At 61.7% G+C, this 53380-nt stretch carries 69 protein-coding genes and 1 tRNA gene (1 of these 70 cut by a window edge); 46 read left to right on the top strand and 24 right to left on the bottom strand.

Annotation, left to right across the window (positions count from 1 at the left end; all coding sequences use genetic code 11):
- A protein-coding gene (gene tyrS, locus AAFN84_RS13915) for a tyrosine--tRNA ligase (protein WP_347515208.1) crosses the window boundary here: on the bottom strand, positions 1–565 show its beginning. 689 nt of this gene lie to the left of the window's left edge; the window shows 565 of its 1254 coding nt (coding positions 1–565); its start codon is at positions 563–565; the stop codon falls past the left edge of the window.
- Between the two features lie 104 nt (positions 566–669).
- Here tyrS and AAFN84_RS13910 point away from each other — a divergent pair, with 104 nt between their 5' ends.
- On the top strand, positions 670–1782 hold the full coding sequence (locus AAFN84_RS13910; RefSeq protein ID WP_347515207.1) for an anhydro-N-acetylmuramic acid kinase: 1113 nt from the start codon (positions 670–672) through the stop codon (positions 1780–1782).
- Positions 1783–1785: 3 nt separating this feature from the next.
- Here AAFN84_RS13910 and AAFN84_RS13905 read toward each other — a convergent pair whose 3' ends face one another.
- Positions 1786–2460: an alpha/beta hydrolase gene (locus AAFN84_RS13905; protein WP_347515206.1), complete on the bottom strand. Its 675-nt coding sequence runs from the start codon at positions 2458–2460 to the stop codon at positions 1786–1788.
- Between the two features lie 238 nt (positions 2461–2698).
- On the opposite strand from AAFN84_RS13905, the gene AAFN84_RS13900 reads away from it, so the two are divergent.
- The 7 genes from AAFN84_RS13900 to sufA all read left to right on the top strand — a co-directional run bounded on the left by AAFN84_RS13900 (position 2699) and on the right by sufA (position 9734).
- Complete coding sequence (locus AAFN84_RS13900) at positions 2699–3853, top strand: cysteine desulfurase family protein (protein WP_347515205.1); 1155 nt, start codon at positions 2699–2701, stop codon at positions 3851–3853.
- A gap of 143 nt (positions 3854–3996) precedes the next feature.
- Positions 3997–5508, top strand: a complete 1512-nt coding sequence (sufB, locus tag AAFN84_RS13895) for a Fe-S cluster assembly protein SufB (RefSeq protein WP_347515204.1) — start codon at positions 3997–3999, stop codon at positions 5506–5508.
- A gap of 30 nt (positions 5509–5538) precedes the next feature.
- The gene (sufC, locus tag AAFN84_RS13890) at positions 5539–6294 is read left to right on the top strand and encodes a Fe-S cluster assembly ATPase SufC (RefSeq protein ID WP_347515203.1); all 756 of its coding nucleotides are present in this window, start codon (positions 5539–5541) and stop codon (positions 6292–6294) included.
- A 9-nt stretch (positions 6295–6303) separates the two neighbouring features.
- On the top strand, positions 6304–7569 hold the full coding sequence (sufD, locus tag AAFN84_RS13885) for a Fe-S cluster assembly protein SufD (protein ID WP_347515202.1): 1266 nt from the start codon (positions 6304–6306) through the stop codon (positions 7567–7569).
- Between the two features lie 35 nt (positions 7570–7604).
- The gene (locus tag AAFN84_RS13880; protein WP_347515201.1) at positions 7605–8846 is read left to right on the top strand and encodes a cysteine desulfurase; all 1242 of its coding nucleotides are present in this window, start codon (positions 7605–7607) and stop codon (positions 8844–8846) included.
- A gap of 5 nt (positions 8847–8851) precedes the next feature.
- On the top strand, positions 8852–9247 hold the full coding sequence (locus AAFN84_RS13875) for an SUF system Fe-S cluster assembly protein (RefSeq protein ID WP_347515200.1): 396 nt from the start codon (positions 8852–8854) through the stop codon (positions 9245–9247).
- Positions 9248–9347: 100 nt separating this feature from the next.
- Positions 9348–9734 (top strand): Fe-S cluster assembly scaffold SufA, encoded by a 387-nt coding sequence (sufA, locus tag AAFN84_RS13870; RefSeq protein ID WP_347515199.1) that lies wholly within the window; start codon positions 9348–9350, stop codon positions 9732–9734.
- A 3-nt stretch (positions 9735–9737) separates the two neighbouring features.
- On the opposite strand, the gene AAFN84_RS13865 is transcribed toward sufA, so the two are convergent.
- Positions 9738–10235 carry a GFA family protein gene (locus AAFN84_RS13865; RefSeq protein WP_347515198.1) on the bottom strand — a complete coding sequence of 166 codons (498 nt, stop codon included), beginning with the start codon at positions 10233–10235 and terminating at the stop codon, positions 9738–9740.
- A 78-nt stretch (positions 10236–10313) separates the two neighbouring features.
- On the opposite strand from AAFN84_RS13865, the gene AAFN84_RS13860 reads away from it, so the two are divergent.
- Positions 10314–10646 carry a TfoX/Sxy family protein gene (locus tag AAFN84_RS13860; RefSeq protein WP_347515197.1) on the top strand — a complete coding sequence of 111 codons (333 nt, stop codon included), beginning with the start codon at positions 10314–10316 and terminating at the stop codon, positions 10644–10646.
- A 12-nt stretch (positions 10647–10658) separates the two neighbouring features.
- Here the strand turns inward: AAFN84_RS13860 and AAFN84_RS13855 are convergent, their stop codons facing one another.
- Together AAFN84_RS13855 and AAFN84_RS13850 are read right to left on the bottom strand one after the other, a co-directional pair.
- Positions 10659–12215: a DEAD/DEAH box helicase gene (locus tag AAFN84_RS13855; RefSeq protein ID WP_347515705.1), complete on the bottom strand. Its 1557-nt coding sequence runs from the start codon at positions 12213–12215 to the stop codon at positions 10659–10661.
- Between the two features lie 212 nt (positions 12216–12427).
- Entirely contained in the window at positions 12428–13201 is a 774-nt protein-coding gene (locus tag AAFN84_RS13850; protein WP_347515196.1) for an NAD kinase, read from the bottom strand.
- 139 nt (positions 13202–13340) lie between these two features.
- Here AAFN84_RS13850 and AAFN84_RS13845 point away from each other — a divergent pair.
- Positions 13341–13416: transfer RNA gene (locus AAFN84_RS13845), tRNA-Thr, on the top strand.
- A gap of 62 nt (positions 13417–13478) precedes the next feature.
- On the opposite strand, the gene AAFN84_RS13840 is transcribed toward AAFN84_RS13845, so the two are convergent.
- On the bottom strand, positions 13479–14495 hold the full coding sequence (locus AAFN84_RS13840) for a tyrosine-type recombinase/integrase (protein WP_347515195.1): 1017 nt from the start codon (positions 14493–14495) through the stop codon (positions 13479–13481).
- The gene (locus AAFN84_RS13835) at positions 14461–14637 is read right to left on the bottom strand and encodes a hypothetical protein (RefSeq protein ID WP_347515194.1); all 177 of its coding nucleotides are present in this window, start codon (positions 14635–14637) and stop codon (positions 14461–14463) included. Before AAFN84_RS13835 ends, AAFN84_RS13840 begins: the two co-directional genes overlap by 35 nt.
- Positions 14638–14811: 174 nt before the next feature.
- Here AAFN84_RS13835 and AAFN84_RS13830 point away from each other — a divergent pair, with 174 nt between their 5' ends.
- Complete coding sequence (locus AAFN84_RS13830) at positions 14812–14979, top strand: hypothetical protein (protein WP_347515193.1); 168 nt, start codon at positions 14812–14814, stop codon at positions 14977–14979.
- Positions 14980–14984: 5 nt separating this feature from the next.
- On the opposite strand, the gene AAFN84_RS13825 is transcribed toward AAFN84_RS13830, so the two are convergent.
- From AAFN84_RS13825 to AAFN84_RS13760, 14 genes are all read right to left on the bottom strand, one after another.
- The gene (locus AAFN84_RS13825; protein WP_347515192.1) at positions 14985–15788 is read right to left on the bottom strand and encodes a tRNA(His) guanylyltransferase Thg1 family protein; all 804 of its coding nucleotides are present in this window, start codon (positions 15786–15788) and stop codon (positions 14985–14987) included.
- The gene (locus AAFN84_RS13820) at positions 15785–16018 is read right to left on the bottom strand and encodes a hypothetical protein (protein WP_347515191.1); all 234 of its coding nucleotides are present in this window, start codon (positions 16016–16018) and stop codon (positions 15785–15787) included. Before AAFN84_RS13820 ends, AAFN84_RS13825 begins: the two co-directional genes overlap by 4 nt.
- Positions 16015–16344, bottom strand: a complete 330-nt coding sequence (locus AAFN84_RS13815) for a hypothetical protein (protein WP_347515190.1) — start codon at positions 16342–16344, stop codon at positions 16015–16017. The genes AAFN84_RS13820 and AAFN84_RS13815 overlap by 4 nt, the downstream gene beginning before the upstream one ends.
- Positions 16345–16542: 198 nt before the next feature.
- Positions 16543–17226 (bottom strand): hypothetical protein, encoded by a 684-nt coding sequence (locus tag AAFN84_RS13810; RefSeq protein WP_347515189.1) that lies wholly within the window; start codon positions 17224–17226, stop codon positions 16543–16545.
- Positions 17180–17833, bottom strand: a complete 654-nt coding sequence (locus tag AAFN84_RS13805; protein ID WP_347515188.1) for a hypothetical protein — start codon at positions 17831–17833, stop codon at positions 17180–17182. The genes AAFN84_RS13810 and AAFN84_RS13805 overlap by 47 nt, the downstream gene beginning before the upstream one ends.
- A gap of 276 nt (positions 17834–18109) precedes the next feature.
- Complete coding sequence (locus AAFN84_RS13800; protein ID WP_347515187.1) at positions 18110–18622, bottom strand: hypothetical protein; 513 nt, start codon at positions 18620–18622, stop codon at positions 18110–18112.
- Between the two features lie 2 nt (positions 18623–18624).
- Complete coding sequence (locus AAFN84_RS13795; RefSeq protein WP_347515186.1) at positions 18625–18828, bottom strand: hypothetical protein; 204 nt, start codon at positions 18826–18828, stop codon at positions 18625–18627.
- Positions 18825–19271 (bottom strand): hypothetical protein, encoded by a 447-nt coding sequence (locus AAFN84_RS13790; RefSeq protein ID WP_347515185.1) that lies wholly within the window; start codon positions 19269–19271, stop codon positions 18825–18827. The genes AAFN84_RS13795 and AAFN84_RS13790 overlap by 4 nt, the downstream gene beginning before the upstream one ends.
- Positions 19264–19740 (bottom strand): hypothetical protein, encoded by a 477-nt coding sequence (locus tag AAFN84_RS13785; protein ID WP_347515184.1) that lies wholly within the window; start codon positions 19738–19740, stop codon positions 19264–19266. Before AAFN84_RS13785 ends, AAFN84_RS13790 begins: the two co-directional genes overlap by 8 nt.
- Positions 19740–21173 carry an AAA family ATPase gene (locus AAFN84_RS13780; protein WP_347515183.1) on the bottom strand — a complete coding sequence of 478 codons (1434 nt, stop codon included), beginning with the start codon at positions 21171–21173 and terminating at the stop codon, positions 19740–19742. The genes AAFN84_RS13785 and AAFN84_RS13780 overlap by 1 nt, the downstream gene beginning before the upstream one ends.
- Before the next feature lie 3 nt (positions 21174–21176).
- Positions 21177–22175 carry a PD-(D/E)XK nuclease-like domain-containing protein gene (locus AAFN84_RS13775; protein WP_347515182.1) on the bottom strand — a complete coding sequence of 333 codons (999 nt, stop codon included), beginning with the start codon at positions 22173–22175 and terminating at the stop codon, positions 21177–21179.
- Positions 22172–22360: a hypothetical protein gene (locus AAFN84_RS13770; RefSeq protein ID WP_347515181.1), complete on the bottom strand. Its 189-nt coding sequence runs from the start codon at positions 22358–22360 to the stop codon at positions 22172–22174. Before AAFN84_RS13770 ends, AAFN84_RS13775 begins: the two co-directional genes overlap by 4 nt.
- Before the next feature lie 413 nt (positions 22361–22773).
- The gene (locus AAFN84_RS13765; RefSeq protein WP_347515180.1) at positions 22774–23091 is read right to left on the bottom strand and encodes a hypothetical protein; all 318 of its coding nucleotides are present in this window, start codon (positions 23089–23091) and stop codon (positions 22774–22776) included.
- Positions 23091–23516: a hypothetical protein gene (locus AAFN84_RS13760; protein WP_347515179.1), complete on the bottom strand. Its 426-nt coding sequence runs from the start codon at positions 23514–23516 to the stop codon at positions 23091–23093. The genes AAFN84_RS13765 and AAFN84_RS13760 overlap by 1 nt, the downstream gene beginning before the upstream one ends.
- A 123-nt stretch (positions 23517–23639) precedes the next feature.
- Between AAFN84_RS13760 and AAFN84_RS13755 the strand changes: the two genes are divergently transcribed.
- Positions 23640–23963, top strand: a complete 324-nt coding sequence (locus tag AAFN84_RS13755; RefSeq protein WP_347515178.1) for a helix-turn-helix domain-containing protein — start codon at positions 23640–23642, stop codon at positions 23961–23963.
- Between the two features lie 141 nt (positions 23964–24104).
- Here AAFN84_RS13755 and AAFN84_RS13750 read toward each other — a convergent pair whose 3' ends face one another.
- Complete coding sequence (locus tag AAFN84_RS13750) at positions 24105–24272, bottom strand: hypothetical protein (protein WP_347515177.1); 168 nt, start codon at positions 24270–24272, stop codon at positions 24105–24107.
- A 301-nt stretch (positions 24273–24573) separates the two neighbouring features.
- Entirely contained in the window at positions 24574–25257 is a 684-nt protein-coding gene (locus tag AAFN84_RS13745; protein WP_347515704.1) for a S24 family peptidase, read from the bottom strand.
- A gap of 93 nt (positions 25258–25350) precedes the next feature.
- Here AAFN84_RS13745 and AAFN84_RS13740 point away from each other — a divergent pair, with 93 nt between their 5' ends.
- The 33 genes from AAFN84_RS13740 (at position 25351) to AAFN84_RS13580 (ending at position 48481) form a co-directional block, all read left to right on the top strand.
- Positions 25351–25560: a helix-turn-helix transcriptional regulator gene (locus tag AAFN84_RS13740; RefSeq protein WP_347515176.1), complete on the top strand. Its 210-nt coding sequence runs from the start codon at positions 25351–25353 to the stop codon at positions 25558–25560.
- Complete coding sequence (locus tag AAFN84_RS13735; protein ID WP_347515175.1) at positions 25557–25853, top strand: helix-turn-helix transcriptional regulator; 297 nt, start codon at positions 25557–25559, stop codon at positions 25851–25853. Before AAFN84_RS13740 ends, AAFN84_RS13735 begins: the two co-directional genes overlap by 4 nt.
- Before the next feature lie 453 nt (positions 25854–26306).
- A complete protein-coding gene (locus AAFN84_RS13730) occupies positions 26307–26615 on the top strand; it encodes a hypothetical protein (protein WP_347515174.1) in 309 nt (102 codons plus the stop codon).
- Positions 26616–27002: 387 nt separating this feature from the next.
- The gene (locus AAFN84_RS13725) at positions 27003–27344 is read left to right on the top strand and encodes a hypothetical protein (RefSeq protein WP_347515173.1); all 342 of its coding nucleotides are present in this window, start codon (positions 27003–27005) and stop codon (positions 27342–27344) included.
- A 147-nt stretch (positions 27345–27491) separates the two neighbouring features.
- Complete coding sequence (locus tag AAFN84_RS13720; RefSeq protein WP_347515172.1) at positions 27492–28883, top strand: DUF4942 domain-containing protein; 1392 nt, start codon at positions 27492–27494, stop codon at positions 28881–28883.
- A gap of 17 nt (positions 28884–28900) precedes the next feature.
- Positions 28901–29458, top strand: coding sequence for a hypothetical protein (locus AAFN84_RS13715; protein ID WP_347515171.1), 558 nt, complete (start codon positions 28901–28903; stop codon positions 29456–29458).
- A gap of 6 nt (positions 29459–29464) precedes the next feature.
- A complete protein-coding gene (locus tag AAFN84_RS13710; RefSeq protein WP_347515170.1) occupies positions 29465–29770 on the top strand; it encodes a hypothetical protein in 306 nt (101 codons plus the stop codon).
- Positions 29770–30939, top strand: a complete 1170-nt coding sequence (locus AAFN84_RS13705; RefSeq protein WP_347515169.1) for a site-specific DNA-methyltransferase — start codon at positions 29770–29772, stop codon at positions 30937–30939. Before AAFN84_RS13710 ends, AAFN84_RS13705 begins: the two co-directional genes overlap by 1 nt.
- Positions 30939–31511 (top strand): hypothetical protein, encoded by a 573-nt coding sequence (locus AAFN84_RS13700; protein ID WP_347515168.1) that lies wholly within the window; start codon positions 30939–30941, stop codon positions 31509–31511. Before AAFN84_RS13705 ends, AAFN84_RS13700 begins: the two co-directional genes overlap by 1 nt.
- Positions 31508–32947, top strand: coding sequence for a DnaB-like helicase C-terminal domain-containing protein (locus AAFN84_RS13695; RefSeq protein ID WP_347515167.1), 1440 nt, complete (start codon positions 31508–31510; stop codon positions 32945–32947). The genes AAFN84_RS13700 and AAFN84_RS13695 overlap by 4 nt, the downstream gene beginning before the upstream one ends.
- Positions 32947–33324, top strand: coding sequence for a hypothetical protein (locus AAFN84_RS13690; RefSeq protein ID WP_347515166.1), 378 nt, complete (start codon positions 32947–32949; stop codon positions 33322–33324). The genes AAFN84_RS13695 and AAFN84_RS13690 overlap by 1 nt, the downstream gene beginning before the upstream one ends.
- A complete protein-coding gene (locus AAFN84_RS13685) occupies positions 33321–33635 on the top strand; it encodes a hypothetical protein (protein ID WP_347515165.1) in 315 nt (104 codons plus the stop codon). The genes AAFN84_RS13690 and AAFN84_RS13685 overlap by 4 nt, the downstream gene beginning before the upstream one ends.
- Before the next feature lie 37 nt (positions 33636–33672).
- Positions 33673–33930, top strand: a complete 258-nt coding sequence (locus AAFN84_RS13680; RefSeq protein WP_347515164.1) for a hypothetical protein — start codon at positions 33673–33675, stop codon at positions 33928–33930.
- On the top strand, positions 33923–34360 hold the full coding sequence (locus tag AAFN84_RS13675) for a hypothetical protein (protein WP_347515163.1): 438 nt from the start codon (positions 33923–33925) through the stop codon (positions 34358–34360). Before AAFN84_RS13680 ends, AAFN84_RS13675 begins: the two co-directional genes overlap by 8 nt.
- Positions 34357–35043 carry a hypothetical protein gene (locus AAFN84_RS13670; protein ID WP_347515162.1) on the top strand — a complete coding sequence of 229 codons (687 nt, stop codon included), beginning with the start codon at positions 34357–34359 and terminating at the stop codon, positions 35041–35043. Before AAFN84_RS13675 ends, AAFN84_RS13670 begins: the two co-directional genes overlap by 4 nt.
- Positions 35044–35507: 464 nt before the next feature.
- Complete coding sequence (locus AAFN84_RS13665) at positions 35508–35885, top strand: HNH endonuclease (protein ID WP_347515161.1); 378 nt, start codon at positions 35508–35510, stop codon at positions 35883–35885.
- A gap of 165 nt (positions 35886–36050) precedes the next feature.
- The gene (locus tag AAFN84_RS13660; protein ID WP_347515160.1) at positions 36051–36401 is read left to right on the top strand and encodes a hypothetical protein; all 351 of its coding nucleotides are present in this window, start codon (positions 36051–36053) and stop codon (positions 36399–36401) included.
- The gene (locus AAFN84_RS13655) at positions 36398–38098 is read left to right on the top strand and encodes a terminase large subunit (protein ID WP_347515159.1); all 1701 of its coding nucleotides are present in this window, start codon (positions 36398–36400) and stop codon (positions 38096–38098) included. The genes AAFN84_RS13660 and AAFN84_RS13655 overlap by 4 nt, the downstream gene beginning before the upstream one ends.
- Positions 38099–38134: 36 nt before the next feature.
- A complete protein-coding gene (locus tag AAFN84_RS13650) occupies positions 38135–40150 on the top strand; it encodes a phage major capsid protein (RefSeq protein ID WP_347515158.1) in 2016 nt (671 codons plus the stop codon).
- Between the two features lie 63 nt (positions 40151–40213).
- Positions 40214–40438: a hypothetical protein gene (locus AAFN84_RS13645; protein ID WP_347515157.1), complete on the top strand. Its 225-nt coding sequence runs from the start codon at positions 40214–40216 to the stop codon at positions 40436–40438.
- Positions 40439–40491: 53 nt separating this feature from the next.
- Positions 40492–41802, top strand: a complete 1311-nt coding sequence (locus tag AAFN84_RS13640) for a phage portal protein (protein ID WP_347515156.1) — start codon at positions 40492–40494, stop codon at positions 41800–41802.
- Entirely contained in the window at positions 41802–42857 is a 1056-nt protein-coding gene (locus tag AAFN84_RS13635; RefSeq protein WP_347515155.1) for a hypothetical protein, read from the top strand. The genes AAFN84_RS13640 and AAFN84_RS13635 overlap by 1 nt, the downstream gene beginning before the upstream one ends.
- The gene (locus AAFN84_RS13630; protein WP_347515154.1) at positions 42850–43470 is read left to right on the top strand and encodes a hypothetical protein; all 621 of its coding nucleotides are present in this window, start codon (positions 42850–42852) and stop codon (positions 43468–43470) included. The genes AAFN84_RS13635 and AAFN84_RS13630 overlap by 8 nt, the downstream gene beginning before the upstream one ends.
- Positions 43471–43687: 217 nt before the next feature.
- The gene (locus AAFN84_RS13625) at positions 43688–44212 is read left to right on the top strand and encodes a DapH/DapD/GlmU-related protein (protein WP_347515153.1); all 525 of its coding nucleotides are present in this window, start codon (positions 43688–43690) and stop codon (positions 44210–44212) included.
- 160 nt (positions 44213–44372) lie between these two features.
- Entirely contained in the window at positions 44373–44990 is a 618-nt protein-coding gene (locus AAFN84_RS13620; RefSeq protein WP_347515152.1) for a hypothetical protein, read from the top strand.
- Positions 44987–45565 (top strand): hypothetical protein, encoded by a 579-nt coding sequence (locus AAFN84_RS13615; RefSeq protein ID WP_347515151.1) that lies wholly within the window; start codon positions 44987–44989, stop codon positions 45563–45565. The genes AAFN84_RS13620 and AAFN84_RS13615 overlap by 4 nt, the downstream gene beginning before the upstream one ends.
- Positions 45562–45909 (top strand): hypothetical protein, encoded by a 348-nt coding sequence (locus tag AAFN84_RS13610; protein ID WP_347515150.1) that lies wholly within the window; start codon positions 45562–45564, stop codon positions 45907–45909. Before AAFN84_RS13615 ends, AAFN84_RS13610 begins: the two co-directional genes overlap by 4 nt.
- A 35-nt stretch (positions 45910–45944) precedes the next feature.
- Positions 45945–46496, top strand: a complete 552-nt coding sequence (locus AAFN84_RS13605) for a hypothetical protein (RefSeq protein WP_347515149.1) — start codon at positions 45945–45947, stop codon at positions 46494–46496.
- Positions 46496–46909, top strand: coding sequence for a hypothetical protein (locus tag AAFN84_RS13600; protein WP_347515148.1), 414 nt, complete (start codon positions 46496–46498; stop codon positions 46907–46909). Before AAFN84_RS13605 ends, AAFN84_RS13600 begins: the two co-directional genes overlap by 1 nt.
- 5 nt (positions 46910–46914) lie before the next feature.
- Positions 46915–47154, top strand: coding sequence for a hypothetical protein (locus AAFN84_RS13595; RefSeq protein WP_347515147.1), 240 nt, complete (start codon positions 46915–46917; stop codon positions 47152–47154).
- A 103-nt stretch (positions 47155–47257) separates the two neighbouring features.
- Positions 47258–47728 (top strand): hypothetical protein, encoded by a 471-nt coding sequence (locus tag AAFN84_RS13590; RefSeq protein WP_347515146.1) that lies wholly within the window; start codon positions 47258–47260, stop codon positions 47726–47728.
- 94 nt (positions 47729–47822) lie between these two features.
- Positions 47823–48191 carry a hypothetical protein gene (locus AAFN84_RS13585; protein ID WP_347515145.1) on the top strand — a complete coding sequence of 123 codons (369 nt, stop codon included), beginning with the start codon at positions 47823–47825 and terminating at the stop codon, positions 48189–48191.
- A gap of 110 nt (positions 48192–48301) precedes the next feature.
- Positions 48302–48481, top strand: a complete 180-nt coding sequence (locus tag AAFN84_RS13580; protein ID WP_347515144.1) for a hypothetical protein — start codon at positions 48302–48304, stop codon at positions 48479–48481.
- A gap of 85 nt (positions 48482–48566) precedes the next feature.
- Here AAFN84_RS13580 and AAFN84_RS13575 read toward each other — a convergent pair whose 3' ends face one another.
- Positions 48567–49016 (bottom strand): hypothetical protein, encoded by a 450-nt coding sequence (locus AAFN84_RS13575; RefSeq protein ID WP_347515143.1) that lies wholly within the window; start codon positions 49014–49016, stop codon positions 48567–48569.
- 407 nt (positions 49017–49423) lie between these two features.
- Between AAFN84_RS13575 and AAFN84_RS13570 the strand changes: the two genes are divergently transcribed.
- Positions 49424–53380: phage tail length tape measure family protein (locus tag AAFN84_RS13570; RefSeq protein ID WP_347515142.1), on the top strand; the 3957-nt coding region annotated here is incomplete at its 3' end.

Raw genomic sequence — 53380 nt, 5'->3', positions numbered from 1 at the left:
TGCTGAGTTCGACGAAATCGTAGGCCTGAAGGATCATGTAGTTGAATTCGAGGAACGACAGCGACTGTTGCCGGTCGAGGCGCAGCTTGACGGAATCGAAGGACAGCATCCGGTTGACGGAAAAATGGCGGCCGACGTCGCGCAGGAATTCAAGGTAGTTGAGTTCGCGGAGCCAGTCGCCATTGTCGACCATCAACGCGTCCTTCGGGCCGTCACCGAAGCTGAGGTAGTTGGAAAACACCTTCTTGATGGAGGCGATGTTCGACGCGATGGTGTCCAATGTCATCAACTGGCGCGCCTCGTCCTTGAACGAGGGGTCACCCACCATGCCGGTGCCGCCGCCCATCAGCGCGACGGGACGGTGCCCGGTCTGCTGCATCCAATGCAGCATCATGATCTGAATGAGGCTGCCCACATGAAGGCTCGGCGCCGTCGGGTCGAAGCCGATATAGGCCGTCACCGTTTCCTTGGCGAACAGATCATCGAGGCCGGCTTCATCGGATATCTGGTGGATGAAGCCGCGCTCGGACAGCGTGCGCAGGAAGTCGGACTTGAAGGCGGACATGATCGTGACTTTCCGGAAAGGTGGCCTGACCCGGCTTTCGATGGCGCGGGAACCCGCGCGCCTTTAGCATCAAGCGGGCGAGAATCACAAGAACGGCGGCAAAGATGAGCCTGAAATGCGCGATAGGCCTGATGAGCGGCACCTCGATGGACGGCATCGACATCGCCGTTGTTACGACCGATGGCAGCGCGCAGGTGGTGCGGGGGCCCAGCGGCTTCTTCGGTTATGAGGCGTCGTTCCGGCGCCGGCTGGAATCCGCGCTCGAAACGGCAAGGGAAATCGGCGATCGCGACGAGCGTCCGGGGGGACTGGACGAACTCGAGCGCGAGATCACGCTGCGCCATGGCGATGCCGTGCGGCGCTTCCTCGCTCAACACCCGCAGGTCGAGGCCGAGATCATCGGGTTCCACGGCCAGACCGTGCTGCACCGGCCTGAGCGCGGACTGACGGTGCAACTGGGTGACGGGGGACTGCTCGCGGCTGAAACGGGTTTGCCTGTCGTCTACGACATGCGCGCCAACGACATGCAGCGTGGAGGACAGGGCGCGCCACTCGTGCCTGCCTACCATGCGGCGCTGGCGTCGTCCCTTCCGGCCGAACTGCGGCGCTTTCCCGTTTGTTTCGTCAATATCGGCGGTATCTCCAACGTGACCTTTGTGCCTGGGCAGGGTCATCCCGTCGCATTCGACAGCGGTCCAGGCAACGCGCTGATCGACCAGTGGGTGGCCGCTGAAGGCGGCGTCCCGTACGACGCCGACGGCATGATCGCCAGCGAAGGCGGTGTGGTCCGGCTAGTGGTCGACCGCTATCTCGAAAGCCCGTTCTTCGCGCGCGCGGCGCCAAAATCGCTCGATCGCGGCGATTTCACGCTCGTGCACGCTGCCGAACTCGAATTGGCGGATGGCGCGCGAACGCTGGCCACGGTCTCGGCGGAAGCGATCCTCAAGGCGGCCGATCTGATGCCGAAACGACCCGGCATGTGGATCATCTGCGGCGGCGGCCGCAAGAATCCGCACATCATGGCGGATCTGCGCGCCGGCGCCGGCAAAGCCGACGTCATCCTCGCCGAAGATGCCGGCCTGGACGGCGATGCGATGGAGGCCGAAGCCTGGGCTTACCTGGCCGTGCGATCAATCAAGGGCCTGCCGCTGACATTCCCGACGACGACCGGTTGTCGCGAAGCGGTGAGCGGTGGTTTGCTCGCTGTGCCGGAATAGGCCTCAGCGAAGCCGCTTCGGCCGCGGATCCGCCAGTTCGCCGGCAAGCCGGCGGTCGAGATAGTCCGAGCATTCGTCGATCAGCAGTTCGGCGTCGTTGGAGAAGAAGTGGTTGGCGCCTGGCATCGTCTTCTGCGTGATGGTGATGCCCTTCTGGGTATGCAGCTTGTCGACCAGAGTCTGCACGTCCTTGGGCGGCGCAACCTTGTCGGCATCGCCATGGATGATCAGACCGGAGGACGGGCAGGGCGCCAGGAACGAGAAGTCGTAGATGTTGGGCTGCGGCGCGATCGAAATGAAACCCTCGATTTCCGGGCGGCGCATCAGCAACTGCATGCCGATCCATGCGCCGAAGGAGTAGCCGGCGACCCAGCAGCTCTTGGAATCAGGGTGAAGTGACTGCACCCAGTCGAGCGCGGCCGCCGCATCTGACAACTCGCCGGTTCCATGGTCGAATTCGCCCTGGCTGCGGCCGATGGAGCGGAAATTGAAGCGCAGCACGGTGAAGTCGCGCTTCTGGAACATGTAGAAGAGGTCGTAGACGATCTTGTTGTTCATCGTTCCGCCGAATTGCGGATGCGGATGAAGCACGATCGCGATGGGGGCGTTCTTTTCCTTGGAAGGCTGGTAGCGCCCTTCGAGGCGACCGGCGGGACCTGTGAAAATGACCTCGGGCATGCTTACTCCACTTGGCGCGGCAACTGTCCGGCCGATGATGCATCAGGGCGGGCATTCCCGCCCTCGCACTTGACGGAACACGACCATCCGCCTACAAACTACTTTAGAACTGTTCAAAACTAGTGGATCACGCATCCGCCAGCCTGCGAAGCGGGTAAATAGGACGGCTGGCCTTGCAATTTCAAGGAAAAACGCCGATCTGCGGCCACGAGCCGAATAAAGGAGTCGACAGCCTGCCATGACGGCGAACAGGGCCTATCTCGATCACAATGCAAGCGCACCGCTGCTGCCCGCGGCGCGCGAGGCGATGATCGCGGCCCTCGACCTGACGGCGAACCCGTCTTCCGTCCATTTCGAGGGACGCGAGGCGAGGCGGCTTGTCGAAACCGCCAGGCGTGACGTTGCGGCGCTTTGTGGCGCAAAGCCCGAGCATGTGGTCTTCACGTCTGGTGCGAGCGAAGCGACGGCGCTGGTGCTGACACCCGATTGGAAGATGGGACGCGCGCCGCTGACCTATTCAAGGCTCTACGTCGCGGAGACGGATCATTCGATCGTTGTCGGGGGCGGCAGATTCGGTCCCGAGCAAGTGGTTGCGCTTCCAGTCGCCGAGACGGGAACGCTCGATCTCGATGCGCTGGCTGGTGCGCTCGCGGCCCATGACGGGTCGCAGGGTTTGCCGCTGGTCGCGATCCATCTTGCCAACAACGAGACCGGCGCGCTCCAGCCGGCCGCCAGGATCGCGTCGATCGTGCACGAGGCCGGCGGCCTGTTTGTCCTCGATGCGGTTCAGGGTGGCGGCAGGGTTTCTCTCGATATTACAGAACTATGCGCTGATTTTCTCATCCTGGCGGCACACAAGATCGGTGGCCCCAAGGGCGCGGGCGCGCTCGTCGGGACCAGCGACGTGCTGATGCCTTCGCCGATCGCCAGCGGAGGCGGCCAGGAACGCGGCCACCGCGCCGGCACGGAGAACTACGCGGCGATAGCCGGCTTTGGCGCCGCCGCGCGCGAGGCGCTGGCAAATCTCGCGCGTGCGAGCCTGCTAGAAGGAAAGCGCGCTCGCATCGAGGGACTTATCCGCCAGGTGGTGCCGGATGCCACGATCTTCGCCGAAGCAGTCGACCGGCTGCCGAACACGGTGTTTTTCGCCATACCCGGCGTCAAGGCGGAGACGGCGCTGATCGCCTTCGATCTCGCGGGCGTCTCGGTCTCTGCCGGCTCCGCGTGCTCGTCGGGCAAGGTCGGTGCCAGCAGGGTCCTGAAGGCCATGGGATATGGCGAGACGGTGAGCGGATTGCGGGTCTCCGTCGGCCACCAGACGACCGATGCGGAAATCGACCGGTTCGCCGCTGCCCTGAACGAATTCATGCACCGCAGGAGCAATGCTGCCTGAGCTGCGATGATTCCGGTCATCAGCCATGCGCGGACGTGCATTTGCTGATGGTCCGCACTATGTAACCTCGCATCTGCGGCACAGCCGCGATTGCGATTTCGACAACTGCCGGGCCTTGACCCCGGCGAGGATGGAGAACGCCGATGCCTGCAGTGCAGGAAACGATCGAGCAGGTCCGCAAGATCGACGTGGACCAATATAAGTATGGCTTTGAGACCGAGATCGAGACCGAGCTGGCCCCAAAGGGCCTGAACGACGACATCATCCGGTTCATTTCGCAAAAGAAGGACGAGCCCGATTGGATGCTCGAGTGGCGGCTTGGCGCGTATCGCCGCTGGCAGACGCTCGACGAGCCGACCTGGGCGCGTGTCCATTACCCGAAGATCGACTTCCAGGACATTCACTACTACGCGGCGCCGAAGAACCAGTCCGGCCCGCGGTCGCTGGAAGATGTCGACCCCGAACTGCTTCGCGTCTACGAGAAGCTGGGCATTCCGCTGAAAGAGCAGGAAATCCTCGCCGGCGTTCAGAAGGACCCTGACGACGAGAGCTTGAACGACAACGTCTACAAGTCGGGCCGCGTTGCCGTCGACGCGGTGTTCGATTCCGTGTCGGTCGTCACAACCTTCAAGAAGGAACTGGCGCAGGCCGGCGTGATCTTCTGCTCGATCTCTGAGGCGATCCGCGAGCATCCGGACCTGGTGAAAAAATATCTCGGATCAGTGGTCCCCACGACCGACAATTTCTATGCCACGCTGAACTCGGCCGTCTTCACCGACGGATCTTTCGTCTATGTTCCCAAGGGCGTTCGCTGCCCGATGGAGCTGTCGACCTACTTCCGCATCAACGAGAAGAACACCGGCCAGTTCGAGCGCACGCTCATCATCGCCGATGAAGGCGCCTATGTGTCCTATCTCGAGGGCTGCACGGCACCGCAGCGCGATGAAAACCAGCTCCACGCCGCCGTCGTCGAACTCATCGCGCTGGACGACGCCGAGATCAAGTACTCGACTGTCCAGAACTGGTACCCGGGCGACAAGGAAGGCAAGGGCGGCATCTACAACTTCGTCACCAAGCGTGGCGATTGCCGGGGCAAGAATTCCAAGATTTCCTGGACCCAGGTCGAGACCGGGTCGGCGATCACCTGGAAGTACCCGTCCTGCATTCTGCGCGGAGACAACTCGCGCGGCGAGTTCTATTCGATCGCCGTTTCGAACGGCTACCAGCAGATCGACTCGGGCACCAAGATGATCCACCTCGGCAAGAACACGTCGAGCCGCATCATCTCGAAGGGCATTTCGGCCGGGCACTCGAACAACACCTATCGCGGCCAGGTTTCGGCGCACCGCAAGGCGGAGAACGCCCGCAACTTCACCCAGTGCGACTCGCTGCTGATCGGCAATGAATGTGGCGCGCATACCGTGCCCTACATCGAGGCGAAGAACTCGACGGCACAGTTCGAGCACGAGGCGACGACGTCGAAGATCTCCGAGGACCAGCTCTTCTACGTGATGCAGCGCGGCATTCCCGAAGAAGAGGCGATCGCGCTGATCGTCAACGGCTTCGTCAAGGAAGTGATTCAGGAACTGCCGATGGAGTTCGCCGTGGAGGCGCAGAAGCTCATCGGCATTTCGCTCGAAGGCTCTGTCGGCTGAGCCGATTACGTTATTCAGGAAGACACGAACATGCTTGAGATCAAGAACCTGCACGCCCGCATCGCCGAAGACGGCACCGAGATCATCCGCGGCCTGAACCTGACGGTGAACAAGGGCGAGGTCGCCGCCATCATGGGCCCTAACGGGTCTGGCAAGTCGACGCTGTCATACATCCTTGCCGGCCGCGACGACTATGAGGTCACCGAGGGCGAAATCCTCTACAACGGCGAGTCAATCCTCGAGATGGATCCCGCCGAGCGCGCCGCATCCGGCATCTTCCTCGCATTCCAGTATCCGATGGAGATACCCGGCGTGGCGACGATGGAGTTCCTCAAGGTCGCCATGAACGCCCAGCGCAAGGCGCGCGGCGAGGAGGAGCTGAAGATTCCGGAACTGCTGCGTCGGGTGAAAGAAGCGGCCGGTGCGCTCAGCATCGACATGAACATGCTCAAGCGGCCCTTGAACGTCGGCTTCTCCGGCGGCGAGAAGAAGCGCGCTGAAATTCTGCAGATGCAGTTGCTGCAGCCGAGCCTGTGCGTGCTGGACGAAACCGATTCCGGCCTCGATATCGATGCGCTGAAGATCGTTGCAGACGGCGTCAACGCGCTGCGCTCGCCGGATCGCGCCTTCGTGGTGATCACCCACTATCAGCGGCTTCTCGAGCACATCGTGCCCGACAGCGTCCACGTGCTCTACAAGGGGCAGGTGATCAAGTCGGGAGACAAGGACTTGGCGCTCGAGCTCGAGGAAAACGGCTACGCCGGCGTCATCGGCGAAGCGGCCTGAGGTGTTTTGATGAACGTTCATGCTCCCAACACGCTGACGCCGGCCGAGACCGCGCTGGTCGAGGCATTTTCGCAGCGGGTCGCCCAGTTGCCCGGCGATGCTGATGTCGCACGCCGCCGCGACGATGCGGTGGAGGCGTTGAAGGCAGGCTTGCCGACGCGCCGCATAGAGGCGTGGCACTACACCGACCTGCGCCGGCTGTTGAATTCGGTGCCGGCATTTGACGCAACGGCCCGTCCGGAAACGCTGAGCCCGCTGATCGACGGATCGGCCGTACTGCGTGTGGCCAATGGCATGGCCGATGGCATGCCGACGATCGACGGCGTCGACGTGGCACGCTTCCAGGATCTGCTGCTGGCTGGAGACAAGCGTGCGGCGATGGCGCCGGTCGACGGCGATGATGCCGTCGGCGCCATCAATGCCGCCTTCGCGTCGGACGGCTATTCACTCGACATTCCCGCCGGTACCGTGGTGAACGCGCCGATCGAAATGCAGAACCTGCAGGCCGGCGGCCAGGTCCACGCGCGCTTCCCGATTACCGTTGGCGACAATGCAAAGGCAACGCTTGTCGAACGGCAGACGGGGTCCGGTTCCGCTCTCGCGAGTTCGGTGACATCGCTGGATGTCGGCGAAGGGTCCGACGTCGTCTACGTCATCCTCCAGGAGCAGCCCACCGACGCCACGCATCTGGGCCAGATCAACATCACGATCGGCAAGGATGCCAGGCTGACGGTGTTCTTCATGAACATCGGCGCCAAGCTGGTCCGTCAGGAAATCCGCGTGGTTGCCGCCGGTGAAGGTTCGGACTTCAAGTTGCGCGGCGTCAACATGCTGGGCGGCGAGACGCATTGCGACGTCACCATGGTTCTGGACCATGCGGCGCCGAACACCACCTCGACGGAGATCATCCGCAACGTCGTGACCGACAAGGCGCATGGCGTCTTCCAGGGGCAGATCCGCGTCGCGCAGATCGCCCAGAAGACCGATGCCAAGATGGCCTGCAACACGCTGCTTCTGTCCGACGATGCCGAGTTCTCGACCAAGCCGGAGCTCGAAATCTTTGCCGACGACGTTGCCTGTGGCCATGGCGCGACGGTGACGGAGATCAATGGCGACCATCTCTTCTACCTGATGGCGCGTGGCGTCGAGGAGAAGATCGCGCGTGGCCTGCTGGTCAAGGCGTTCCTCGCCGAGATCATCGAGGAACTGGAAGACGAGGCACTCGTCAGCGCGCTGGAAGCGAAGCTTGACGGTTGGTTCGCTACGCACGGGTGAACGACGCGCGGAAAAGACCGACAGGGAATACGACAGTGGATCAGCAAGTGGAAAACAGGCCGTATGATGTCGAGGCGATCCGCCGCGACTTCCCGATCCTGTCGCGCGAGGTCTACGGCAAGCCTCTGGTCTATCTCGACAACGGCGCATCCGCCCAGAAGCCGCAGGCGGTGATCGACGCGATTACACATGCCTATTCCAGCGAATATGCGAACGTGCATCGCGGCCTGCATTTCCTGTCCAACGCCGCCACCGATGCCTACGAAAAGGCGCGCGAGACGGTTCGCGGCTTCTTGAACGCGGGCAGCGTCGACGAGATCGTCTTCACGAAGTCGACCACCGAGGCCATCAACACCGTCGCCTATGGCTGGGGCATGCCTAACGTCGGCGAAGGCGACGAGATCGTCGTCTCGATCATGGAGCACCACTCCAACATCGTGCCGTGGCATTTCATTCGTGAAAGGCAGGGCGCCAAGCTGGTGTGGGTGCCGGTCGACGATGACGGGGTGTTCCACATCGAAGACTTCGAGAAGGCGCTGAGCCCGCGCACCAAGCTCGTCGCAATGGCGCACATGTCCAACGCGCTTGGAACGGTGACGCCGGCAAAGGAGATTTGTCGCATCGCGCGCGAGCGCGGTATCCCGACGCTCATCGATGGCAGCCAGGCGGCCGTGCACATGCCGGTCGACGTGCAGGATATCGGCTGCGACTGGTACGTCTTCACCGGCCACAAGGTCTACGGTCCGTCCGGCATTGGCGTGCTCTATGGACGCAAGCAGATGCTGGAGGCGATGCGTCCGTTCCAGGGTGGCGGCGAGATGATCGAGAATGTCACCGAGGAGATGGTGACATACAACGAGCCGCCGCATCGTTTCGAGGCAGGCACCCCGCCAATCGTTCAGGCAATCGGGCTGGGTGCGGCCCTGGAATACATGCAGGGCGTCGGTCGCGAGCGCATCGCCGCCCATGAAGCGGACCTGACCACTTACGCCCACGAGCGCCTGCGCGGCATCAACTCGCTGCGCATATTCGGCAACGCTCCGGGCAAGGGCGCCATCGTGTCGTTCGAACTGGAGGGCATCCACGCGCATGACGTGTCGATGGTCATCGATCGCTCGGGCGTTGCGGTGCGGGCAGGTACCCATTGCGCCCAGCCACTGCTTAAGAGATTTGGCGTGACCTCGACATGCCGTGCCTCATTCGCCATGTATAATACAAGGGCCGAGGTCGATGCGCTGGTGGAAGCACTGGAAAAGGCACGAACATTTTTCGGGTGATGATGATGGACGAGAACGTGACGCCTAACGAAACGAACGAGACGCAGGCCGACAGCCGGCCGGCGGTGTCGTCATCGACGATTCCGGCGGAAGAACTGGCGCGGCTCACCGACGATATCGTCGGTGCCTTGAAGACGGTCTACGATCCGGAGATTCCGTCCGACATCTACGAGCTGGGCCTGATCTATCGCATCGACATCGAGGACGACCGTTCGGTGAAGATCGACATGACGCTGACCGCGCCAGGGTGCCCGGTGGCCGGCGAGATGCCTGGCTGGGTAGAGAATGCCGTGGGTGCGGTCGAAGGCGTTTCCGGCGTGGAAGTGGCGATGGTCTTCGATCCGCCCTGGACGCCGGACCGCATGTCGGAAGAAGCACAGGTGGCGGTCGGCTGGTATTGACGGCCTTTCGGCGAAAGGTTGCAACGCAGCCGATTCTTCACCATCTTGAGGGTATGAAATCATTCGGCCGGCCTTGAACCGGCGCTGAGTGGAGACGGTAATGGGCAGATTTCAGGTAATGACGATGACCGATGCGGCCGCAGACCGCGTCCGCGAGATCGTCGAGGCGCGCGACAGTGCGCAGGGCATTCGCGTCGGCGTCAAGAAGGGCGGCTGCGCGGGCATGGAGTACACCATCGACCTGGTGACCGAGCCGAAAGCCGCCGACGATCACATCGAGCACGAAGGCTCCCATGTCTGGGTGGCGCCGGAAGCGGCGTTGTTCCTGCTCGGCACCCAGATGGATTTCGAAAGAACCACGCTACGCACCGGCTTTACGTTCAACAACCCCAACCAGTCCTCGGCCTGCGGCTGCGGCGAGTCGGTGGAGTTGAAGCCGGCTGATCTCAAGGCTCTTGCGGACGCGCGAGCAGCCGCCGAAGCGTAGGCGCTAGTCTACCCACAGCCCGCGCTTCTTGTGCCAGGCATCGATCGACTCCTCTGGATAGAGTTCGAACGTCGCATCGTTGTCGCCGACATTCGGCTCCACCCACGCCGCCTTGTATTTCAACATGAGATGCACACGCTCCGGCGCGACTGGAAGGTCGGTGTCGATTGCTGACGCGAAAGGGTGGATGAGGTCCGGCCATGTCGGATCGTAGAGCCACATGCCCGCCCCGCATTTCGTGCAGAACCGCCTTTCTCCCGTGGATGTCTCGCAGTGCGGGCGCTCCTGGTCCTCGATCGTGGCACGGTAGAGGCCTAGGTGTTCTTCGCCTTCGATCTCGAGCGTGCTGGTGACGGCGGCGAGGTTGATGGCATAGCCGCCTCCGCCCTGCTGCTTGCGGCAGATCGAGCAGTAGCAGAGCTGGTAGGGGATCGGCGTGTGGCTCATCGCCTCGAAGCGGACCGATCCGCAGTGGCAGGAGCCTTTCAGAAGCATCGGCATCGCGACTTTTCTCTCGTTGGCGTTTGCGTCATCCTAACGCACGCGATGCGGGCATGTTTCCCAGAAAGCAGGTAACCGGTGGACAATGATGCGATAGCCGACCTCTTCGCCGGCCTCGGCCACGTGACGATCAAGCGCATGTTCGGCGGCAAGGGGATCTACCATGACGGCGTGATCATCGCGCTCGAAATCGGCGGCGATATCATGCTCAAGGCCGACGCCATCAGCGCGCCGGAATTTGCCGCGGCGGGCTCGACGCAATGGGTCTATGAAGGGCAGAGCAGGAAAGGGCCGGTCGCGATGCCGTACTGGTCGATCCCCGACACCGCACTCGACGATCCGGACGAGATGGCGGTGTGGGCCCGAAAGGCTTTCGAGGCCTCGCTGCGCTCAGCGAAGCCCCGGAAATAGGTCAGGCGACAGTCAGACCCGGGCGGGGATTTTCATGAAAGCCGGGATCTCGTCCCCGAAGCCGATGGGCGATGGTTCGTCATCGTCCCTGCGCCAGTCGCGACCGCGCTCGCGGCGGCCGCCTTCGTCGCGGCTACGCTGCTCTGGCCGTGCCTTGCGCTCGGAATTGTCCGACTTGATCGCCTCACGGCGCGAACGCTTCTCTTCGACCGGAGCTTCCTCGACGGGCTGGACCGCAACTTCGGCCACAACCTCTTCCTCGGCCTTCGGCTCCGAGCGGCGCGCGCTCTTGCGTTCGCCGCGTGGCTTCCTGTCGTCGGAAGAAGATGAAGCCCGACCGCGCTCGCGTCCCTTGCCGCGGCCACGGCGGGGCGCCTCGTCCTCCGCGTCGTCCTGCGACACGGTCGAAAGATCACCATCCATCCACTCGATCTTGTTGCCGATCAGTTTCTCGATGGCATCGAGATATTTGCTGTCGGAACGAGTCACGATGGTGAACGATTTGCCCGAGCGTCCGGCGCGGCCCGTGCGCCCGATGCGGTGAACATAGTCCTCCGCATGGATCGGCACGTCGAAATTGAAGACGTGGGACACGTCAGGGATGTCGAGACCACGCGCCGCCACGTCGGATGCGACGAGCAGCTTCAGCTTGCCATCGCGGAAGCCTGCGAGCATGGCCATGCGCGCTCGCTGGTCCATGTCGCCATGCAGGGCGCCGGCATCGAAATCGTGCTTCACGAGCGAACGGAACAGCTCTGAAACATCCACCTTCCTGTTGCAGAAGATGATCGCGTTCTTGAGCTCGTTCTCTTCCGCGCGGATCAGATTGCGCAGCGTTTCGCGCTTGTCCCAGCTCTTCGACTTCGACTTGACCAGGCGCTGGATGATGTTGACGCCCGTCGACGCCGCCTTCGAGACCTCGACGCGCACCGGCGCCTGCAGGAACTGCTCGGTCAGCTTGGTGATCTCCGGCGGCATTGTGGCCGAGAAGAAGAGCGTCTGGCGTGTGAAGGGAATAAGCTTCGCGATACGTTCGATGTCAGGGATGAATCCCATGTCGAGCATGCGGTCGGCTTCGTCGATGACGAAAGTCTCGACGCCCGTCAGGAGCAGCTTGCCGCGCTCGAAGTGATCGAGCAGGCGGCCCGGCGTCGCGATCAGTACGTCGGCGCCGCGCTCCAGCTTCTTTTCCTGTTCGTCGAACGACACGCCGCCGATGAGCAGCGCCACCGTGAGGCGGTTGTTCTTGCCGTACTTGACGAAGTTCTCCTCGACCTGCGCGGCGAGTTCGCGCGTCGGCTCGAGGATCAGCGTGCGCGGCATACGGGCGCGAGCGCGGCCCTTTTCGAGCCGGGTGATCATCGGCAGGACGAATGCGGCCGTCTTGCCGGTGCCAGTCTGGGCGATGCCCAGCACGTCCTTGCCCTGCAGGGCATGAGGAATTGCTCCGGCCTGGATCGGTGTCGGCGTGGTATAGCCGGCATCCGTCACGGCGGAGAGGACCTTTTGGGAGAGGCCGAGATCGGCAAAAGTGACTTCTTTCGCCTCCACCGGGGTTTCGGCCTGAATTTCAGTCTGATCGTCTGATGACACGTGTTGGCTGTCTCTGCTGGTTCGCGGTTTTGGGAGCCGCCGCATATGCGCCCTTCAAATCCGGCGCATGGCGCACGGATGCCTGAGGCTGGCGTTAAGGCTCGTGCGCGCGAATGTCAACGGCAACCGCCCGAAATGGCGGGATTCGCGCGACTTTCGCGTAGATATGATTAAACCGGAGGCAGATTTCAATAGCGGAACTGTTCGGTGAGGACGCGCTCGTTCCACGAATGGCTCTCGTCGAACAGCAAGGTGACGGTCGATCGGCGCGACTCGCGCACGCTCACCGAAAGCACCGACCTGACCTCGAAATGATCGGCGACCGCGTTGACTGGCCGCTTGTCTGCTTCGAGGATGTCGAAGCGTACGGTCGAGCGGTTGGGTAGCAGTGCGCCGCGCCAGCGCCGTGGGCGGAAGGGGCTGACCGGGGTCAGGGCAAGCAGGGGCGCATCCAGCGGCAAGATAGGTCCGTGCGCGGACAGGTTGTAGGCGGTCGATCCGGCCGGCGTGGCCACCATTACGCCATCGCAGATCAGTTCCTCCAGCCGCACCTTGCCGTCGATGGTGATACGGATCTTGGCAGCCTGCGCCGACTGGCGGAATAGCGACACCTCGTTGATCGCGCGGCCGGTCGGGATCGCACCTTCAGTCGTCTCGACCTCCATCACGAGCGGCCGGATGGTCTCCGACGTCGCGGCCGCGATGCGTTGCATGAGGCCGGTTTCGGCGTATTCGTTCATGAGAAAGCCGATGGTGCCGCGGTTCATGCCATAGATCGCGCGGCCGGAATCCATGTTCTCCTGGATCGCCTGGAGCATGAACCCGTCACCGCCGAGCGCGACCACGACGTCCGCGTCCTCGACGCGTGACTGGCCATAAAGCGCCGCAAGCCGGGCGGCGGCTTCGCGCGCGTCGGGCGTGTCTGCCGAGACGAAGGAGAGTGCGATGTTTTCGTCGGGCATGAATGAACCGGGCGCAAGCTGGTTGCCGATGATCGGAGGCCGGGGGTAGCACGACGGGTTGGAGGAAGGAAGCACGGGCACGCGGATCGATACATATTCCGCTTTACTGGCGCGAGATTTGTGCTAACCCGTGCGCCGTGCCCTTGTAGCTCAGTTGGTAGAGCACCTGATTTGTAATCAGGGGGTCCCGGGTTCGAACCCTGGCGGGGGCACCAAAATCAAGCACTTAGCGCGATTTCGAAACTCCCATTTTACAATCCCCGTTATATTTTACCGATCATTGCATCTTTGTTCCGGCGCGAATCGCATCGATGACGCCCTCGCCGGCCAGATAATTGCGCCTGATGATCGACTCGCATTCGCTTTTTGAGTGCCCGGATATCTCGGCAATCCGCTCAATCTCGACGCCGTTGGCATAGGCGTAGGTAATTCCCGTTCCGCGCAAATCGTGGAACCGGATGCCTGTAATCTTCAGCCGCTGCATTTCCTTTCTCAGAGATGCCCGGAAGCCGCTGGAGGTCCAATTCTCCCCCCTGCTATTCACAAGCACCCGTTGCCGCTTCTCGTCCTTCGCATCCTGGAGGATGGGCAGAAGCTCGTCGGCTGGCCTGATTCTCACCCGGGCCCGGGTCTTGCCCTGCGTGATCCACAGCCGGCCATCGTCATAGGCCATCGTGGTTAGCGTCAGAACATCGGACTGCCGCTGCATGGTCCAAAGAGCCATTTTGATGACGTTGGCGATGTGGGGCCGGCCTTCCCTGAGTATCTTGTCGAGCTGCGATGGAAGCCACACGTCATCCTTGCGGCTTTCGTTGTGCAGCTTGCCGACGCGCTCCAGAGGGTTGCGCATGACATGCTCACGATCCTTGCCCCACGCGATCACCCGCGCCAAGATGGCAATATGCAGGTCCGCAGATCGTGGCGTTGAACTCATCGAATCCCGCCAGTCAATGAATGCTGTCCGCATCCCTTTGGCCTCCAGCGCCCGGAGCGGCGTATCGCCCCAAGCCACCTTGATCACAGCGATGATTCGCTCGTATTCCGTGCGGGTGCTCGGTCTCAGCTTTTGAAAATCGCCGCTGGAAAGATACTGGTCAGCAAGCCAGCCCAGCGTCTCCGGCTTTTCGGCGCGGGCTCTCGCCTTGGTAAGCCGGGCAAATTCCTGTACGAAAGCGTTCGTCCCTGGCTTTGCCTTGATGCGAGGCCCGCCGCGCCAAGCGTAGTGATACACGACCTCTTTGCCGCTCGCGAGGGTGGCTTTAACGGTGTGCACGCCCACCAACCTTGCGTCCATCCATCCACTCCTCGAACACCTCTTCGGGCGTCGGAGTATGTGGCTTGCTCTTTTCGCTGGTGTCGCGCGTAAAGATGATTTCGCCGCCTGGACGAAGAATCGAGCGCAGGCCGGTTTCCGCCGCCGCCCTAGCAGCATCCATGATCTCACCCTTTGTAAAGGACCTTGCGCGGCTCACAGGGCGTTCTCCCCGATGTCCACAGGGGCAGGGTGCGTCATCTGCTCATCCCTTCCAAACTACCGATGGTGTTCGCGCGCTAGCGTGCTTGTTAATTCGCTTTCCAGCGCCTTCAATGGTGGGTTCTGAGTAGAATTGATGGTACGACCTGATGATGCTCTCATCGACACCACCGACGCCGTTCTCGTAGATGCCCCACCACGTGCCGTCTTCAAAATGCTGGGCCATGTAGCCAATCTCGGGATCGTGGACTATCCGGTATCTCTGGAAGGGGGCTTTGAAGAAGCGTTTGAAGATGCTCAGTAGGCGCGTCATTTCTCCCCGCCCTCCCGAGCCGCTTCGCCGTCAAAGATGAACTCGACTCGATTAAGAACGTCACGGAATCGCGGGCTCGAAGCCTCTATCTCGGTTCGCATGACAACGCCGGGCGGTCGGTGCTGCTCTGGTATCGCGTCGAGTTCCGCGTCCGTTAGATGGCGTTCGACTACCTTCCTTCGCGCGAAGGTGCCATCCTTGAACCACGCAGGGTAATCCTCGAAATAAATCCCGATCTCAGACAGCATTTCGAGCATGTCGCGCTGACGTTTCCCGTGCAGTGCCTTTGACGAAAAGCGAGCCTGCGCCGCCATACTGATCGCGTTCTTGCGCGCGTCCATGGCTCGCCACAAAAAGGCGTTGGCGGCTTCCATCTTGCTCGGGATTTGAAGCACGCGGCAATCGAAGTGGGGTAGTCTGTCTTCGTATCCAGGCGGGCATACTCTGGCGAATTTGGCGGCGGCCATTGAAGCGAGAACGCTCGCCATCTTCTGGACTTTGCCGGAGAAGAAAATATCCGAACGGTCTTCTTCAGCCAGCCAAACAAGGCTAATCTCATCCGATTGTGTGTACCCGGCTCTGGCGTGGGTTTCTGCCACGAGGTACTTTGTGGTCTCGACCATAGCCCGCGACATGCGCTCGTCATAGGGCCTGTTCATGCCCCGCGTGAAGGTTGAGAACGAGCGTCCATCGATCCGGGCGTACACTGGCAACTTGACATCGAATCGCCGTGCGGTTTCGACTGCCTCGTACTCCTTCATGCGATTGCCGAACTCGTCGTTTTGCTTGAGTTGGCTCATTCCCCGCCCTCCCTGCTTAGGGCAGCACGGCCGGCGGATTCGCTGCTGATGCCCCACTCTCCGATCGACAAGACGCCTATGAAGCGCTGGCCGATCTGGACGCCGTACAGGCCAACGATGCGGTGTTTCGTGAATTGCTTCCGACCTTCCGGGGCGCTTTTCGAGAACAGCGTTCCGGTGTGAAAGGCGAGGTGGCCGGGGTTGGCCGGTCTGCCACAGTAGAGCTTCACGGCTTGCCTCCCTGCATGGCACGGATGGACGCGGCAGCAGCTAGGCACGCAGCGCCACCGTTCTCGCCAACCCAATCGTCAGCCAAGCTCTCCGCCACCACCGCCGCCCGTTCCAGCACGGCATTATCCCTTGCTGCCAAGTCGGCCTCGCTCAGAAGGTGATAGCCGGCGGAACTGATCGAGTGTCTGATAACTTGCAGAAGCGCGTGCATCGCGAGCACCTTGTTCTTGTTGTCCACGCCTCTTTGATGGCATTCGTCAAGAAACCGTGCGGCCAGATCTTGAACGAATTCTGCTGTCGCGGCGTTGTGGGCGTCAGTCGTCATTAGCGCTGCCCTCCACGACAACCGGAACGTCGCGCCACTCGTATGCGCCGCTATGATAGTCCTGCCACGCCTGTTGGAGACGATCTGGTTCTGTAGTTGTACCTGCTGCGCGAAGCCAGCGAAGACCGGTCGTTGGTGTTGTCGCTTGCCATTCGGGTAGGCTGGCGCTTATTGCGGTTCCAATCTCGATTGTCTTTTTCACCGGTCTGTCTCCTTCTGCTGGAGAACGGCGGCGAGGGCCGGAAGCGCCAGTTGCAGGAGACGCAGCAGTTCCTTCGTTGCGTCTGTAACGTCAGGTCGCCTGCAAGCCAGACCAAGCTCAAGATGTGCTGCCTGCTCAATCAACCGCTCTACCGTCACCGTCTGTACGGCATCCTTGCCGGTGGGTGGGGAGAGCGAAAAGCGATGCGATGAACGCCGTGCGCCGGAATTGATCGATGCTTCGATATCGCGCATTTCAGCATCGAACGGTTCTTCCGTCTCCGGTGCTGGCTCTAGGGAGGCGATCTCGTCGATGCAGCCCTGCACGATGTCTGCGACTGGCTGATCAGAAAGTCCATCCGATGTCGCCTTCACCTCGGCCATCGCTTCGACAAGGATGTTGAAATGGCGCAGATCGACCACATGCTTGGCTTCGGCGCGCATGGCTCGTTGATGCATAGCGTCGAAACTATCGCGCCACCTTCGGCCGCTCTCGTCCCGCTCCTTCGTCAGCCGCGCGTTCTCAGCCTCAAGTTCGGCAATGCGAGCATCCGCCGCGTTCAATTTCCCAGACCAATAAGCCATGCTGTCGTCAGGGCGATCAAGATCAGACATATCGTCTCCCCATGCACTATCAACCATTGCGGTTCTCCCCTTCGACGGCACGGCGGGCGACTTCATCGATCACAGTCCAGCAGGCATCATCTGCAACGCCGCAAGAAACAGCAGCAAGCGAGACTGCTAACGGCGACACTGCACGGCTATCGCCGGGCTCTGTTTCCATTATCCGATCAACCGCTACGGCTAGCGCCCGCTCCAACTCCGCAACCCTCTCCCTGAGAGCCGCATCGGATTGGTCGGGTGGGGAGGCGAGAGCGGCGAGGTAGCGAGTTTCGAGCGCGCGGCACGACAACATTGCCTCGTTGGTGTCCATCTTCCGCCACTTCGCATTGTGGAGCACCGCGTAAAGCTCGCACCACGACAGGCCGCCGCGTTCTGCTAGTCGATCAACGCTCTGGAAGTGGTTGGCTCGGGCCTGCTTGCCGTGATCGGCCACGAGCTGATAATCGATCCGCGCGCCACCGCTATTCAGGATTGGGAACGTCTTGCGCGCCACCGGCTCCACCGCTTCACCATCTGAGAGGGCGGCGAGGGCGTCTCGGGAACGCGTTAGCAGATCAACCGCCAAGCCGGGAACGAGATGGCTGACCTGGCCAGCTTTGTTGATAGCCAAAAGAGTGTCGATCTGCGCTATCAGCGCCTCTCGCGCCTGGGTGAGCTTATCCATGGGGGCCTCCGGTGAGTTCGGTTGCGTCTGGACGGCTGGGCGGGCAGTCCGCGTAGCAGTACTGTGACTGCCGGTACGCTGCGCTGTCGCAAGCGGAGACGACTTCGCTCCAATCGTTGTAGTGAGTGGATCGCGGCCCGTCCGGAAGGGCTGCCATGCACCGATCAAAGAGTTCCTGGCGAAGCTCCTGATCCGTGGCGTACTTCGGCATCTCCGGCACATCGCAAGCAGCGAGCGGAAGAGCGACTACGATAAAAAATCCGCGAAGCTTGCGCATTACTCCTGCCCTCCGGTGCGGGTGGCGGGGACGGGCATCCAGAGGTCGAAGTAGTTGCCGTTGAAATACAGGGCGTTGCCCTGGGCCGTGGCTGCGTCGCACCAATGCGGCTCGTCAGGCAGGCCGCGCCTCGGTTCAACGTTCCACCGCACTAAAACGGGAGGATGCCCCCGCAGGCGGGTGTTTATGGCCAAGATCGGCTTATCCCAAGCGCGCGGCGCCGTTTCTATCGGCTGCCACTCCCTCCCCATCTCTGCTTCACGCTCGGCTAGGGAGGATTCGGCGCGCTCGGCTCGGTCCAGGAGGTTCACGCCGGCGTTTCGCAATGTCGCCAGTTCCGCATCCTTCGCGGCTATGGTGGCGTCTCGCTCGGATAGGGCGGTGGCGGCCTCGTCAAGATATTCTGCCGCCTGTCCGATATCGTGCGCGGTGTTCGATTTTCCTCGCGCACGCAGAACGCCTGCCTTCGCGCGCCAAGCAATCGCCCGCGCTTCTGTCTGTGGGCTGGTCATGGCTAGAGCATCCTCGAATAGCTGATCTGGAACCACGCGAAACGAGCCCACCAGATGGTCTCACCCTCGCGTCGGGCCGCCTCCGTAAGCGATTTGCGATGCGTGAAGGACGGCCACCAGAACCCGAAAGGGGCGAACCGGATCGAGATGCTGGCTGCGCGCAACGGGTAGGGGATGTGGCGCTCGATTGGACCAAGGTGGCTCATGCTTTGCGATCCTTCTTAAGGAGGAGACGGGCGGCGCGGGTCGCGGCATCGAGACCGGCAGACGTGTACCGTTCACCGTGGTTGTCGATGCAGTCGAGGAGCCCCGGCCCTTCGTCGTTTGCGCGGACGAGCTCTCCCACTACCGCCTCAAGCGCTTCTACCCGCGCCGCTAGGGACGTAAGGGCGGTGGCGGCTTGCGAGCAGATGAGCCGAACGCCAGCCTCATATGAGCCGGTATCCTCTTGCGCCCATGAATTGAGGCCATCCACCAGCTCTGCCACTTCACCAGGAATGGCAGAGGAGAGGAGACTGCGGATTGCTCGGGCTTCGCCGCAGTTCAGCGGGCGCACCAATTCGGCGCCGTCGACTTCCGGCTGCCCGTTCCAATCTGTGACTGCACTGTCCAGCCGATCGATAAGCGCGGCCCTGCTCTTTTCAACCATCGTCGCTATTCCTTCCGCTGGGGAGTAGTTGACCGCGCTCGTAGAGACCGGTTGGCTGGGCAGCCGCGAACGATGCCGCGGTCTTGATCGCCTCACGGATGATGAGATGGCCCTGCTCGTCGTCGCCAGTGCAGGAGTAGAGCGCGAGCGCGATGCGCAGCGGGTCGAGCCCATGGCGTAGCCAGAACAGCTTTTCGTTGCCGGAATGCTGCTCGCGGTGCTTTGCCGATGTCAGCGGGACGGTCCACTTGTCCGATGGCTTCTCGCCCATGCCCGTCTCAGACTTTCCATAGACCGGATCGGCGTACCGGATATGGGCTGCCTCGACCGGCCGATTGCCGGTGATGACGCATGGCAGCGTCCTGATCCAATCCAGGTGCTTGGCGTCGTGGTCGCGCTGGCGCTTCTTCTGCTTGCCGATCGGGGCATTGGAGAAGGCGGTTTCGGGACGAGCGATGCGGAAGCCCATCACGGCAACTCCCCTTCCTCGACGCCGATTACGCCGGCCAGGTATGACCGCGCCTGCAGCTTCGTCCGCTTGGGATCATCGCCGCAGCAAAACTCAAGCGACGTGCGGATCGTCTCAGCCTTGCGCTTTACGGCATCGGATGCGCCGGCAAGCTCGCCATCGAAAATCTTGAACGCGTTGTTGAAGTCCTCGACCGACGGGCCGACGCAATCCTGCATGGCGCTGTAGATGCGCAACAGGAGAGCCTTGTCATCCGACGGGACAGAGCTTGCGACGTCACCTTGAGCCGCTTCTATCTGCTCTGCCCCGTCGCCGTTGCCCGAGTTTGGTTCGGGCTCGGATGGGGAACCAGGAGCGGTGCTGGAGGGGGATACACCGCTCCCGGTGTCATCATCGGCGGGAGGGGGTGCCGATGAATGCTGTTCGGTTGCGCCGGCGCGCAGGGTTTCCTTGACGCTGTCGAGGTCGAAGCCTTCGCCGCTCCCATCGCCGGTTGATTGCTCGCGACGATGGGAAAGACGTTCGCCCGGGTCGCCGCCGCCGGCGTCCATAAGGTCGGCCTTCATCTGGTCCGATGCCTGGGCGATGGATTTCAGCGTATCCTTGAGGTTCGCCAGCTTCGTCTGACGCGGCCCGCCAAGGCCACTCCACCAGTTCAGAAGCGAGGTCATGCCGTTGTTTGCCGCGAGAACGCCCTCGCGCTTGGCTGCCTCAAGCTCTTCGTCGATCGCAACGCCTTGGTCGCTCCACTCGCGAACCGCGCCGCCGACATCGGGGGAGACCTTGCGACCCTCCGGGAATGCGCTCAGGAGGTCGCCGGGGCATTTCTGGATCGTCGGGATGTGGGTTCCCTCGGCCAACATCATGGAAACCGTCATCTCGTAGATGAACGACTTCTCCTGCACGACGACGAAGCCCTCGTTCACGATTTCCGTCTTGCCGTTGGCGCCCTTCACCTGTGCGACCTTCTCCTTGACGCGACAGCAGAAAATCAGATGCGCTCGCGTCTGGAGGAGTTCGTTCATCAGCTTCTTGTGGGCAGCCTTCGGCTTCTGCCAGCAATGCAGACCGGCGCGGCTGGTCTTCTGCTCGATCGCCTCGGCTTGCTCCAGAACGCCGCCGGTGCCTTCCCATTCGTGGGAAATGCTGTCGATGATGATCGCGGTATAACCAGCAGCCTCGAAGGCCTTGATCGCCTCGACGTACCGATGCGACGTGAACGGCGGGTCCAGATCGATGACATCGAAGCCGCCCGCGACGTCCGCATAGAAGCGCGATCGCTTGTTTTCGGTGTCGATGAAGCCGATCTTCCCGCCCGGCCCGACAAGCCCTCGGGCATACAGGATCGCGGAATAGGTCTTTCCCGAGCCCGACGGGCCGGCGATCGACGTGAGCGTGAACGTCTTCTCTCGGATGGCGCGTTCGATCTTCATGGCTTATGCCGCCTCCGACGGGATGGAGGGTTCGTTGTCGATCTGCTTTTCGAGCCAATCGGACGGCGAAATGGTGATGCCCGAACCGTAATAGGTCGGCCAGAACTGGCGCTCGATGCACTCGGCAAAGATGTTCAGCGCTGCGCGGTTCTGTCGCTTGCCGAGCCAGACATATTGGTTGTCCAGCGGCTTGATGCTGTAGGCGTGCGGCCGCTTGGGCTCGATGAACAGAAGGACATGATCCGTCACGCGCCGGCCGGTCACGGCCTCTAGGGCGGTGCCGATGAGGCCCATCTGCATGTGATAGCCATAAGTCTTGACCGCATTGGCGCAACCGCGGTCGCTGGCGTCATTGGTGGTTTTCAGGTCCGCGACATATCCATCGTCGGGAATGCAGTCGGGGCGGGCCTTTACCCAGACGCCGGTGCGATCCTGATAAATGATGCTGCGCTCAACGCGGCCGTCCAGGTGGTCGCGGAACGTGCGATCATTGGCGACGCGGTTCGCCATGCCCTCGATCTGCTCAAGGGCCTCACGACGCAGAACCATCTTCCCGGCGGCAATGGTCTCGTCCCTCCATTCCCGCGCGGCCTTCGTCTTGAAGTCTGGGAACTCCTCCGGCAGCACCGCGAACTTTTCCCAAAAGCCCGTTTCCCCGAGCAAAAGGGTATGGACCGCGTTGCCGAGGCTGAAATGCTCCTTCACCTCCTGCTGTGCGCGATCGGGATTGAGGTAGCTCGAATCCCAATACTTGAGCGGGCAGCCGTCCGGCGGGGCAATCTCCCGAAGCCCAGACGATGAAATCGACGGCCCGGCGCAACAGTCCGAATGGTAGACGCCGATCGGGAGGCCAGCATAGATGCCCGGCCGGTCGATAACCTCGCCAGCCCAGCGGATGTCGGACGACAGACCGGCGAGAACGCCAAGCGCCTCTTGGCCGACTGTGGTGATGCCGTCGACGTCGCTTTTCACTGGTCGGGCGTTCTGGGTTTCGACTTTCATATTGCCCTCCTGGCAAGTTCGGCCTCACGCTCACGCAATGCGCGGCGAAGGTCGGTGCTGATTTCTGATGCGAGAAGAATCTCAATTGCCGCGGCTTGCTCGTCGCGATCGGGGCGCCACATCGGGCGCGGCTGATGCTCCAGCGCCGCCACGGCCTGCTCGAGATAGAGGCGGTCGCAGGTCATGGCTGGCCTCGCGAGGCGCGTTCTATTGCGGTCGCCAGTGCCTTGATCCTTGGGGCACTTGCTGGGTCTTGCCCGATCGCTCGCAAGGTATGCGACCAATCATCGAGGATCGCCTGAGACGCCTCTAACAGAGCCGCATTGATGCTCTCCGGCTCGACAGGCGCGGGATACGCGGCCATGAGTGCGGCAACGATTTCAGAGTTGACCGCATGTTCCTTCGCTGTCGCTGATGCCTTAATCCGCTCGAACAGCACCTTCGGCATACGAAGCTGATAGGAATGGTCATAGCGGCGTCGACCCTCACCGCGCGCTATCCGGCTCATATCGGCAGCCTTTCCAGCAGGCCGACCGCGAGAACGGTTCCGGCGATGAAGCTGAGGATCAGGGCAAAAGGGATGGGGAGGCGGACCATGTCAGCGGTCTCCCAGCAGATGTCCGCGACCGGCTTCGATCATGTCGCGCCGATGAGTGCTGCTGTCGGGACCGCCGCTTTCCATGAGCGACTGCTGCTGATCCATCCATGCGGCCTCGGCGCGGTTGTCGTGCCAGTTCTCGACGGCGTCGATGCACTCAAACATCGTCTGGCAAGTGCCTGCGTCATTCGGGGTATCGGGTGTGTAATCCTCGTGGCACCACTCCCATTCGCCGCCGTGGACTTCCTGGATGATGAAATCGCGGTACAGCACCATGCGCTGGCTGGTGTTGATGCGGACGTGCGCTATGGTGCCCATCACGCCACCGCCTTCCGAACCCGGCGCATCGCCAACTCTGGCTCATCCCGCCACGTCGCGGTGTATTTCGCATACGCAACCGACAGCTCGCGCTCGGCAGCCTCGTTCAGCGGAACCAGCGCATCGAGGTAGACCTGCATGCGATCCCGCTTGAACGGCGGAACGATCGCGCGGATGGCGTCTTCCAGCGAGCCGACACGGTTGGCCGCGTTCAGAAGCTCGCAGGCCACAGCGTTGTGATGCGTGGCGCTCGACCAGTATGCAGCCCGGCCGGCGTTGAACGCCTCCTCGGCATACTCACGGGCGATGGCGTCGTCGTTGTCATAAAGGTCAACGATCTGGCGCAGCGCTTCATAGCCGCCGCGTACCGGATGGCCGGCAAGCGCACTGGCGAAGCTCTCTGCAGTTCTCGTGAAGGCGTTCATGGTGCTCTCCATCGGGTGACCGGGTGTCGGTCGGTGATGGGGGGAGTTTTGCCACGTGGCAATTAATGTGTCAACTGGCAAATTGCCGATTGGCAAAAATAATGGCGCGCGCTACAAGGCGGAATGCTGAAGCACAACGAGAGCGAAGCCACCGGCTTCTACCGCCGCCGCGATATGTGGGAGGACTTCCTTTCAGAGCGGACGGACCTACACCCGACCGAACGGCTCATAGGCATCTGGATCGCGCGCCGGATCAGCGCCGATGGATCACGCCAGACCTGGTATCAGGTGAGCACAATCGCCGAAAAGCTCGGGGTGAGCGCGCGGACAGTGATGCGCGCGGTTCAAAAGCTCGAAGGGGAGGGATTGTTGCTGGTCAGGCGGGACGCGCGGCGCGGCTTGAAGAAGGCCGTGAACAAGTACGAGCTTGTTTTCCCTTGGCTCTGAAAGTGACACCCATGTCACCTTGTGGAAGTGACACCCATGTCACATGAATACACAAAGGCACAATCCATAAAGGTTTCTCTCCCAGATATCAGGCTCTGAGGGGGAGTATTATAGAACCAAGGGATAGGGGCTGAGGATGTCTCAATCCTCGTCGTTATTCGCCGCTTCCGGCAATTCGAGATACCCATGTCCGACGAGCCAATCGCGCAGTGCAGCTTGCGCGGCCTCTGGCAGCTCGACGTTCATCTCGGCAGCCATCCGGCGCAGGGCGATGGCTTCGTCGGTGGCGAGGGCGAAAGAGATTAGCACGGAAACGCCGCCCGCAGCACAACCCTGAGGGCGTCCTGCGCGTTGTGGTCTCTCAATTCGGAGGATGCTGAAAGAACTTGTTCGCCCAACGATACCAGACGGGACCTGCTTAGGCCGTCGGGCAGGCAAACCGCGTCTGAGGGCCGCAAGTTGTCAATGGTGGCTTGGATGTAACCATCGCAGAAACTCACCCAGCTCTGGTCTGCTCGCGTGCAAGCGTCGACGAACGAAGCCGCCGAGAACTGGAAATTGTCATTCGCGATCGCCTGGGTCGCGGTCCCACAGACGAGCAAGATGGCAATCACCCTCGCCATTGAAACCATGCCACCACCCTCCCGTAGACGCGGACCTCTTCGCGCAAAAGCTCGTCGGTGCCGTAGCGCTCGTTGTCCGAGATGATCAGGATCTTGTCGGTGCGCGGTACCAGTTTCACACGCTTGATCATCAGCCCGTCGCCATAGTCGAGCGCATACAGGTCTTCCGGCGCCGGGACGATGTGCGAGGTATCCACGAACACGAACGATCCGCTCGGCAGCGTCGGCTCCATGCTGTCACCGGTGACGGGCATCGCGTATATCCGCGACATGTTTCGCCAGCCAGCCTTAACCGCATCGGGGAAGCTCCAGAACCCGTCGCTGTGCTCGGCATACACTTCCCCGGCGTCGTTACGCATGACGCTGAGCGCACCGCCAGGCCCCATGCCGGCGTGGATGGTGAAGTTCGGGATATCGCCCTTCTGACCGGGCTCGTTGCCGAACACCGCCAGGTTGCGCGCCTGCTCAAGATCGGCCGCGTCGAACTCATCGCTGATTTCCTCGGGTTCGACGGCGAGGGCGCGGGCGATCGAAATCACGTTTTCCAAGCTGAGCCCGCGCTTGTTGCTTTCGATCCGCGATAGGTAGCTGACCGATATGCCGGTCATCTCTGCCAGGCGCTCGAGCGTAATATCGCGGTCTTTCCGCAGGTTTCGTATCTGATTGACCATCGGCGATCTTATTCGCCAATTGGCAAAAGCGCGCCAGCGCCAATTGGCAAATTGCCAATTGACAAGAATGTTGCCACATGGCAAACATGATGCATGAAGCTCGAAACATACCTCTCGGAAAACCAGGTCAAGCCGTCCGCTTTTGCGGCTGAGATTGGTGTCGCGCCGTCGACCATCACGCGCCTGTTGAAGGGCGAGAGGTCTCCCCGGCTGGATCTCATCATGCTCATCAAGGAGAAGACTGGCGGGCAGGTTACCGCCGACGACTTCTTCGAGCCAGCCAGCGCGGGAGAGGCGGCATGAGGACCGTCGGCGAACGCATCAAGGCCGCGCGCAACGCCGTTGGGCTTCGGCAGGCCGACCTTGCCGACAGGCTCGACGTCACGCGCAGCGCGATTGCTCAATGGGAATCTGGTTTCACCCTGCCGGAGGCCAACAGGCTGGTCGACGTCTCTCTGACGTTGGGCAAGTCGATCGACTGGATACTGAGGGGTGTGTCGACGCCGTTCATCTCCAGCGCGGCGACATCGCTGAACGAGATTGAGCGCCGCATTGCCGTGCAGTCCGCGCCTACGCATTTCGTGGGGATCGACTGATGATCGCGACCCTCGCCCTTACCTGGCTGTCCCTTTCCTTCACCCTGACGCTGTTGTGGGCCATTGCCGGCTATCGCTGGAACAAGGCGAGGGGGAGGGCGTGATGGTGTCGAGCGAATGGCGCTTCGATGTCGATGACGCGCCGATCCACGAGGTTTTGAACGTGGTTGGCCGCTATCCAGAGGCTACCGCCGGTTTCCCTCGATACGCGGCAAAGCAGCCGGACGGGCGCTGGCTCGAATACAGCCGAAACGAACCAGTCGAGATCATCGTCTGGGCATGGCGCCCTCGTGATCCATGGCCGCATGCCCCATCCAACACCGACGCAGGCGGACCTATAGCGTCGGTAGGCGATCCCAACCCGCACCATCAAGCCCATGGTGTTCCCTCAGGTGCGGAAACTCGCGCCGCCGGCGCAAATGCCGGTGCGCGTCTTGTTGGGGGTGCGCCGCGATGACGACGAAGCACGAGGTCATTGCGGCTCATCAAGCCCATCCGGAATGGTGTGCAAGCGATATAGCCGCGGCGCTCGGGTGCATGCGTGAGTATGTGGTGGCGACGGCCAAGCGCAATCGGCTGGTCCTCCCTCCGAAGAAGCAGCCGTCTCGCGTTGTGTATCTGGGCAAGGCCGTGGCTGACTTGCTCCGCGAGGCAGCCGACATCCGCGAAATGACGCCGAATGAGTTGGCGCAGGCCATCATCGAAACGGTCGCTCGCGAAAACATGGTCGACGCCATCCTTGATGATCGCGAGGCCGCATGACCGGGCTCGCCGCATCCCTCTACGCCCTAGGCGTTATCGGCGCGATCACGGCTGTAGGCCGGGACGCCCAGGGCAGGGATATACCCGCGGGCCTCCGTGAATGGGCAGTTTGCATTTGCTGGCCGATAGCGGTTGGCGCCGCGATCGTTCTGGTGATGGCGAGTGCTGTTCACCGGAGTGTGCAGCGATGAGAACAACTCCAATTGGATCGGCCTCTGTGCCTGCAAGCGTGCGGTTCGATCCATTCGATATCCCTTTCAACTGTTTCCTGACCGGCACTCGAAACCAAGCCGGCCCGGGTCTTCACGCTGATCAGAGTATGCGTGGAGATGTTCTATGTCCGACAAAAGATGTGTCGAAACCGACACGAAATGTGGCGGAGGCGTCATGAGTACCGCAGTGCAGGAGAGCGCCGACTACCTCAATGCGCTCGCCCGTTCCCATCATCGGGGCCGTGGCGACACATGGAGCGCGGCGCGAGACAGGGCAGCAAGGGCGGCTGGAATTGAGCCGTCTTATGCCAAGCGAATCTGGGACCGCTGGCAGACCATGAGCGACGTGTCTGGCGAGGCTTATCGCCGGCTCCGGTCTGCATACGAGCGTGCCTGCGAAGCCAACGAACAAGCAGCCGACCGGTACGACGCCGAACGGCTCGCAATGAGGAAATCCCATGCGGTTGATCAGAAGCATGCTTCGGAGAGGCGTTTCGGGGGCGATGCTCGCGATTGAACGAATGAGGCACGCGCCCCGCCGCGCCGTCTTCGTTCTCGCTGCCGTCGCCTCCCTCCTGTTCGTTGTGTCGGCCGTGTTCGGAGCCGATGCGTACACCGGCCTGAGCGGCCGTCCGACAACTCGAGCAACGGCGGGGTCTTGGTGATGATGAATGCCCTCGCGAAGCAGAGCACGGTTCTCGACCTGATCGATGAATATGACAGGAAGGCTGCCGGTGTTGAGGATGCCATCAAGGCGTATGACGACGCCTGCACCGCGATTGAAATGGCCGGCACCATCATGGGCACCTACGTGAACCCTGTGCTGCGCGGCAAAGCCTACGTCCACGCTCGCGAGATGCAAAAGAACCTGCTCTCTTCGGGATGGAAGGCCATATATAGCCGTCTGAACATCGACATGATCGCCAGCGCGCGAGACAAGAAGCTGTTCGAGCGGACGTTGGCTGATCCGCCGCCGCTCACGTTTGAGAACGCCAAGGCGACGTTCGGGCCGTACCTGGAGAACCCGCGTTCGCATATCCTTCGCGGTCTTGCCGAGACATTCGCCGCCCTGGACCCCGCATATAAATCCCATTCAAAGGTCAAGATTGGCGTCAAAGGCCTGCCAAAACGCGTGATCCTGTCGAGCTTCGGAGACTATTCCGGCACTTATGGGCGCGACAAGCTGCGCGACATTGTCAACGCGCTCGCTTCATATCGCGGCCAGCCGCTTATGGAGCATGTCGAGTTCAATGCGATCAGCGTTGCGCACCGTCGCGGCGATGATGCCATTCTTGATGGGCGGGTCTATGTCGCGCCGGAGCGCTATGGCAAGGCCGACGAGTATCAGACTTTAGATCGTGGCCTAACGATCCGCCTTTTCGGCAACGGCAACGCGCACGTGTTCTTCGCGCCTGAGACGCTGAAGGACATCAACCGCGCTCTTGCTGAGTTCTATGGCGAGGTGCTGCCGGACGCCGAGGAAGAGGGCGCCAAGCCGCGCACCGGCACGGCGGTGTCAAAGGATCTGCAGTTCTATTGGTCACCGCAAGACGTGATCGATCGCGCTCTTGAGTTCGCTGGTATCATCGACCTGAAGGAATGGCGCAACAATTCCCCTGAGCCATCACGCATCCTCGAACCGTCCTGCGGCGATGGTCGGATCATGGACGGCATCCGGGCTCGTGGTCATCGCGCATTCGGTATCGAATACCATGCTGGCAGAGCCGCAGAGGCGAGGGCGAAGGGCCATAGCGTTCTGAAGGCCAACTTTCTCGATTGCCCCGCCAAGCCTGAGTATGACCTCGTGGTGATGAACCCGCCATTTTATGGCCGGCACTACGTCAAGCACATCCGTCATGCACTGCAGTTCCTGAAGCCTGGCGGAACGCTTGTCTCGATCCTCCCAGCGACTGCGCACTACGACCACGGCGAGCTGAAAGGCGAATGGCGCGACTTGCCGGTTGGCAGCTTTGCCGAGGCGGGCACGAACGTGCCGACAGGGCTTCTGAAAATCCGCACCCCATCCCCATCCACCCAGCGCGCCACGTCGTGGTGACACAGAGGAGAATGAGCATGAACGCAGGACATAATTCTCAGCTTACCCCCACTGAGCGCGCCGCACTGCGCATGAACCATGTGCGTAAGCTGCTCGACATCGCCGATCGGCTGAAACCCCTCATGGACGAGCGGAAAACCGCCCGTGCCAATGCGAAGGCGGAAGGCTTCAAGCTTTCCGAGATCGATGCGGCCTTGCGCCTCGCGACGATGGAAGACACCGACATCTTCGTTGCCGAGATCAAGGAACTGATCGACATCGCCCGCGCCTTCAATGCGCTGCCACCTGGCGAGCAAGGCGTGCTGTTCCCCGATGATCGGCCGCTTGATGAAAAGGCGTTCGACGCGGGCAAGGTCGCCGGTCTCCAGGGCAAGAACTGCGAACCGCCATACGACGCCGGCAGCGAGGCAGGGCAGCGCTGGATTGCCGGATGGCACGAAGGCCAGCGCATCATGCGAGACGAACTGCAGTCGGCGATGGAGAAGGTGAATGCCTCGACCAACGACGGCGACGAGCTGATCCAGTCCGATCCCGGGTTCCCTGATGGCGACCCGTTCGAAGAAGCGGCGGAGTGATCGGAGATGGCCGCTCTTGCTGAAAACCTCGCGGACGCCGTCGAGCGCGAATGCTCCGTCGTCCAGTTCAAGGAAGACCATGAGGCGAAGAACGAAAAGCTCGACGCCATGATGATGAGCGAGATGGCCGACGCCCGGAAGCGCATCAAGCGGGTCCAGAAGGCAGAAGCCGACGAACTCTCGGCGATCGCGGAAGAGCGCAAGCGCCTCGACGCACGCGAGCAGGAAATAAAGGCCGGCGCCCTCGCGAAGGTCGAGGCGGAACGGCGGCGCATTGCGAAGTGTCGCGCGTATATCGCGGCGGGTGAGTGATGGAGCCGGTCGTCTTTCTCGACGGACGCGTGACGCTGTACGTTGGCGACTGCCTCGACATGCTTGCGGCCATGGAGCCAGATAGCGTCGATTGTGTCGTCACCAGCCCGCCCTATTGGGGACTGCGCGACTATGGCGTCGACGGGCAGATCGGGCTCGAGCCGACGCTTGGCGATCATCTGGCGGTGATGGTTCGCGTATTCGACGCCGTGCGCCGCGTTCTGAAGCCGGAAGGCACCTGCTGGATCAATTACGGCGACTGCTATGCCACGAGCCCAAACGGTCGATCGGCAGCGGATACGAAGGCCGCAGGCAACGATGATCGCACTTTTCGCGACAAGCCGTTTTCCACCATTGGCCCAATCCAGGCGCGTAGCAACGGCGGGGAAGGCCAGCATCACGACAGGCGCGGCGGCATTCTGAAGGCCAAAGACCTCTGCATGGTTCCAAACCGTCTCGCCATCGCATTGCAGGATGCAGGCTGGTGGGTACGCAGCGAGATTGTCTGGGCCAAGCCCAATCCGATGCCCGAAAGCATCCGCGATCGGCCAGCGACGAGCCACGAGAAAATCTTCTTGCTCTCGAAGTCGCCGCGGTACTGGTACGACAAAGAGGCCGTTCGTCAGCCCTCGGCAGAAGCGAGTATCTCGCGCTGGCAACAGGACGTGGAGAGCCAAGAAGGATCGCACAGGGCGAACGGCGGCGCGAAGACGAACGGCACAATGAAAGCCGTCGGAGGGCCGCGTGAGAAGGTGAGGGGCTCAGATGTCGCAAGCCCGCGTCACGCGGGCCACATCAACCACACGACGCTGGACGACACGCTTCGCGGCTTCGGCCGCAACCTGCGCAATTATGAGCCCGCGCCGGTAAACGTTTGGAACATCGCGACGCAGCCATTCTCGGATGCGCATTTCGCCACGTTCCCGCCCGAGCTTGCCGAGCGTTGCATCTTGGCCGGCTGCCCGAAAGGCGGCTTGGTCCTAGACCCGTTTGGAGGAGCTGGGACGACCGCGCTGGTTGCACTTCGGCACGGACGGCTCGCAAGACTGATCGAACTCAATCCTGAATACGCCGGTATGTCGCGTCGTCGCATCGAAGCTGAATGGCGAGTGCCTGCGGCGCCAAAAGCCTTTGATCACGGCCCATTGTTCGGCGGGGAGGCTGCCTGATGCCCCTAATCCTCGGTCTCGACGGCGCACAGAACACCGGCTGGGCTCAGTACGACACCAACGCCAGCCTGTCGGCCATCCGCGCTGGCGTGCTTCGATCGGCCGGCGATGACTATGAGCACAAGGCGGCATCACTTGGGCTTGGGATGGTCCGCCTCATCAAAGAGAACCGGCCGGATTTCATCGTGATCGAGATGCCCATTCGGTCGATGCCGGCGGCGCGCCAGCAGCGCAAGGTTCGGTTCATGGGCGAGGAGCGGATCGAGGAATCCTCAGTCGGCGGGCTCAACGCCGTCATCTCATCAAACCAGATGGTCGGCGCACTGGCTGCAATCATCGGTGCCTATCAGATCCCGTTCGAAACGATCGCGCCGGTGACCTGGCGAAAGCAGTTCCTCGGGTTCGGCACGCATAAGGGCTGGGCGCGCAAAGACTGGAAGAAGGCGGTGCGCGAGCGCTGCCGGCAACTCAAGATCGATGTCACCAATGACGACATGGCGGACGCGGTAGGCATCGCCTTCGCCGGCTCGTCGCTCCAATCCTTCAAGATGATGCAAGCGAGGGCGGCATGAACGCGTTCCACGGGGATATCAGACCCGCATTGCCCGATGCGATCGAAGCCGAACAGGCTCTCCTCGGCGCCATGATGCACAACCCGCAAGCCTACTGGGCTGTCGCCGGGTTTCTCAAGACCGAGCATTTCGGCGACGACGTCCACCGCACGATATACGAAAACGCCGGAGTGATGATCGCCGAGGCGCGGTCTCTCAACCCCGTCACCCTCAAACAGTACATGCCGGCCGACCTGATGATCGGCGACATGACCATTGCGCAGTATCTCGCTCGCCTCGCGGCCGAAGCCGTCACCGTCATCAACGCATACGACTATGGCCGCGCCATCATCGAAGTCTGGGCGCGCCGGCAGCTCGTGGGTGTGGCGCAGGATCTCGACAAGCTGGCCCGCTATATGCCGGCCGACATGAACCCCGAGAAGATCGTGCAGGAAACCAGCACGCAGCTCACCAGGATCGCCCAGGAGGGCAACGAGAGGGCAGGGGCGGTCAAGTATGGCGTCATCCTGCCCAACGCCGTCCAGAAGGCCGCCAAGGACAGCACGGACGCCGCGTCGCGCATTCCATGGTTCCTGCCCGAGATCACCGAAGCGCTTGGCGACATTCGCCGCGGCAACCTCATCGGGCTCATGTCCGACAGCGGCGGCGGCAAGACGTCATTCAGCCTGCAGCAATGCCGGTTCGCAGCGTCTCGGGGCTTCCGCTCCGCGTTCTTCTCGATCGAGGTGACGGAGGAGGAGGCAGCGCTACAGGCGGCCGCGCAGCAAACGCATATCGGATTGGGCCGGATCGACGCCTTCAACCTCAACACGAAGGAAAAGGACGAGCTCGAACGCGAGATGGCAGCAGCGATGGACTTGCCGCTTTACATCGTCGGGTTCGGGGAATGCTCCCTGTCGGATATCAGGGTGAAGGCGGAATCTATGGTCAAGCGACAAGGGCTCGACCTGATCATGATCGACCACGCCAAGATGATTGCATTGCCCAACCCGAAAGACATGTTCGCCGACCGCATCAATGCGCTCTATCGCGGGCTCAAGGCGCTGGCGAAACTCCTCAATGTGGCGATCGTCATCCTGATCCAGCGAAACGACGACTGGAAAAAGCGCTGGCAGACCGGCGGGCTCATCCGGCCAATGATGGGAGACGCCTATGGCGGATCGGGCGTTAAGCAGAACCTCGACGTCTGGTTCAGCCTCTACCGGCCGGAACCGCTCTACAAGGAACTGATCCCCCAGGCGCACCGGCAGGAAAAACGCGACGAGCTGATCCAGAAATACGAGCGATCGCGCGGCAAGGCCCAGGTCATCAACCACAAGCGCCGCCGTGGCGAGCCGGGCCGGTCTCCCGAGATCGGTTTCGATGCCGAGTACACCATGTTCAAGTCGCTGGCGTCTGAAGCGCCGCCGGCGTTCGAAGGGTTCGAGGGCTTCTGATGACCCGCAAGTTCTGCCCGGACTATGGCGCCCTGCCGACCCACCTCGGATATCGGCCGATGCACGCATGGTTCGCCGATGAAAAGCTCAAGCTGACCACGTTCAAGGACGGCCCGCGGTATTTCGGGACATTCGGTGAAGCGAGACAGGCGGCAAAGGACTTCGTCACCCAGCACATCAACGGGCGCGATCGGTCGGAGAGCATCGAAATCCCGCACGACCCGCTCATTGACGAGGTGCAGGAGTTCATCACCCGGCGGGCCCAAGAGGAAGCGGAGGAGCGAGCCCGCGTATTCGGCGATGCCGGCCCATCCACGATCTATCCAGGCCATGGACGGCCGGCAGTTGTGGTTGAGATGCGCAGGAGGAGGGCATGAGCTATCGCGATTGGCATGTTGGGATGAAGGTCGTTTTCATCGGCGTCCCCGACGGCTTCACAATCTTGGGGCAGCTCGCGCTGAAAACCGGCCGGGTCTACGTGGTCGAAGAACTGGAGATGCATTGCAAAGGCGACATCGTGGGTGGTGTCGACGGATTGCCCTACGTCGTTGCAAACGAGGCCCTTTATGTGCGCGTGGAAGGAACGTTCTACCACGCTGCCTGCTTCCGCCCCGTCCAGCCGCGCAAGACCGACATATCCCTGTTCACTTCCATGCTCAACGGCGCCAAGGAGCGCGAGCCGACATGAGCCAAGCAACCACCGTATATTGTGGTGAAACCTGATCATGACCAAGTTCCGGTGTAGCGAGTGTGGTGGCGTAGACACCGACGTGATCGACACGCAGCGGTCGGCCGCATTCCGGATCAGGCGCCGCCGCAAGTGCAAATGCGGTCACCGGTTCAGCACCGTCGAAATCCCGGTAGACGAGTACGCAGCCTTCAACATGGATGATGGATCGGTGAGCGAATTGCAGAAGAGCGCGGTGCATCTTGCCGAGCTGATCGACCGGCTCAAGCCCACAAGGGCGGCCGGCAATGATTGAACCGCGCGTCGTTGCCCTGTGTGACGAGTTTGGCATCCGGATTATCCCCGGGCATCGGTATCCCGAGATCGGCGAGACGCGCGCCGCCGAAACCATGGCTCGCATTCTTCGACGTCATGGCGAGGCGCACCTGCGCCAAGTCCTCACCACGTTGGTCGAGACGCACAACAACAAGGTTCTCCTCGACGAGGTCGGGTTGTGGATGGCGAGCGACATGGTCAGGGTGCGCGGTGCCGACAAAATCGACAGCGACTGGCTCGATCTGTGGGACCGGATGCCAGTCGGGGAGCTACAGTTCATCGCCCAGGGGCTGAGCGGCATCATCTCCCAACGCTATGCCTTGGGCGGCATGGTGTTCGAACGCATATACAAGAGGTTCGGGCCAGATGCGGATCAGCCCGACTTGCTTGATGACAGGAGGCAGCCATGAACATCGGTGAAATCGCGGAGAAGTTCATCCGAGCCGCGGAGGTCGAGCGTGCCAGCCACGAGCACGTCGGCCCGGCACCATTGCGTGCCCAGCAGCTCCCGTATGTGCACGACTACGTCGACAAGCTGGGCTGGCGCAAGGAACCGGGCGACAAACTGCAGAAGGGCGCCGATCCCCTCGCTGACGAGCGCAAGGCGTTCTGGGAGCGCATGGGCCTGATGCCAACGGCCAGCGAGATCAAAGAGCTTGAAGGACTGTACGACATGCTCATGATCGTCGAGAATGACGGCGAGCGACGGGCACTGCTCGCATGGGCTCGATCAAAGGTCGGCGGCAAGGCGTTTCGCCGCTGGTGTTTCCAGATCGAGGGCATCCATCCCGAGACAGGCCGGAGGCGAAAAGATCGGGCCCTGGCTCGAATTTCTGCACGACTGGTTCGCAGCGATGTGCAGAATTACAACAACGACTGTTCACCCCTGTTGCACAGTGGGCCGGAAATCAGTCATGTTTCGGATACAGTGGATGAAGACGCGGGCAAACGAGACGGCCTGAATAATTGGGCTTCAGACGACGCCTTCGCCCCATTCCTAGCCGACGTAATCCACGATTTCAGTTGGGCGCAAAAGCGCAACGAGCGCAGGCGCCAGAGAGAAGCCGCCAAGCGGAAGAAGCAGGCGGCGTAAAGTTTCAGCCCGAGGCGAGGCATGCGCCCTTGAACTAGGCGTCAGGCATATGCCGGCCGATGATGGTCAAGGGAAGCCGTTCGATACGGCGACGGGCACCAAGATCAGGGCGGCGACACGGTGACAATCTGCCGGCCGTAGCACGAAGGGTGTGCTTACTGAGCATGCCCATCGGAGCATCTTGCGGGGTTCATGGCAGGCCCCGCCCGTTCTGAGTTATTCGATCTCATCCGCCAGCATATCAGCAACCCGCTTCCGCCATCCCGGCTGGAGCTTCGCGGCGACCGATTGCGGGACGCGGATCGTCAGAACGACGGACGGGTCATCAGAAGGCCTGCGGCCTCCGGTCTTGGCCCGCTTCGTGCCAGTTATCGCAGGTTCTGCCACGACTGGTTTCGTCGGCTCTGGTGCATATCGGATGGCCATGTCTAACTGTATTACGGATAGAGACTGACATCCATCCGATGGCAAAGCTCTCCCTTCTGAAGCCTCGCCTTGAGGGGGCATCATCCCGTGTCGGCCAATCCCCCCGAGATGAGCGGGAGCGGGACCTCCACCGATCCACATCGAACGCATGGCGGTCCTGGTACAAGACGGCGCGCTGGCAGAAGCTGCGCCTCCGCATAATCGAGCGCGACGTCTACACGTGCCAGAGGACCGGCATCATCCTCGTCGGCAAGCACCCGGCGCCCGATAGTCCGGTGGTCGACCACATCACGCCGCACCGCGGGAACGAGGCGCTATTCTGGGATGAGACCAACTTGCACACCGTCAGCAAGGCCTATCACGACCGGCTGAAGCAGGTTGAGGAGCAATCCGCGATCAAAGGCGTCTGGTACTGACCGAACCTCAAAAAAGGGGGGGGTAGCCAAGAACCAGCAGGGCCTGAAACCCTAGACCCGCCCCTTCCGCATTTGCACATTTTTTTTGGCGGCGCCGAAATTTAAAGGCCGAAAATCAGAAAAATGGCTCAAACTTACAAACCGACCATCGAAGCCCGCCAGACGGTGGAAGAGATGCGCTTTTGCGGGGAGTCCGAGGACACGATCGCTCGCGCCCTGGGTATCGCTACGAACACGCTGCGAAAGCACTTCACCGACGAGATCGCCAACGGACACGCTGCCCGGCGCAAGGAAGTGATCGGGATGCTGTTCAAGTCGGCTCGCGATGGCAATGTATCCGCGCAGCGGAAGCTGGAAGAGCTTGGCAAGGTCGGCGCGGCGGAGGAGGCAGTCGGCCGGCGCAGTAGCGCTCCAAAGATCGGCAAGAAGGAAGAGCGCAGGATCGCGGCCGAGAACGTTGGCGGGAAGTTCGCGACACCGGCCCCGCCGAAGCTGGTCGTGAACAACCGTAAATGAAGGTTTGGTCTACCGCCTGCTTGGACTGGCGAGACAGGATCATCGAGGGGCGGTCGCTAATCCCGTTCGACCCGCTGTTCCCAGATGAGGCGGAGGCCGCGCTTTCCGTCTTCAAGTCACTCCGCGTCGTAGACATCGCTGGCAGTCCGACATTCGGGGAGTGCTGCGAGGAATGGGTATTCGACTTCGTGCGCGCCATATTTGGCGCCTACGACCATAAGTCTGCGACCAGGTTGGTCGAGGAGTTCTTCCTCCTCATATCGAAGAAAAACACGAAGAGCACGATCGCTGCCGGCATCATGCTCACTGCGCTGATCCGCAACTGGCGCTTGTCGGCCGAACTGCTGATCCTGGCGCCGACGATCGAGATCGCCAAGAATTCGTTCGAACCCGCGCGCGACATGGTCTTTGCCGACCCGGAACTTCTGGACCTGCTGCACGTGCAGGAGAATGTCAGGACGATCACGCATCGCCGGACGAATGCCAAGCTGAAGGTCGTCGCTGCGGATTCAGAAACCGTCGGGGGCAAGAAAGCGGCGTTCATCCTCGTCGACGAGTTGTGGCTGTTCGGAAAGCGCGATGGCGCTGGAGCGATGCTCCAAGAGGCGACCGGAGGCATGATATCGAGGCCAGAGGGCTTCGCGATCTATCTCTCGACCCAAAGTGACGAGCCTCCATCCGGTGTGTTCAAGGAGAAACTGGCGTATTTCCGCGACGTCCGCGATGGCATCATCGACGACCCACGCAGTTTGCCGGTTCTCTACGAGTTCCCGCCCGAAATGATCGAGGACGACGGCCACTTGCTTCCGGCCAACTTTCGCATCACCAACCCGAACCTGGGGCGGTCGGTGCGTCAGGAGTGGCTTGAGAGGAAGTTGCGGCAGATTATGAAGGGCGAGGGCGAGGAGGGTGAAGACCTTCAAACCTTCCTGGCCAAGCATCTGAACGTGGAGATCGGCCTTCGCAACCGCCGCGACCGTTGGTCTGGCACAGACTATTGGCTCGATGCCGCGGAAGCCGGGCTCGCACTCGAAGCGCTGCTGTGTCGCTGCGAAGTCGCCACCATCGGCATCGACGGCGGCGGTCTTGACGATCTACTCGGCTTTACGGTGATCGGGCGAGAGCGCGGCACTAGGCATTGGCTGGTCTGGTCCCGAGCATGGGCTCATCCGATCGTTCTAAGGCGCCGCAAGGAGATTGCCGAGCAACTGCGTGACTTCGCGAAAGATGGGGATCTCATCTTCTGTCAGAAGCCGACGCAAGACCTTGATGAGGTTGTCGCGCTCTGCTGCCAGGTGCGAGACGCGGGATTGCTCCCTGAGAAAGAGGGGGTCGGCGTCGATAAGCTGGGGCTGCCGGCACTGGTCGACGCCTTGATCGCGGCGGGGTTCGAGACGGACGCCAAGGGCGGGACAATCACCGGCATCGGGCAGGGCGGGTTTCTCAACGACGTGATCATTGGTGTCGCGCGCAAATTATCTGATGGGACCCTCAAGCATCCGGGCCAGCCGCTGATGAAGTGGTCAGTCGAAAACGCCAAAGAGATACTAAAGGGGTCGGCTCGCGCGGTCACAAAGCAAGTGTCCGGAACCGCGAAGATTGACCCTTTCATCGCCATGCTGAACGCAGCGAAGCTGATGAGCAGAAATCCGGAGCCGAAGCGAGCTCCAGAGTACCAGATGCTCGTCTTCGGCTGAGCAACCCCTGAAATCGACAATAGATCGGAGGTCGTCATGACTGTGACGCGCCGCGCATATTCATATCTGACCATCAAGTCGGTGAGCGAAGACAAGCGCATCATTCGCGGCATCGCGACCACGCCTGCTGTCGACCGCGTTGGCGACATCGTCGAGCCGATGGGCGTCAAGTTCCAAAATCCGATGCCGTTTCTTTGGCAGCACGACGCGAAAAAGCCGATCGGCACCGTCAAGTTCGACAAGCCGACCGAGGACGGCATCACCTTCGAGGCAGAAATTCCGCAGATCGCGGAAGACGGCCTCCTGCGCGACCGCATCGAAGAGGCCTGGCAGTCGATCAAGCTCGGGCTGGTCCGCGCCGTCTCCATCGGCTTCCGCGCCATCGAATACGCCTTCATCGAAGGGACCAACGGTATCCGGTTCGTCGAATCGGAGGTCTACGAATTGTCCGCCGTCACGATCCCGGCCCAGCCCGACGCGGTGATGACGAGCATCAAGAACATGGACCCGGCTGGTGTCGCGGTCATCAAGCAATTCGACACGAACGCTCCAGCCGCGACTGGCACCATAGAGCGTCCGGCGAAGTCTGCCCCGGCGCCTCGGGGGAAATCCACGAAACCAGTGAACCTGAGGCCGAAGGAGGCCACGACAATGAAGACCATTGCTGAGCAGATTGCTGCTCTTGAACAGAAGCGCGCCGCAAACGCTGGCCGCATGGAAGAGATCATGACCAAGTCTGCGGAGAGCGGCCGGTCAACAGATGAGGCTGAGCAGGAAGAGTTCGACACGCTCGAATCCGAGGTCAGCCAGATCGATGGCGACCTGAAGCGGTTCCGTGCACTGGAAAAGGCCAAGGTCAACGAGGCCCGTCCGGTCGACGCGCGGAATTCGAATGAAGGTGCAGCGTCCCGTGATGTCCGCGCCCCGGTCCAAGTGAAGTCTGCCAAGGCGGCGCCTGGTATCGAGTTCGCGCGCCTCGCTCGGGCAAAGGCTCTTTCGCACCTTGACCATGAGCCCGCCCGTGAGATCGCCAAGCGTCTCTATGGTGAGGATTCGGCCGTAACCGCCCTTCTGACCAAGGCCGCAGTTACTGCCGGGTCTTCCATTTCCGGCAACTGGGCTGCTGACCTTGTCGGCGCGGAGACGGATGTCTATGCGGACTTCGCCGAGTTCCTTCGCCCGATGACGATCGTAGGCAAGTTCGGCGTCGGAAACATCCCCTCGCTCATGAACATTCCCTTCCGGACGCCCCTGATCACTCAGACGGGCGGCGGCACCGGATACTGGGTGGGCGAAGGAAAGCCGAAGCCGTTGACGGCGTTCGATTTCGATCGAACGACCTTGGACGAGCTGAAGGTTGCAGCCATCTCGGTCGTGACCGAAGAGTTGCTGCGCAAGTCCAGCCCGTCGGCGGATACTCTCCTGCGCAACAGCCTAGCTGCAGCGGTGGCGGCTCGTATCGACACCACGTTCATCAACCCGTCGGTATCGGCCTCGGCCGGCGTGTCTCCGGCGTCCATCACGAACGGTGTCAGCGCGATCGCGTCGACCGGCAACGACGCCGATGCCATCCGCGAGGATATTCGGGCGCTCTGGGCGACGTTCATTGCCGCGAACAACCCGCCGACAACTGCGGTGTACGTCATGTCGACCAACACCGCGTTGGCGCTCTCGCTCCTTCGCAACCCGCTTGGTCAGACCGAGTTCCCCGGCCTGAACATGATGGGTGGCACCTTCGAAGGCATCCCCGTCATCACGTCGGAGTATCTCGCTCCGGTGTCGGCAGGCGGGTTTGTGGCGCTTGTCAATGCGTCGGACATCTACTTCGGCGACGAAGGCGGCGTCCAGGTCGACATGTCCCGTGAAGCGTCGCTGCAGATGCTGGACAACCCGACCAACGCATCCTCGGACGGTACGGCGACGACCATGGTCTCCATGTTCCAGACCAACTCGGTGGCGTTCCGCGCGGAGCGTATCCTGAACTGGAAGAAGCGCCGCGCCTCCGCTGTGGCCGTTCTCGACGAGGTCAACTGGGGCATGCCCAGCTCGTAAGGGCTGACGCAACACCGCCGGCCGCGGGAAACTGCGGCCGGCTTCCCTTCCTGGAGACGTCCGATGAACAATTATCGTACACGCATGCTGACCGCGAAAGACCCGCGCTTTGCCAAGATCCACGATGCGATCTATGGGCGCAGGGACCTGGTCGCAGCGGCGCCGGAGCCCGTTGTCGACAGCACCGCTGAGTTGCGCGCAGAGTACGAACGCATCCACGGGAAGCGCCCTTATATGGGGTGGGACGACGCGGAGCTTCGCAAGCGCATCTCGGAAGCCAAGGCCTGATCGTGCGCATCCTTGGCGTGCCAGTCCCGTTTACGGCGTCTGAGCAGAAGGCGATGTCCCCCGTCTCGCGGGGTGGCGGGTGGTTTTCGCTCGTCCGTGAGAGCTTTTCGGGCGCATGGCAGCAGAACGTGGAAGTGCGCCGCGATACGGTGCTCTCCAACCCTGCTGATTTTGCCTGCCGAACGCTGATCGCGTCGGACATTGCAAAGATGCGCGTTCGCCTTGTCCAGCGTGACGAGAACGGCATCTGGGGTGAGGTGGAGAACCGGAATTTCGGCGTTCTGACGAAGCCCAACCGCTACCAGAGCCGCATTCAGTTCTTCGAGAGCTGGGTGCTGTCGAAGCTTCAGAGCGGCAACACCTATGTGCTGAAACAGCGCGACAACCGCGGCCGCGTCGTCGCTCTCTATGTGCTTGAGCCCAGCCTGGTAAGGCCGCTCGTCTCTGACGATGGCGCCGTCTATTACGATCTGAGCGCCGACCACCTGTCAGGTCTCGATCGGCAGATCGTCGTGCCGGCGTCGGAGATCATCCACGATCGCTACAACTGCTTTTTCCACCCTCTTGTGGGGCTATCTCCGATCTTTGCCGGCGGCTTGGCTGCCATGCAGGGCCTGGCCATCCAAAACGACAGCACGCTGTTCTTTCAGAACGGTGCACAGCCGGGCGGTGTTCTGACGGCGCCAGGGCCGATCGCAGAAGAGACGGCGAAGCGCCTCAAGGAGTATTGGGACACCAACTTTTCCGGCAAGAACTCGGGCAAGGTTGCTGTTCTCGGCGACGGGCTGACCTATAGCGCCATGCGGGCCAAAAACGTCGACAGCCAGCTCATTGAGCAGCTCCGCTGGACGTCCGAAGTCATCTGCGGCGTCTATCACGTCCCTTCATTCATGATCGGCGTCGGGCAGCCGCCGTCCTACAACAATATCCAGTCGCAACTCACGATCTACTATTCGCAGTGCCTGCAGGTGCTGATCGAGGCGATCGAAGTGCTTCTTGACGAAGGGCTCGGGCTCAACGGCGAAGCCGGCGCAGGCGCAAATCTCGGCACTGAGTTCGACCTTGACGACCTGCTGCGCATGGACACGGCGACCCAGTACGACGTGGCGCAGAAAGCCAAGGGCATCGCAACGCTCGACGAGCAGCGCCGCAAGCTCAATCTTGCACCAGTCAAGGGCGGCGACACGATCTATCTGCAGCAGCAGGATCACAGCCTGGCCGCCATCGCCGCGCGCGATGAACAGTTGATTGAAGGCGGCAACTCTCCTGCGAGTGATCCGTCGCCCGATTCCGTGGCGAACGACAACGCGATGCGCGAGCAGGCCGCTCACGCGCTGGCCGAAATCTATAAGGGGCTCCGCTGATGTTCGACGGCAAGGCATTCGGAGCCGAGATCGTCGGTGCTGTGAAGGTGCATTTGGCTGACAGCCTGCGCCCGATCGTTGACCGGCTCGATGCGCTTGAGAGGAAGATTGACGCCGCGCCGCGGCCTTCAGTCGACGCATCCGACCTTGATGCAGTCAAGACGGACGTTGATGGCCTTCGTCGCTCCCTAGCCGATCAGGTCACGGAACTGCGGCGATCGGTGGACGGCATCGTCATACCTGAGATCCCCGTTCTGCCAGACGTGGACAAGATCGTGGCGGATGCGATCGCGGTTATCCCCGAGCCTGAGCCGGTCAAGACAGTGACGATCGACGATCTGCGCCCAGAGATCGAAACGGCGGTACAGTCGGCCGTGGATGCGCAGCCAAAGGCGCCGACGGTCGAAGAACTGGCCACTGTCGCGGCCTCACTGGTGAAAGATGCTGTCGCCGCCATTCCGGCACCGCAGGACGGCAAGTCGGTCACGGTCGATGATGTCCGCCCGCTGATTGAGGAAGCCACTCAGAAGGCCGTTGCCGCTCTGCCCGTCGCAAAAGACGGCGTCGGTCTCGCGAGCATGTTGATCGACCGGAATGGGTGCCTTGTGGCCACCATGACGGATGGATCCACGAAGGAACTTGGCCAGGTCGTCGGCAAGGATGCGGACATGGCCGCAATAGAGCGGAGCATCGTCGAGAAGGTCGCGGCTATTCCGAAACCTCGAGACGGTTTCTCGCTCTCCGACTTCGACGCGACGCTTATGGATGACGGTCGCACGGTGCTCCTGTCATTCGATCAGGGCGAACAGTCCTTTAAGGTCGAGCTCGGCATCCCGGCAATGATCTACCGCGGCGTCTTCAAGGAAGGGCGCTCCTATGAGAAGGGCGACACGGTGACGTGGGGCGGCTCACTCTGGCACTGCGATGTCGACGCGACGGAAGAGAAGCCAGACAGCCAGGCCAAGCACTGGACGCTGGCTGCAAAGCGCGGTCGCGACGGGAAAGACGCGGTCGTGAAGGCTGAAAAGCCACAGGGGCCGCTCAAGCTTGCGTAGGCCGGCATGGTATCCCGACTGGACTGGTGAAACCTGCATCATCGTTGCCAGCGGCCCAAGCGCGTCAGGTGTCGACCTCGAACCGGCGCGCGGCAAGGTGAAGTGCATAGCCGTCAACAGTTCGTGGAAGCTCGCGCCGTGGGCCGATGCGCTCTACGCCTGTGACTTCAAGTGGTGGGAAGAGAACAATGGCTGTCCCGAGTTCAAGGGCCTGAAAATGTCCATCAGCCCCAGGGCGCGCAATGCCGATTGGGGCATCCGCTACGTGAAATGCCTTCGCGGCGATGATCGCATCAACCTCGGGCCAGCCGGCACGATCGGATGGGGTGGAAACTCCGGGTTTGGAGCCCTCAATCTTGCTGCGCACTTCGGAGCGACGAAGATCATCCTCGTCGGCTACGACATGAACATCAAGGCCGGGACGCATTGGCACGGTGACCACCCGCTGCCGCTGTCGAACCCGAAACTGAGCACGATCGGCCGCTGGCGCCGCGCAATCGACGCCGGGGCGAAGGTTCTGGCTGCGAACAGCATCAAGGTCATCAACTGCAGCGCGATCTCGTCGCTGACGGCTTATCCAAAAATGACGCTGACTGAGGCATTGGACGCATGACCTACCGCCCTCGCACAGAGATTGGACCGTGCCCTAGTTGCGGCGCCGCTCCGAAACCAAAGTTCAAGGGCATCTTCTCCGGCCTCATCCGGATGGAATGCAAGTGCGGCGTTTCGGGGGCATGGGCCGACTACAATGGACAGGGGGACCCGTGGCACGATGCCGTTCGCGGCTGGTCATCTGTTGCTCTGCCTATTCCCGACAGAGGTCCACCACCGTGTCCACGTCGATGATCCATCCGCTCGCCCATGTCGACGACAGCGTGACGCTTGGTGAGGGCACCCGCGTCTGGCAATTCGCGTCGATCACGCGCGGCACCGTCATGGGGCGGGGTTGCAGCGTCTCACCACTCGCGATGCTCGACGGCTCGGTCTACGGCGATCGTGTCATCGTATCGGGCGGCGTGATGGCTGGTGCGGGGTTCCGTGTCGGTAGCGACGTCTTCCTCGGACCAAATGTTGTTCTCGCAAACGACATGTGGCCGTTCACCGACAAGACCGGCTATCGCGACGAACTGCTTCGAGACGGTGAACATTGGGCCGTTGTGATTGAAGACGGCGCCGCGATCGGCGCCGGCGCGATCGTTCTGCCGGGCATCCGCATCGGCAAAGGCGCTGTCGTGGCTGCAGGGGCAGCCGTAGAGCGCGATGTCGCTGCTGGCGAAGTGTATCGCCGCAATGGCTACAAATCGCTGTCAGTGCCCGCAGATTGGAACGCCAAACGGCATAGGTGGGTGAATTGAGCAACGCGAAGAATCCGACATATCCATCCGTGCCGAGATTGGCGCCCGATGCTAGCGGATGGGTATGCGACCAGTGCGGGCAGGAATGGGTCTCGGGACAGAAGCCGGATTGCAAACCCTGCGAGGATGCCTGGGCGAAGATTGACGCGGCCAAAGCCTGATGCTGACCGTCTGCACGCTTCTCTGGGACGCGAACGATAAGTCCAAGTCCTTCAGCCAGATCTACGATGAAAGCTGGGTCGAGAAGCTCTATCGCGGCTTTGCCCGCAACCTCACAGTGCAGTTCCGTTTCGTCTGCTACACCGACCGCGCCCGCAAGATGGACAGCGCAATCACGCGCATGGTTGTGCCTGGCCTCGGGAGCGGCGGTTACGCGGATTGCATCAAGCCCTATGAGATGGGCGTTCCGATGATCCTCGTCGGGCTCGACACCGTCGTCACGGGCAATTGCGACCACCTGGCGGCCTACTGCACGACGGCGGATCGGTTCGCGCTGCCTCGGGACCCTTACAAGCCGGCGCGCGCCTGCAACGGCGTGGCGCTGGTTCCGGTCGGCCACGAGCACATCGCAGCCGAGCACAAGGGCGAAAACGACATGGACCATGTGCGCAGCTACCCGCATCGCTTCATCGACGATGAGTTTCCGGGCGCCGTTGTCTCGTTCAAGGGCTCCGTGAAGAAGCGCGGGCTGGGTGATGCTCGGATCGTCTACTTCCATGGCGAAGAGAAGCCACACCAACTGCCAGCCGGCCATCCGATTCTGAGGCACTGGATATGAGCATTCCGCCCGTCCTGATCGTCGAACCGGAACCGGTCGTTTCCGCCGAAGAGGCGAAGGCACAGTCATACGCGCTCGCTGAGTTGTCGGACGCTCAGGTCAATGTGTTGATCGCGGCGGCGACTGGGCAACTGGACGGGCCATTCGGCGTCATGATGCGGTGCATCGGTGAGCAGGAATGGCGACAGCCGTTCGACCAGGCGGAGACAACGTATCGCCTGCCGGCGTTCGGCAATGTGGCTGTAACCGGCGTGTTCATCGGCAGCGAAGAGGTTGACGAGGCAGAGTACGCTGCCAAGCAGGATGCGCTTGGCGTCTATGTCGAAGGGCCAGCATCCGTCACCCATATCGAGTTCACGGCAGGTTTCGATGTCGTCCCGGCAAACATCAAAATGGCGATCATACTGGTCGCGGCTGATATTCACGCGAAGGTCAGCGAACAGGGCAATCTGCGCAGTTTCGAGACCTACCAGGCGTTCACCGAGCAGTACAGCAATCCGGAGGTGATGAGCGCGGCAACGGCGCGCGTCGTCCAGGCACTGCTGGGCCGCTATCGGGGCTTGAGCTACGCATGACCATGGCGGTTCGGAAATATCGCGAGCACCTCACCAGCTACGGCGAGGTCGTCACGCTCAAGCGGATCGTGGCGAACCCGCCTGACCAGACGCTTGGGACGGTTCACGCGCGGATCATGGGGTATTCGCCGCAGGAGATCGCCGCGGGTATCGACGCCGGTCGGCGCAAAGCGATCCTGCTCGCGGAAGACTTGGCCGGCTTCAACCCACCGGTGAAAAAGAACGACCGTCTGGTCTTAGCGTCCGGCGTCGTGCTGACGGTGCAAGCCGTCAACGGCAGCACACGCAAGATCGGTGATGTTGTCCTTGCCTATGAATGCGAAGTATCGGGAGCGGCGCTGTGAGTTGGGACCGTGACCCGGTTCTGACGTTCAACGAATTGGCCGATGAACTGACGTCTCCGAAGGAACGATCGCACAGGCTGGCGACCTTCGCTCGAGAAGCCATCCAAGAGGCAAGCGGCATCAACCGCGCCGCCACCGGCCGCGACGTGCCGTATGAGGCCACCGTCGATCGCCAGCCGGGAAAGCCGATCGAGCGCGTCGATCCGGACGGGATCGTCTTTGTCGAATTCGAGCTGATGGGCGGCGTGCTGGAATGGATCGGCGACGAGCTGCTGAAGGCCTCGCCAATCCTGACCGGAACCTACATGCGCAGCCATGTGCTGTTTGTGGACGGTGCCGAGCATGAACCCGGCGCGATGCTGACCGAAGGGGCGAGCGAGTACGCGTTTGTTAACCGCCAGCCCTATGCGCGCAAGATCGAACGTGGGCTCAGCCCCCAGGCGCCAGACGGCGTTTATGAGGTCATCGCAGCACTGGCAAACCGCCGCTTCGGCAACCAGGCGCGCATTCGATACAGCTTTCGGTCGCTCTCTGGCGGCAAAGACAGAACCGACCGGCAACCGGCGATCATCGTGAGGCCCCGCTGATGGCGCATCTAACCGTTGTGCAGGCCGTCGAGCAGAGGCTCGCGGCAAACTTCAATTCATGCCCGATCATGATTGAGAACGACGGCGACGAAACCGTGCCGAGCGACGCCGACGGGTTCATCAGCGTGCAGTTCCCGTGGTCAAACTCCGAGTGGGAGACCATTGAAGGGCCGGAAGGGTGCGACTTCCTGGAGGAAGGTGGCATCCGCTTCGTGCTGTCGGCGCCATCGGGGCGCGGGACGCATGTCTATCGGGGTTGGCTGGATCAGATTGCCACGCTTTTCCGCGGCGTGATCTTCGACGGTGTCCAGACCTTCGCGCCGACATCACCAACCAGCGACGACCGCAGCGACCGCGACGGGTATTTCAACCTGTCGATCGTCGTCCCCTACCAATTCATGATCCAAGGATGATCGCCATGCTCAAGATCACCAACGTTTCCTCGACCGCGCAGCGCTTCACAGCCAAAGATGGCAAGCGCGTCGAGATCCAGCCCGGGCAGGTGCAAACCATAGCCGCAGACCGCGCGGACAAGCGCTTGAAAGGCAAGGAGCGGGCAGGCCTGATCCGCGTCGAAGAGCAGCGCGCCAGTCGTAAGAAGCCGTCCCCACCGGCGCCCGTTTCGCCTGCGGACGAAACACCAACACATACCGAATAGACGCCTCACAACCGTCTTAACCGCTCGCATCCCGCGAGACCATGGCTGCCTGTCTGACCGGCGGCCCCTTCAACGTGCCTGAAGCCAAAGGAGATACAAGGCCATGGCCAACAATCCACTTCCCGTTGCCCGTTCGCGCGTTTCGCTCGGCAGCGCAACCACCACATGGGACGAAGTCACCGCGTCCGGCGACGATTACGTCCAGATCGGTCGCATCCGCTCTATCGGCGGCTTCGGCGATACCTTCCAGGAAATCACCGTCGACGAGGTGAACGACGGCCGCACCCGCAAAGCCAAGGGCACGGCCAACGCCGGCAACATGGAAATCGTCTGTTCGCGCGATGCGACCGACGAGGGCCAGATCGCCATGATCGCGGCCGCCGAAAGCCAGGCAGCGTTCAACTTCATGGTCGAGCTGCCGAACGGCGATGGCACGTACCACACCTATTACATCTCGGCGCTCGTCATGTCGCAGAACCTCGGGCTTGGTGGCCCGAACGACACGCAGACGATCACCTTCAATCTCGGTCTCAACGAGGCCCTGATCGAGGTCGAGGCGGGCTCCAGCTCGTAACAGCATCTCTCGCGAGAGCGGGGCGGCGGCTTGATCGGAGGCCGCCGCCCCATCCGATCGAACTCCGATCATCCGACACGAAGGACTTTCCGACATGAAGAATTCACTCACGTCCGACATCACGATCGAGCTTGAAGGACAGGAATATACGCTGCGCTCGTCCCTCAAGGCAGCAAGCGCGATCTCCAGCCACTTCGGCGGCTTCATTGGCGCATATCAGCAGCTCGCGAATGGCAACCTGCAGGCGTGCCAGTACATCATTCGCCAGGGCATCCCGGCGAGCGAGACCCGCAATATCAGCACGGAAGAGCTGAACGGCATGGTGTATCGCAGCGGCATCGTGAAACTGTCCGGGCCACTGTCGCGCTACATCTCCCGGCTGCAGAACGGCGGTCGCGATCCCGACGAAGAAGATGAGCCTCGCGCTGGCGAAGACGACGATTCGGGAAACGGCGAACTCTAATCACGGTCGAGGAGTATTTCGCCAAGCTCTACGAGGCGGCAGTCGTTACCCTGCGTGGGTGGTCGGATACGGAGATATTCGAATGCGACCTCCTCCGCCTCGACAGGGCCGTGACCGTGATGGCGGAGGCTTCCGACCGGGAGTGGCGAAATCGCTTCCGAATAGGCGGCTTCGACGTGAAAGAGCCGGGTTGGGACAAGGAACTCGACGACGAGACCTTCAACCAATCGGTGCGTGACGCCATGGAAACGTTCAAGCGGCAGAGCGCAAAAATGAAGCGGGCGGGTTAGGGCGCCTTAACGTAGACGTTGATGTGGAGTTCAAATTCATCGTCATCGTCGGCCTAATGGTGGGGGGGATGTCTTCCCACCATCACTATCCGCCGCGACTTACTCGGCTGCCGATCGTATCAACGATCTCCTTGGCTGATGTTGCATTTGAAGGCGGGGAACCGCGAACCAGCCTGATGATTATGTGTCCTGCCGGGATTACCGATTGCTGAATGGTCGACGGCGTTGCAACGCATCCATAGCCCCAGCAGTTCACGACGCCGGGCGTGGCATAGGTGTTCACGGTAGTGTTGTCAGAGACGCTTTCGACGATGAAGTGGCTAGCGCCGTTCGCGATTGCCGTCTCGGCGGCCTTAAGCATCATGTAGTCGACCACCAACGGTGGCGAAGTGTACGCGTTGATCAACGAAGAAACGCGATAACGGTCATAGCCGATTGCCTCCGCTTTCACGCCTCCCGTAGCGCCCATCTCTTGGTAGGGCGTGGTGCACGCGCTCAAAAATAGCGCGAAAAACGCTGCAAAAATCCACTTCATTGGTGCCTCCCGATTGAGAGGCTGATGTTCGTCTGCCTTAGCGAGACAAGTCAATGGCTCAAAACACTGTTCGCACGCTCACGGTGCGCGGCAAGGATGAAAACCTTGACGCCGTCGCCGCGAAGCTGCGTAAAGTCGGTCAAGAGGCTAAGCAGGCTGGTGCTGGTGTCGATAAGCTGGGCGCTGACAGTACACAGGCCACGCAGCGCATCGGAAATCTTGATAGGGAACTTGCGAGTCTCGACAAACGATTGGCGGGAGCGCCGCGCGCTTTCGCGGACTTTGAGCGGAACGCAAAACTACTCCAGCGTGGTCTCGATGCCGGGAAGGTCTCTGCGCAGGATTTTTCGCGCCAGATGGGCGAGCTCCAGCAACGCCTACAAAAGTCCGTTTCGCCGCGCCTTAATATGGATGCTGATGCGTCAGGCTTGCGACGGCTGATCGACGGGCAAGTCGAACTGGACGCCGCGACGCGCCGGTCGGTCATGTCGCTCATCAACCAGCAAGAGCAGGTGGAGCGCGCGGCAAGGGAGACGGCCCAGTCGGTTGAGCAGTCGAACCGGGAGCAGGCGCGCTCCTATGAGATGGTCGAGCGTCAGGTCTCGGTCATTCGTGCACAGCTCGACCCGTATCGCGCGGCGCAGGATCGGCTGAACCGGGAATTAGCCGAATACAATGCGCTGGCGGCACAAGGCCACCTGACGACACGAGAACTGGCGCAGGCGACCGATATGGCGCAGCGCAGTTTCCAGCAGACAGCCGTCCGGCTCGGCGTGGCGAACGACAACATCCGACTGACGCGGCAGCAGATGCTGGGGCTCGGCTACCAGGTCAATGACGTGGCCACCATGCTTCTCATGGGCGCCTCACCCTTCCAGATCATGGCGAGCCAGGGCGGCCAGGTGCTGCAGGTTCTGCAGGATGGGCCGGGTGGCGTCAGGGGCTCGCTGAAGGCAGTAGGGGCGCAGGCTGTCGGACTTGCAGCTCGTTTCGCGCCTGTCGGTCTTGCGATCGGTGCTGCCGCGCTCGCCGTCAAGGGCATGCAGTCGGAGATTAACGCCACCTCCGACGTGATGGTGTCGTTCGGCGACGTCGCCATGGCCATACCGCAGCTCATCGGCAGTGCGATCTATGACTTCCTGCAGCCGGCGATCGAGGCAATCGCGCCGTGGTTCGCAACGGCCTGGGATATCGTGAAGGATGGCGTTCGCGATGTCGGCAACTTCATCATCCGGGAGTTTGCTGCCCAGTACGAGATCCTCAAGGCGACGATCCAGTCGGTCGTTCCGGCGTTCATCGTGGCCGGCGAGGCGGCGGCCAATGGCTTCATCACCGCGATCAATTGGATGGTGGAGAAAGCCGTCTCCGGCATCAACACGATCATCGAAGCTGCGAACGACCTCGTCCAGTTCCTGGGCGGCGACGCCATCGCGAAAGAGCTGGGCTTCGACATCACCATCGGCACCATTGAAGCGCCGGAGCTGGGGGAATTGGACCTTGGCGGACAGAAGGCCGTCGAGGATCTCGACGCGACCTGGAAGGGGCTGCGCGAGACGCTCGGGGAGATCGCCGACACCGACTTCATGGGGCGGATCTTCGGCGCGATTCAGCAACAGGCCATCGAGAACGCTACCAAGCGGTTGGAGGAAAACGAGGAGGCGCTGAAGAAGGTCAAGCAGGAGATGGAGGGCTTCATCGATCTCGCCGATCGTCTGGCGGAAGAGATGTTCCCTGGCAACGCGGCGGCGGCGGAGGCGGCCGATCTGCTCGACCTGATGAGCCGGTTCGGCGACAAGCTGACGGATATCCAGCGCATTGCGGTCGAGGCGCGCATCGACGAGATGTTCATGGCGTCGGCGCTCGGCGTCCGCGAGCTGACCGAAGAGACCAACCGCGCCGGCAAGAGCCTGGCCAAGGCGATGGACCCGGTGAAGGACTTCTTCGACGGGTTGCTCGACGTGCTCTATTCGAGCGGCGACGCATTCGAGAAGCTGATCTCGCTCGGCGCCGAGATGGGCAAGAAGTTCGCTCAGATGGGGCTAGATCGCATCTGGCAATCGATCACGGGAGTTGGTGCGGGATCAGGCACAACTGGTCGAGGGACTGGTTCATTCATTCCCGAAATGGCGGGTGGTGCACGCGCGTGGTCGCCCGTCCAGTCACAGACGATGGGCCGCGAGATCGGCAATGCAATCGCCCCGTCGATCACCAGCAGCCTGAACGACAATCTGTCGAGCTTCGCCGCGGCTATCCGAAAAATCGAAAGCGGTAGCTACGCCGGCAACTACTCGGCGCAGGGCCCGATTATCCGCAGTGGCTCCTATGCCGGCGACCGGGCCTATGGCGCATATCAGGTTATGGGCAATAACATCGCGTCGTGGACGAAGGAGGTTCTTGGCCACTCGCTGACAATCTCCGAGTTCGTCGCCGATCGCGCTGCCCAGGATGCAGTCTTCTTCAAGAAATTTGGGGCTTCCGTCGACAAGTTTGGGTCGTTTGCGGATGGGGCATCCGTATGGTTCTCCGGCCGGCCTTTGTCGCGGGCGGGGAACTCGAGCGACGGCTACAACACCGTGCCTCAGTATGTGCAGAAAGCTGAAGGCGCGCTTGCTGGATACCCTGGAGGGCTGAAGGCAGGGGTTTCCGACGGCATGGTCGATGCCAACCGGCGTCTCGCGAACAGCACTCAGGCGCCGGCTGCCGCTTCTGCCCCAGGGGTCGCCGGGCAGCAGATGCAGGACATGCTTGGCATCGGTGGCGCGGCATTCGGCGCATTCGCGGGAGGCATGCAAAGTGGCAACCCGCTCATGGGCGGCATCTCCGGTGCGATGAGCGGCCTTGGCGCTGCTCCGATGCTTGCTAATGCTTTCCCAGCACTCGGCGCGATGGCAACGCCGCTTGCCGTCGTTGGCGGGGCAGTGCTTGGCATCATTGGAGGGCTTATCGGACGCGCCCGTCAGAAGCGGCAAGAGCTCAAGCAGGCCCAGCAGGAGCTGGAAAGCCAGATGGGCGCGATTACCGAGCTGATCGCCACCGCCACCGGCAACTTCATGGGGACGTTCGAGAAGACCGTTATGTCGACGGCCGATGAGTTCTCCAAGGCCATCGCCATGGCAAACAAGGCGAAGAACCAGGAGCTGGTCGACGAGCTGACGGCCGCCCAGGACGAGTTCTTCGACCGGATGACCGATCGCTGGGAACGCGGCTTCGAAGGCATGATCGCGTCGATGGAAGCCGGACTTGGTCTCGACGGCGAGTTCATGGCCGGCATGGATAGCGTCGAAAAGATGAGGGAAAGCCTCGTCGGCTTTGTGAACGACGCGCGGCTGTTCGTCGATGCCGAGGGCGACCTCGCCAGCGTGATCAAGAACCGCAAGGATCGGTTCAACGCAGGCGACGAGGAAGAGATTTACCGCTTCGCTGCCGAATACAATCCCGGGTCGAACGATGCCGGCGCGCTGGTGATCCAGAACGATATCCTCGAAGGCTATAAGGCGCTGGGCGACCAGATCGCCGACCTTGGCGTGCAGGCCTACACCAAGACCGGCGGCATGCTCTATGACAGCCTCGAGGCGCTGCGGAATGCTGCGGAAGCGGCTGGGCTGGCGATCGATGAGATGGGCGTGGTGACGGAAGCCGCGGTCGATCCGAATGCGAACCTGGCCGACCAGGTCGAGCGTGCGCAAAAGGCTGCGCAGGCAACTGCGCTGGCGATGATCTCGGGCGCCGAAGAATTCACCGCCATGGAAGAGGCGGTGCAGAAAATCAACGGCACCGTCGCAGGCATGAACACGCTGCTCGAGGATCTTGGTATGTCGGCCGAGGAAGCCGCGACGGCGATCGACCTGCACCTGAACATCGCCATGGCGAAACTGCGCGATGCCTACCGCGACGAGCTGAATTCGTCGATCAACGACCTGTCGGGCTTCGGCTTCATCAACGAGATCATGGATGCGCAGGACCGTTACGACGAGCGGCTGCAGGACGCCGCGGTGCTTGGGCTCGACAGCGGTCTTGCCCTGCGCGAACTGAACCTGGCGCTTGCCGACATCGTCGAGACATCCGATCTGACGCAGGCGCAGATCGACATGCTGGCCGCTGCCTTCCCGGCGATGGCTGGCCTGATCGAAACGGTTGCGGGCAAGGATGCCATGCAGATCGTGCAGGACGCGGAAGCCGCCCTGCGCTCTGCTTATGAGGAACAGCGCCGCGAGATCGAAGCGACGATCAGCCGGCTCGAAAACTTCACCGACCGGATCAAGGAATTCCGCGACGAGATGCGGCTTTCCGCTTCCTCGCCGCTCGGGCAGCGCGACCAGATGGAAGAAGCGCTCAAGCAGTTCCGCGAGACAGCTGCCCTTGCG

This window comes from Mesorhizobium sp. CAU 1741, assembly GCF_039839275.1.
Lineage (GTDB): Bacteria > Pseudomonadota > Alphaproteobacteria > Rhizobiales > Rhizobiaceae > Aerobium.
The sequence above is the reverse complement of the archived record's forward strand: the minus strand, read 5'-3'. Positions and strand labels throughout refer to the sequence as shown.

What these genes read in the sequence shown, in the direction of transcription:
- AAFN84_RS13910 (WP_347515207.1), top strand. Translation starts at nt 670, where the DNA reads ATGAGCCTGAAATGCGCGATAGGCCTGATGAGCGGCACCTCGATGGAC.
- AAFN84_RS13905 (WP_347515206.1), bottom strand. Translation starts at nt 2,460, where the DNA reads ATGCCCGAGGTCATTTTCACAGGTCCCGCCGGTCGCCTCGAAGGGCGC.
- AAFN84_RS13900 (WP_347515205.1), top strand. Translation starts at nt 2,699, where the DNA reads ATGACGGCGAACAGGGCCTATCTCGATCACAATGCAAGCGCACCGCTG.
- sufB (WP_347515204.1), top strand. Translation starts at nt 3,997, where the DNA reads ATGCCTGCAGTGCAGGAAACGATCGAGCAGGTCCGCAAGATCGACGTG.
- sufC (WP_347515203.1), top strand. Translation starts at nt 5,539, where the DNA reads ATGCTTGAGATCAAGAACCTGCACGCCCGCATCGCCGAAGACGGCACC.
- sufD (WP_347515202.1), top strand. Translation starts at nt 6,304, where the DNA reads ATGAACGTTCATGCTCCCAACACGCTGACGCCGGCCGAGACCGCGCTG.
- AAFN84_RS13875 (WP_347515200.1), top strand. Translation starts at nt 8,852, where the DNA reads ATGGACGAGAACGTGACGCCTAACGAAACGAACGAGACGCAGGCCGAC.
- sufA (WP_347515199.1), top strand. Translation starts at nt 9,348, where the DNA reads ATGGGCAGATTTCAGGTAATGACGATGACCGATGCGGCCGCAGACCGC.
- AAFN84_RS13865 (WP_347515198.1), bottom strand. Translation starts at nt 10,235, where the DNA reads ATGCCGATGCTTCTGAAAGGCTCCTGCCACTGCGGATCGGTCCGCTTC.
- AAFN84_RS13850 (WP_347515196.1), bottom strand. Translation starts at nt 13,201, where the DNA reads ATGCCCGACGAAAACATCGCACTCTCCTTCGTCTCGGCAGACACGCCC.
- AAFN84_RS13840 (WP_347515195.1), bottom strand. Translation starts at nt 14,495, where the DNA reads ATGGACGCAAGGTTGGTGGGCGTGCACACCGTTAAAGCCACCCTCGCG.
- AAFN84_RS13835 (WP_347515194.1), bottom strand. Translation starts at nt 14,637, where the DNA reads ATGGATGCTGCTAGGGCGGCGGCGGAAACCGGCCTGCGCTCGATTCTT.
- AAFN84_RS13830 (WP_347515193.1), top strand. Translation starts at nt 14,812, where the DNA reads ATGGTACGACCTGATGATGCTCTCATCGACACCACCGACGCCGTTCTC.
- AAFN84_RS13825 (WP_347515192.1), bottom strand. Translation starts at nt 15,788, where the DNA reads ATGAGCCAACTCAAGCAAAACGACGAGTTCGGCAATCGCATGAAGGAG.
- AAFN84_RS13815 (WP_347515190.1), bottom strand. Translation starts at nt 16,344, where the DNA reads ATGACGACTGACGCCCACAACGCCGCGACAGCAGAATTCGTTCAAGAT.
- AAFN84_RS13810 (WP_347515189.1), bottom strand. Translation starts at nt 17,226, where the DNA reads ATGAAGTCGCCCGCCGTGCCGTCGAAGGGGAGAACCGCAATGGTTGAT.
- AAFN84_RS13805 (WP_347515188.1), bottom strand. Translation starts at nt 17,833, where the DNA reads ATGGATAAGCTCACCCAGGCGCGAGAGGCGCTGATAGCGCAGATCGAC.
- AAFN84_RS13800 (WP_347515187.1), bottom strand. Translation starts at nt 18,622, where the DNA reads ATGACCAGCCCACAGACAGAAGCGCGGGCGATTGCTTGGCGCGCGAAG.
- AAFN84_RS13795 (WP_347515186.1), bottom strand. Translation starts at nt 18,828, where the DNA reads ATGAGCCACCTTGGTCCAATCGAGCGCCACATCCCCTACCCGTTGCGC.
- AAFN84_RS13790 (WP_347515185.1), bottom strand. Translation starts at nt 19,271, where the DNA reads ATGGTTGAAAAGAGCAGGGCCGCGCTTATCGATCGGCTGGACAGTGCA.
- AAFN84_RS13785 (WP_347515184.1), bottom strand. Translation starts at nt 19,740, where the DNA reads ATGGGCTTCCGCATCGCTCGTCCCGAAACCGCCTTCTCCAATGCCCCG.
- AAFN84_RS13780 (WP_347515183.1), bottom strand. Translation starts at nt 21,173, where the DNA reads ATGAAGATCGAACGCGCCATCCGAGAGAAGACGTTCACGCTCACGTCG.
- AAFN84_RS13775 (WP_347515182.1), bottom strand. Translation starts at nt 22,175, where the DNA reads ATGAAAGTCGAAACCCAGAACGCCCGACCAGTGAAAAGCGACGTCGAC.
- AAFN84_RS13770 (WP_347515181.1), bottom strand. Translation starts at nt 22,360, where the DNA reads ATGACCTGCGACCGCCTCTATCTCGAGCAGGCCGTGGCGGCGCTGGAG.
- AAFN84_RS13765 (WP_347515180.1), bottom strand. Translation starts at nt 23,091, where the DNA reads ATGGGCACCATAGCGCACGTCCGCATCAACACCAGCCAGCGCATGGTG.
- AAFN84_RS13760 (WP_347515179.1), bottom strand. Translation starts at nt 23,516, where the DNA reads ATGAACGCCTTCACGAGAACTGCAGAGAGCTTCGCCAGTGCGCTTGCC.
- AAFN84_RS13755 (WP_347515178.1), top strand. Translation starts at nt 23,640, where the DNA reads ATGCTGAAGCACAACGAGAGCGAAGCCACCGGCTTCTACCGCCGCCGC.
- AAFN84_RS13745 (WP_347515704.1), bottom strand. Translation starts at nt 25,257, where the DNA reads ATGGTCAATCAGATACGAAACCTGCGGAAAGACCGCGATATTACGCTC.
- AAFN84_RS13740 (WP_347515176.1), top strand. Translation starts at nt 25,351, where the DNA reads ATGAAGCTCGAAACATACCTCTCGGAAAACCAGGTCAAGCCGTCCGCT.
- AAFN84_RS13735 (WP_347515175.1), top strand. Translation starts at nt 25,557, where the DNA reads ATGAGGACCGTCGGCGAACGCATCAAGGCCGCGCGCAACGCCGTTGGG.
- AAFN84_RS13730 (WP_347515174.1), top strand. Translation starts at nt 26,307, where the DNA reads ATGACGACGAAGCACGAGGTCATTGCGGCTCATCAAGCCCATCCGGAA.
- AAFN84_RS13725 (WP_347515173.1), top strand. Translation starts at nt 27,003, where the DNA reads ATGAGTACCGCAGTGCAGGAGAGCGCCGACTACCTCAATGCGCTCGCC.
- AAFN84_RS13720 (WP_347515172.1), top strand. Translation starts at nt 27,492, where the DNA reads ATGATGAATGCCCTCGCGAAGCAGAGCACGGTTCTCGACCTGATCGAT.
- AAFN84_RS13715 (WP_347515171.1), top strand. Translation starts at nt 28,901, where the DNA reads ATGAACGCAGGACATAATTCTCAGCTTACCCCCACTGAGCGCGCCGCA.
- AAFN84_RS13710 (WP_347515170.1), top strand. Translation starts at nt 29,465, where the DNA reads ATGGCCGCTCTTGCTGAAAACCTCGCGGACGCCGTCGAGCGCGAATGC.
- AAFN84_RS13705 (WP_347515169.1), top strand. Translation starts at nt 29,770, where the DNA reads ATGGAGCCGGTCGTCTTTCTCGACGGACGCGTGACGCTGTACGTTGGC.
- AAFN84_RS13700 (WP_347515168.1), top strand. Translation starts at nt 30,939, where the DNA reads ATGCCCCTAATCCTCGGTCTCGACGGCGCACAGAACACCGGCTGGGCT.
- AAFN84_RS13695 (WP_347515167.1), top strand. Translation starts at nt 31,508, where the DNA reads ATGAACGCGTTCCACGGGGATATCAGACCCGCATTGCCCGATGCGATC.
- AAFN84_RS13690 (WP_347515166.1), top strand. Translation starts at nt 32,947, where the DNA reads ATGACCCGCAAGTTCTGCCCGGACTATGGCGCCCTGCCGACCCACCTC.
- AAFN84_RS13685 (WP_347515165.1), top strand. Translation starts at nt 33,321, where the DNA reads ATGAGCTATCGCGATTGGCATGTTGGGATGAAGGTCGTTTTCATCGGC.
- AAFN84_RS13680 (WP_347515164.1), top strand. Translation starts at nt 33,673, where the DNA reads ATGACCAAGTTCCGGTGTAGCGAGTGTGGTGGCGTAGACACCGACGTG.
- AAFN84_RS13675 (WP_347515163.1), top strand. Translation starts at nt 33,923, where the DNA reads ATGATTGAACCGCGCGTCGTTGCCCTGTGTGACGAGTTTGGCATCCGG.
- AAFN84_RS13670 (WP_347515162.1), top strand. Translation starts at nt 34,357, where the DNA reads ATGAACATCGGTGAAATCGCGGAGAAGTTCATCCGAGCCGCGGAGGTC.
- AAFN84_RS13665 (WP_347515161.1), top strand. Translation starts at nt 35,508, where the DNA reads ATGGCAAAGCTCTCCCTTCTGAAGCCTCGCCTTGAGGGGGCATCATCC.
- AAFN84_RS13655 (WP_347515159.1), top strand. Translation starts at nt 36,398, where the DNA reads ATGAAGGTTTGGTCTACCGCCTGCTTGGACTGGCGAGACAGGATCATC.
- AAFN84_RS13650 (WP_347515158.1), top strand. Translation starts at nt 38,135, where the DNA reads ATGACTGTGACGCGCCGCGCATATTCATATCTGACCATCAAGTCGGTG.
- AAFN84_RS13645 (WP_347515157.1), top strand. Translation starts at nt 40,214, where the DNA reads ATGAACAATTATCGTACACGCATGCTGACCGCGAAAGACCCGCGCTTT.
- AAFN84_RS13640 (WP_347515156.1), top strand. Translation starts at nt 40,492, where the DNA reads ATGTCCCCCGTCTCGCGGGGTGGCGGGTGGTTTTCGCTCGTCCGTGAG.
- AAFN84_RS13635 (WP_347515155.1), top strand. Translation starts at nt 41,802, where the DNA reads ATGTTCGACGGCAAGGCATTCGGAGCCGAGATCGTCGGTGCTGTGAAG.
- AAFN84_RS13620 (WP_347515152.1), top strand. Translation starts at nt 44,373, where the DNA reads ATGCTGACCGTCTGCACGCTTCTCTGGGACGCGAACGATAAGTCCAAG.
- AAFN84_RS13615 (WP_347515151.1), top strand. Translation starts at nt 44,987, where the DNA reads ATGAGCATTCCGCCCGTCCTGATCGTCGAACCGGAACCGGTCGTTTCC.
- AAFN84_RS13610 (WP_347515150.1), top strand. Translation starts at nt 45,562, where the DNA reads ATGACCATGGCGGTTCGGAAATATCGCGAGCACCTCACCAGCTACGGC.
- AAFN84_RS13600 (WP_347515148.1), top strand. Translation starts at nt 46,496, where the DNA reads ATGGCGCATCTAACCGTTGTGCAGGCCGTCGAGCAGAGGCTCGCGGCA.
- AAFN84_RS13595 (WP_347515147.1), top strand. Translation starts at nt 46,915, where the DNA reads ATGCTCAAGATCACCAACGTTTCCTCGACCGCGCAGCGCTTCACAGCC.
- AAFN84_RS13590 (WP_347515146.1), top strand. Translation starts at nt 47,258, where the DNA reads ATGGCCAACAATCCACTTCCCGTTGCCCGTTCGCGCGTTTCGCTCGGC.
- AAFN84_RS13585 (WP_347515145.1), top strand. Translation starts at nt 47,823, where the DNA reads ATGAAGAATTCACTCACGTCCGACATCACGATCGAGCTTGAAGGACAG.
- AAFN84_RS13575 (WP_347515143.1), bottom strand. Translation starts at nt 49,016, where the DNA reads ATGAAGTGGATTTTTGCAGCGTTTTTCGCGCTATTTTTGAGCGCGTGC.